General features: G+C 36.0%; 44 protein-coding genes and 9 pseudogenes (1 of these 53 only partly in view). 14 read left to right on the top strand and 39 right to left on the bottom strand.

All coding sequences use genetic code 11. From position 1 onward, the window contains the following. Positions 1 to 259, top strand: a 259-nt coding sequence (locus JCM21714_RS20850; RefSeq protein WP_235182590.1) for a hypothetical protein, incomplete at its 5' end; no start/stop codon positions are given. A gap of 1 nt (position 260) precedes the next feature. On the opposite strand, the pseudogene JCM21714_RS24650 reads toward JCM21714_RS20850, so the two are convergent. Then, a pseudogene (locus JCM21714_RS24650) lies at positions 261 to 1,995 on the bottom strand (methyl-accepting chemotaxis protein). 378 nt (positions 1,996 to 2,373) lie between these two features. Here JCM21714_RS24650 and pxpB point away from each other — a divergent pair. From pxpB to JCM21714_RS03890, 4 genes are read left to right on the top strand one after another with little or no spacing between them, the layout of a single operon-like run. Then, complete coding sequence (pxpB, locus tag JCM21714_RS03900) at positions 2,374 to 3,060, top strand: 5-oxoprolinase subunit PxpB (protein ID WP_052000374.1); 687 nt, start codon at positions 2,374 to 2,376, stop codon at positions 3,058 to 3,060. Next, a complete protein-coding gene (locus JCM21714_RS22725) occupies positions 3,057 to 3,596 on the top strand; it encodes a 5-oxoprolinase subunit C family protein (RefSeq protein ID WP_052000373.1) in 540 nt (179 codons plus the stop codon). Before pxpB ends, JCM21714_RS22725 begins: the two co-directional genes overlap by 4 nt. Continuing rightward, on the top strand, positions 3,596 to 4,018 hold the full coding sequence (locus JCM21714_RS22720; RefSeq protein ID WP_052000372.1) for a 5-oxoprolinase subunit C family protein: 423 nt from the start codon (positions 3,596 to 3,598) through the stop codon (positions 4,016 to 4,018). The genes JCM21714_RS22725 and JCM21714_RS22720 overlap by 1 nt, the downstream gene beginning before the upstream one ends. Continuing rightward, positions 4,015 to 4,752, top strand: a complete 738-nt coding sequence (locus tag JCM21714_RS03890; protein ID WP_035721976.1) for a 5-oxoprolinase subunit PxpA — start codon at positions 4,015 to 4,017, stop codon at positions 4,750 to 4,752. Before JCM21714_RS22720 ends, JCM21714_RS03890 begins: the two co-directional genes overlap by 4 nt. A 102-nt stretch (positions 4,753 to 4,854) precedes the next feature. Here the strand turns inward: JCM21714_RS03890 and yjfF are convergent, their stop codons facing one another. The 5 genes from yjfF to JCM21714_RS03870 form a co-directional block, all read right to left on the bottom strand. Continuing rightward, positions 4,855 to 5,841 (bottom strand): galactofuranose ABC transporter, permease protein YjfF, encoded by a 987-nt coding sequence (gene yjfF / locus JCM21714_RS03885; protein ID WP_235182589.1) that lies wholly within the window; start codon positions 5,839 to 5,841, stop codon positions 4,855 to 4,857. Beyond that, the gene (locus JCM21714_RS03880) at positions 5,838 to 6,620 is read right to left on the bottom strand and encodes an ABC transporter permease (protein ID WP_235182588.1); all 783 of its coding nucleotides are present in this window, start codon (positions 6,618 to 6,620) and stop codon (positions 5,838 to 5,840) included. Before JCM21714_RS03880 ends, yjfF begins: the two co-directional genes overlap by 4 nt. Beyond that, positions 6,601 to 6,885 (bottom strand): hypothetical protein, encoded by a 285-nt coding sequence (locus JCM21714_RS20845; protein WP_235182587.1) that lies wholly within the window; start codon positions 6,883 to 6,885, stop codon positions 6,601 to 6,603. Before JCM21714_RS20845 ends, JCM21714_RS03880 begins: the two co-directional genes overlap by 20 nt. 1 nt (position 6,886) lies before the next feature. Then, on the bottom strand, positions 6,887 to 8,407 hold the full coding sequence (locus JCM21714_RS03875; protein ID WP_369403442.1) for a sugar ABC transporter ATP-binding protein: 1,521 nt from the start codon (positions 8,405 to 8,407) through the stop codon (positions 6,887 to 6,889). An 82-nt stretch (positions 8,408 to 8,489) separates the two neighbouring features. Beyond that, positions 8,490 to 9,572, bottom strand: a complete 1,083-nt coding sequence (locus JCM21714_RS03870) for an ABC transporter substrate-binding protein (RefSeq protein ID WP_035721974.1) — start codon at positions 9,570 to 9,572, stop codon at positions 8,490 to 8,492. Between the two features lie 271 nt (positions 9,573 to 9,843). On the opposite strand from JCM21714_RS03870, the gene JCM21714_RS03865 reads away from it, so the two are divergent. The 5 genes from JCM21714_RS03865 to JCM21714_RS19045 are packed head-to-tail and all read left to right on the top strand — an operon-like array spanning position 9,844 to position 14,386. Beyond that, positions 9,844 to 11,088, top strand: coding sequence for a HAMP domain-containing protein (locus tag JCM21714_RS03865; RefSeq protein ID WP_035721972.1), 1,245 nt, complete (start codon positions 9,844 to 9,846; stop codon positions 11,086 to 11,088). Between the two features lie 30 nt (positions 11,089 to 11,118). Continuing rightward, entirely contained in the window at positions 11,119 to 11,475 is a 357-nt protein-coding gene (locus tag JCM21714_RS18025) for a hypothetical protein (RefSeq protein ID WP_052000371.1), read from the top strand. A 5-nt stretch (positions 11,476 to 11,480) separates the two neighbouring features. Continuing rightward, positions 11,481 to 12,245 carry a sensor histidine kinase gene (locus JCM21714_RS18020; protein WP_052000370.1) on the top strand — a complete coding sequence of 255 codons (765 nt, stop codon included), beginning with the start codon at positions 11,481 to 11,483 and terminating at the stop codon, positions 12,243 to 12,245. Continuing rightward, positions 12,217 to 14,247, top strand: a complete 2,031-nt coding sequence (locus JCM21714_RS18015) for a response regulator (RefSeq protein ID WP_052000369.1) — start codon at positions 12,217 to 12,219, stop codon at positions 14,245 to 14,247. The genes JCM21714_RS18020 and JCM21714_RS18015 overlap by 29 nt, the downstream gene beginning before the upstream one ends. Further along, positions 14,237 to 14,386 (top strand): helix-turn-helix domain-containing protein, encoded by a 150-nt coding sequence (locus tag JCM21714_RS19045; protein ID WP_235182592.1) that lies wholly within the window; start codon positions 14,237 to 14,239, stop codon positions 14,384 to 14,386. Before JCM21714_RS18015 ends, JCM21714_RS19045 begins: the two co-directional genes overlap by 11 nt. A gap of 722 nt (positions 14,387 to 15,108) precedes the next feature. Here JCM21714_RS19045 and JCM21714_RS03850 read toward each other — a convergent pair. From JCM21714_RS03850 to lacZ, 18 genes and pseudogenes are all read right to left on the bottom strand, one after another. Then, entirely contained in the window at positions 15,109 to 15,639 is a 531-nt protein-coding gene (locus JCM21714_RS03850; RefSeq protein WP_235182586.1) for a DUF624 domain-containing protein, read from the bottom strand. A gap of 203 nt (positions 15,640 to 15,842) precedes the next feature. Then, a pseudogene (locus tag JCM21714_RS03845) lies at positions 15,843 to 16,854 on the bottom strand (LacI family DNA-binding transcriptional regulator). Positions 16,855 to 16,959: 105 nt separating this feature from the next. Then, positions 16,960 to 17,852: pseudogene (locus tag JCM21714_RS03840) on the bottom strand (ABC transporter ATP-binding protein). Position 17,853: 1 nt separating this feature from the next. Continuing rightward, positions 17,854 to 19,569: an ABC transporter permease gene (locus JCM21714_RS03835; RefSeq protein WP_052000368.1), complete on the bottom strand. Its 1,716-nt coding sequence runs from the start codon at positions 19,567 to 19,569 to the stop codon at positions 17,854 to 17,856. Further along, positions 19,556 to 20,338, bottom strand: a complete 783-nt coding sequence (locus JCM21714_RS18010) for an FtsX-like permease family protein (RefSeq protein WP_052000367.1) — start codon at positions 20,336 to 20,338, stop codon at positions 19,556 to 19,558. Before JCM21714_RS18010 ends, JCM21714_RS03835 begins: the two co-directional genes overlap by 14 nt. A gap of 80 nt (positions 20,339 to 20,418) precedes the next feature. After that, the gene (locus JCM21714_RS03830) at positions 20,419 to 20,697 is read right to left on the bottom strand and encodes a hypothetical protein (RefSeq protein WP_035721966.1); all 279 of its coding nucleotides are present in this window, start codon (positions 20,695 to 20,697) and stop codon (positions 20,419 to 20,421) included. A gap of 14 nt (positions 20,698 to 20,711) precedes the next feature. Continuing rightward, positions 20,712 to 21,704, bottom strand: a complete 993-nt coding sequence (locus JCM21714_RS03825) for an efflux RND transporter periplasmic adaptor subunit (protein WP_235182585.1) — start codon at positions 21,702 to 21,704, stop codon at positions 20,712 to 20,714. Between the two features lie 30 nt (positions 21,705 to 21,734). Next, a complete protein-coding gene (locus JCM21714_RS03820; protein WP_035721962.1) occupies positions 21,735 to 22,415 on the bottom strand; it encodes an ABC transporter ATP-binding protein in 681 nt (226 codons plus the stop codon). A 46-nt stretch (positions 22,416 to 22,461) separates the two neighbouring features. Continuing rightward, positions 22,462 to 24,207, bottom strand: a complete 1,746-nt coding sequence (locus tag JCM21714_RS03815; RefSeq protein ID WP_052000366.1) for a methyl-accepting chemotaxis protein — start codon at positions 24,205 to 24,207, stop codon at positions 22,462 to 22,464. An 827-nt stretch (positions 24,208 to 25,034) separates the two neighbouring features. Continuing rightward, complete coding sequence (locus JCM21714_RS23645) at positions 25,035 to 25,280, bottom strand: DUF624 domain-containing protein (protein ID WP_084040568.1); 246 nt, start codon at positions 25,278 to 25,280, stop codon at positions 25,035 to 25,037. Positions 25,281 to 25,360: 80 nt separating this feature from the next. Further along, entirely contained in the window at positions 25,361 to 25,852 is a 492-nt protein-coding gene (locus JCM21714_RS23640) for a substrate-binding domain-containing protein (protein ID WP_369403441.1), read from the bottom strand. Then, entirely contained in the window at positions 25,843 to 26,292 is a 450-nt protein-coding gene (locus JCM21714_RS23635) for a LacI family DNA-binding transcriptional regulator (RefSeq protein WP_369403440.1), read from the bottom strand. Before JCM21714_RS23635 ends, JCM21714_RS23640 begins: the two co-directional genes overlap by 10 nt. Before the next feature lie 35 nt (positions 26,293 to 26,327). Beyond that, a complete protein-coding gene (locus tag JCM21714_RS03795) occupies positions 26,328 to 27,173 on the bottom strand; it encodes a carbohydrate ABC transporter permease (RefSeq protein ID WP_035721957.1) in 846 nt (281 codons plus the stop codon). Between the two features lie 13 nt (positions 27,174 to 27,186). After that, a pseudogene (locus tag JCM21714_RS03790) lies at positions 27,187 to 28,108 on the bottom strand (carbohydrate ABC transporter permease). 68 nt (positions 28,109 to 28,176) lie between these two features. Next, positions 28,177 to 29,028, bottom strand: a complete 852-nt coding sequence (locus tag JCM21714_RS23630) for an extracellular solute-binding protein (protein WP_369403439.1) — start codon at positions 29,026 to 29,028, stop codon at positions 28,177 to 28,179. Positions 29,029 to 29,048: 20 nt separating this feature from the next. Beyond that, positions 29,049 to 29,513 carry an extracellular solute-binding protein gene (locus JCM21714_RS23625; protein WP_369403438.1) on the bottom strand — a complete coding sequence of 155 codons (465 nt, stop codon included), beginning with the start codon at positions 29,511 to 29,513 and terminating at the stop codon, positions 29,049 to 29,051. A gap of 444 nt (positions 29,514 to 29,957) precedes the next feature. Further along, on the bottom strand, positions 29,958 to 30,143 hold the full coding sequence (locus tag JCM21714_RS03780) for a cold-shock protein (RefSeq protein ID WP_035721955.1): 186 nt from the start codon (positions 30,141 to 30,143) through the stop codon (positions 29,958 to 29,960). Between the two features lie 126 nt (positions 30,144 to 30,269). Continuing rightward, positions 30,270 to 33,381 (bottom strand): annotated as a pseudogene (gene lacZ / locus JCM21714_RS03775) (beta-galactosidase, LacZ type). A 136-nt stretch (positions 33,382 to 33,517) separates the two neighbouring features. Here lacZ and JCM21714_RS18005 point away from each other — a divergent pair. Beyond that, a complete protein-coding gene (locus tag JCM21714_RS18005; RefSeq protein ID WP_052000365.1) occupies positions 33,518 to 34,126 on the top strand; it encodes a LacI family DNA-binding transcriptional regulator in 609 nt (202 codons plus the stop codon). Continuing rightward, a complete protein-coding gene (locus tag JCM21714_RS18000) occupies positions 34,072 to 34,503 on the top strand; it encodes a substrate-binding domain-containing protein (RefSeq protein WP_084040567.1) in 432 nt (143 codons plus the stop codon). The genes JCM21714_RS18005 and JCM21714_RS18000 overlap by 55 nt, the downstream gene beginning before the upstream one ends. A gap of 10 nt (positions 34,504 to 34,513) precedes the next feature. Here JCM21714_RS18000 and JCM21714_RS03765 read toward each other — a convergent pair whose 3' ends face one another. The 4 genes from JCM21714_RS03765 to JCM21714_RS03750 form a co-directional block, all read right to left on the bottom strand. Continuing rightward, positions 34,514 to 35,284 carry a sugar phosphate isomerase/epimerase family protein gene (locus tag JCM21714_RS03765; protein ID WP_035721953.1) on the bottom strand — a complete coding sequence of 257 codons (771 nt, stop codon included), beginning with the start codon at positions 35,282 to 35,284 and terminating at the stop codon, positions 34,514 to 34,516. A gap of 186 nt (positions 35,285 to 35,470) precedes the next feature. After that, positions 35,471 to 36,088, bottom strand: coding sequence for a nucleotidyl transferase family protein (locus JCM21714_RS03760; protein WP_035721951.1), 618 nt, complete (start codon positions 36,086 to 36,088; stop codon positions 35,471 to 35,473). Between the two features lie 167 nt (positions 36,089 to 36,255). Further along, entirely contained in the window at positions 36,256 to 37,263 is a 1,008-nt protein-coding gene (locus tag JCM21714_RS03755; protein ID WP_035721949.1) for a dienelactone hydrolase family protein, read from the bottom strand. A gap of 326 nt (positions 37,264 to 37,589) precedes the next feature. After that, positions 37,590 to 38,486, bottom strand: a complete 897-nt coding sequence (locus JCM21714_RS03750) for an RluA family pseudouridine synthase (protein WP_035721947.1) — start codon at positions 38,484 to 38,486, stop codon at positions 37,590 to 37,592. Positions 38,487 to 38,653: 167 nt separating this feature from the next. Here JCM21714_RS03750 and JCM21714_RS03745 point away from each other — a divergent pair. Then, positions 38,654 to 40,053, top strand: a pseudogene (locus tag JCM21714_RS03745) (Na+/H+ antiporter NhaC family protein). A gap of 69 nt (positions 40,054 to 40,122) precedes the next feature. Next, positions 40,123 to 40,968: an alpha/beta hydrolase gene (locus JCM21714_RS17995; protein ID WP_052000363.1), complete on the top strand. Its 846-nt coding sequence runs from the start codon at positions 40,123 to 40,125 to the stop codon at positions 40,966 to 40,968. Positions 40,969 to 40,973: 5 nt separating this feature from the next. On the opposite strand, the pseudogene JCM21714_RS03735 reads toward JCM21714_RS17995, so the two are convergent. From JCM21714_RS03735 to JCM21714_RS19040, 11 genes and pseudogenes are all read right to left on the bottom strand, one after another. Beyond that, a pseudogene (locus JCM21714_RS03735) lies at positions 40,974 to 41,628 on the bottom strand (SGNH/GDSL hydrolase family protein). A gap of 364 nt (positions 41,629 to 41,992) precedes the next feature. Beyond that, positions 41,993 to 44,269 (bottom strand): annotated as a pseudogene (gene yicI, locus JCM21714_RS03730) (alpha-xylosidase). Beyond that, positions 44,266 to 44,598, bottom strand: a complete 333-nt coding sequence (locus tag JCM21714_RS23620; RefSeq protein WP_369403437.1) for a hypothetical protein — start codon at positions 44,596 to 44,598, stop codon at positions 44,266 to 44,268. Before JCM21714_RS23620 ends, yicI begins: the two are co-directional and overlap by 4 nt. Further along, positions 44,583 to 45,959 carry a glycoside hydrolase family 2 protein gene (locus tag JCM21714_RS03725; protein ID WP_369403436.1) on the bottom strand — a complete coding sequence of 459 codons (1,377 nt, stop codon included), beginning with the start codon at positions 45,957 to 45,959 and terminating at the stop codon, positions 44,583 to 44,585. Before JCM21714_RS03725 ends, JCM21714_RS23620 begins: the two co-directional genes overlap by 16 nt. Positions 45,960 to 45,993: 34 nt before the next feature. Further along, positions 45,994 to 48,024: pseudogene (locus JCM21714_RS03720) on the bottom strand (beta-galactosidase). Positions 48,025 to 48,192: 168 nt separating this feature from the next. Next, positions 48,193 to 49,887, bottom strand: coding sequence for a DUF4982 domain-containing protein (locus tag JCM21714_RS23615; RefSeq protein ID WP_369403445.1), 1,695 nt, complete (start codon positions 49,885 to 49,887; stop codon positions 48,193 to 48,195). Between the two features lie 19 nt (positions 49,888 to 49,906). Next, on the bottom strand, positions 49,907 to 50,116 hold the full coding sequence (locus JCM21714_RS23610; RefSeq protein ID WP_369403435.1) for a hypothetical protein: 210 nt from the start codon (positions 50,114 to 50,116) through the stop codon (positions 49,907 to 49,909). Then, positions 50,109 to 50,378 (bottom strand): hypothetical protein, encoded by a 270-nt coding sequence (locus JCM21714_RS23605; protein WP_369403434.1) that lies wholly within the window; start codon positions 50,376 to 50,378, stop codon positions 50,109 to 50,111. The genes JCM21714_RS23610 and JCM21714_RS23605 overlap by 8 nt, the downstream gene beginning before the upstream one ends. Beyond that, a complete protein-coding gene (locus tag JCM21714_RS23600) occupies positions 50,333 to 51,619 on the bottom strand; it encodes a glycoside hydrolase family 2 protein (protein ID WP_369403433.1) in 1,287 nt (428 codons plus the stop codon). The genes JCM21714_RS23605 and JCM21714_RS23600 overlap by 46 nt, the downstream gene beginning before the upstream one ends. 175 nt (positions 51,620 to 51,794) lie before the next feature. Continuing rightward, a complete protein-coding gene (locus JCM21714_RS03710; protein ID WP_035721945.1) occupies positions 51,795 to 52,346 on the bottom strand; it encodes a DUF624 domain-containing protein in 552 nt (183 codons plus the stop codon). Positions 52,347 to 52,426: 80 nt separating this feature from the next. Further along, positions 52,427 to 52,477: the end of a Nif3-like dinuclear metal center hexameric protein gene (locus tag JCM21714_RS19040; protein WP_052000362.1), read on the bottom strand. 408 nt of this gene lie beyond the right edge of the window; only the last 51 of its 459 coding nucleotides appear in the window; its start codon lies beyond the right edge, outside the window; its stop codon occupies positions 52,427 to 52,429.

Here is a 52,477-nt window from a genome sequence, read left to right as displayed (position 1 = left end):
GGTTGCACTTGTACCCTTGAGTGAAAGCGAAGTAATGGGCCGAAGCATTGGACATACTCATAAAAATATTTCAAAATGGCAACATAGAGTTTTTACAATTTATACTCCATTACATAACTGTATTACTTGGTATAAATACTGTAATAACAAGGATTTTATACTTTCTTATCTTATAAAAAATCCAAACGATATCAGAAATTTATCCAATAATCGTTTGGATTTCACTAATAACCCAACACCTCTGTTCTATTCTCTTTAAATTATAATTTAAATTTTCTTACTAAATCATTTAATTCCTCTGCTAGGTTTGCCAATTCTTCAGATTTAGTGGATACTTCTTCCATTGAACTGCTAGCTTGTTGTGCGGATGCGGATGTTTGTTCCACACCTGCTGCTGATTCTTCGGAAATAGAGGCTATTTCTTCGATAGATCCATTAATTTCTTCACTGCTTGTCGTCATTTCTGAAAGATGATTCGTTACGGTTTGAATACTCTCCACCATATCATTGACAGCATGATTAATTTGTTCAAAGGTTTCACCTGTTTTGCCAATTTGATTGGTTCCTTCTTCCACTTCCCCCCCATAGCCTTCCTCTAATGATTGGGAGACATATGATGATTCGGTCTGAATATTAGTTACGATTCTCGTAATATCTGTTACAGAATTTGCTACTTGTTCTGCTAGCTTACGAACTTCATCTGCAACGACTGCAAAACCTTTTCCATGCTCTCCAGCACGAGCAGATTCTATCGCGGCATTTAAAGCTAATAGATTCGTTTGTTCAGCAATATCTTTAATTACCGCTACTAATTTGGTAACTTCTTTTGTTTGCCCATCCAATCCACGAACTTTTTCTACTGCATCTTTTACGATTGCATTTACTTTCCCCCATTTGAGCAACAGATGTAGTCATCATTTCACGGCCGTTTTCTGTCATGCCTAACACGTTATGGGATGCTCCTTTGATCATTTCTCCATTTTCATTAGCTTCACGAACCTTTTGAGAGAAGTCACTCATTTTTGCTGCGACATCTCCTGCATGTGTTGCTTGAGTCTCGGTACCTGAAGCTAACTCTTCCATCGTCGAAGCAATTTGTTCTGTTCCAGTTTTCACTTCATTAGAAGATTGATTTAATTCTTCACTTTGAGCACTTACCGTATTTGATACGTTGATACCCGCTCAATAATTTGACGTAAGTTTGCTGCCATCGTATTCATTGCTTTTGCTAGTTGCCCTATTTCATCTTTACCTTGATAGTCAATCGTTTCCACTTGCAAATTACCATCCGCAATTTGATTACTAACGGCTACTACTTGTTTAAGATTTTTAGCAATTTTTTCGACTAACAATTATCATCAATATAATACTAATAATTACAGAAATTCCTACTGCAGTTAATAAAGAGATTAAAGCCACAGCTTGACTGTTTAAGGCTTTTTTAACTGCTAGTTTTCGATCATCTTCTACTAATATTTTAAGTTGTTCAAGATTCTCAATAGCTTCTAATTGAATTTGATCGGCTTCAGAAGCAGCCCTGACAGCAATTTCACTTTCACCTTGTCTCACATAACCAACTACTTCATTAAATTTACGATTTAACTGGTCATCTAATTCCACAAGCACTTCATATAACGCTATTTCCTCTTCCGTATTCATATTCGGTTCCAATTCTGTTTCTAACGTATCAATAAGTTGGGCCCTCGCCGTATATTCTTCTTCCACGTCACTGGTTTGTTGCTCCATATATTCGAAAACTCGAATGCTTTTCGCACTAATTAACGATCCCATTTCCGTAATATTAACAGCTCTTTCTGCTCTTCGTTCCATTGCTTCAATCTCTGACTTCACATTGTCCAACATGAATCCTACGATCACTGTACCTATAATAAATAAGACCAATACTAAAGATAAAATAATTCCAAACTTTGAACCTACTGTTACATTTCTAAAGCTTAAATTTCTACCTTTACTTTTTATAAAATTCCTTTTCATCAATATTCCCCCCCCTCGACTCACATCTGCTATAAAATAGTTAATAACGCTTTTGATAATGAACCAACAGTTACAATTTACAATACCTTACAAGTATTTCCGTTTAAATTTATCAAAAATCTTTTACTTTCATCCTCCAGTTCTCTATGTTGTTCAACTAATATTCGTTACTTTTGTGAATATATAGAACTATCTTAACATGACTATAAAACATTTTCCATGTTTTTTTAATCAGGACTTAAGTTTTATAACTATTTAATATTTTCTCTTCTCCATTTTCTCCGTTACAATTAAATTTGGCATACTTTATTGATGATTAGTGACGTGATAAAGTAAAATAAACTTGAATTAGAATGATTATCCATAGGAGGGTGGTTTATGCAGTATCAATCGATTGCAGAAAATGCAATTATACTTACTTTTCCAGACGACAGAGATCGGTCTTTAGAATTATTAGCGATACAACATCAGCTTACTAATCAGAAATTGCCAATTTCGGAAACCGTTTTGGGTTATTGTACATTAACGATATATTTTGATCCCTTTCGTATTAGTCATGATGAAATCAGTTCTATAGCTACAAAGATTGGACATTCTAAACAATATAGTGATAGAGAAAAAGGAACATTCCATAGAATTCCTGTTTGTTATGACCCAATTTTCGGATTAGATATTGACCATGTTGCGACAAGTCATCAACTTACCATTGAAGAGGTGATTCGTCTGCATACTTCGCCAACATATGATATTGCTTTCTTAGGTTTTTCTCCTGGCTTTCCTTTCTTAACTGGGATGGATAAGAAATTAGCTACAAATCGGAAAGAAACGCCACGACGCGAAGTAAGTAAAGGAGCGGTAGGTATCGCTGGGGGGGAACAAACTGGTGTTTATCCAAGTGCTTCACCTGGTGGCTGGAATATTATCGGCAGAACTCCGATTGAATTACTCCCGTTAAAAGAAGGTAAGCCTACGTTATTTTATCCAGGGGGGGATCAGTTATCATTTTATGCTATTTCTCCATCTGAATTTTATGAAATCTACGAGGAGGAGCAGAATAAAAAATGACACTAGAAATTATCGAAGAAGGACTGCATACAACTATTCAGGATAAAGGTCGTATTGGCTATCAATCATATGGTTTTTCTGTCAGCGGTGCCATGGATGAGTATGCAGCAACGATGGCTAACCTTGTAGTAGGCAATCATAAAGACGCAGCTGGAATTGAAATGAGTTTCATTGGTCCAACTGTTTCGTTTGATCAGGATACAATCATTGCGATAACTGGTGCTGATATGACTGCAAATATTAGTGAACAAGTGATTCCACTTGGAAAAGCGATCCAGATCAATAAAGGTGACATTCTACAATTTCGCACGGCAAAGAGTGGACTTTATGGTTATCTTGCTGTTAAAGGAGGTCTCGATTTACCTGAGATTCTCGGTAGCTCCAGTACTGTTGCCCGAGCAGGAATCAAAGGGATTCTAGGGAGAAAACTAACTATTGGAGATCAGCTTCCTATATGTCAAAGCCACTCTATAAAACAATCCATTAATTGGCGGTTGCTCCTGCACTTTTTGATTATATCAACCAAAACTCTGTAATGATAAGATATATCGAGGGACCGCAATACGATTGGTTTAATAAATCTACATTCGAGCAAACAGAATGGGAAATATCGACGCAATCAAATCGAATGGGATATCGACTAAATGGCAAGCAAGTAAAACGAAAGGAAGATAAGCAATTATTAACCGAAGCTACTACCTTTGGATCGATTCAAATACCTCCAAATGGGCTACCGATTATTCTTATGGCAGATGGTCAGCCAACTGGTGGCTATCCTAAAATCGGACAGGTTGCAAAGGTTGATCTCAGTAAATTAAGTCAAATCAGACCTGGAAGAGTATTCCGTTTTCAGAAAATTACCGTTGAGGAAGCGATACACCTTTTAGAAGAACGTATACACTTTTATCGCCAAATGAAGTATGTTATGAAAGAAAATTGGGAAGGTGTTACGTTATGAAAAAAATCTTTTTAAATTGTGATTTAGGGGGGGAAAACTTTGGTTTGTATCAGATCGGAAATGATGAGGCGATTGTTCCTCTCGCTGATGCAGTCAATATTGCTTGCGGTTTCCATGCTGGTGATCCCCCCCAATCCATGAACAAGACAGTGCAATTAGCAAAAAAGCATCATGTGAAAATTGGTGCACATCCTGGATTTCCAGATTTACAGGGATTTGGTCGCAGAAAAATCGATATGCTACCAGCAGATGTTTACGATGCGATTATTTATCAATTAGGTGCATTATCTGGATTTACTACTGCTCATAGCATCAAGCTTCATCATGTTAAACCACATGGTGCTCTTTACAACATGGCATGTAAGGATGAGAAACTTGCTGATGCGATCGCAAAGGCGGTTATAGACTTTGACAAAAATCTTATCTTAGTAGGACTGGCAAATAGTAAACTAGTTGAAGCTGGTAAGGCTTATGGATTAGCTGTAGCAAATGAGGTGTTTGCAGACCGTACTTATCAATCTGATGGATCATTAACACCACGCTCTCTCGATAATGCTGTCATCCATGACAAAGATCAGGTAATCAGACAGGTGGAGGAAATGATCAACCATCAACTTGTCACTACCGTTACAGGTGAAAAAATAGAAATCAAAGCAGATACCATTTGTGTCCATGGAGATACGGTAGAAGCCTTGGAACTAGTAAAAGCGATACGGAAACTAATTACGCATTGAGCTATATCAATATCAACAAGTATGTTGCCCTTACTTGGGTATTATTCAACCGTTAAAATCTCCTCTATCTTTTCGTTGATAGAGGAGTTCAATCATCTCACATTATTTTTTCCCTTGCCTTTTCTCGCTGCGTACCACAATTATTCGTTGCAAAGCGATAAATAAAAATAACAACACACCGATTGCAATCTTCGTCCACCATGAACTTAATGTTCCTTCAAAAACAATAATCGTTTGAATAATTCCAAGAATTAGTACACCAACTACGCTACCCGCAACATAACCGGCACCGCCTGTTAATAACGTACCACCAATAACAACCGCAGCAATTGTGTCTAATTCCATGCCATTTGCATGTAAGCCATAACCGGATAACATATAGAAGGTAAAAATTAAACCAGCTAATGATGCACAAAAACCACTTAGCGTATAGATAAGTATTTTGGTTCTTCCTACAGGCAGCCCCATAAGCATGGCGGATTGCTCACTACCACCAATTGCATATACCGTTCGACCAAACTTTGTAAAATGGCCCAGGAAGATCGCAGCAATTACGATAATCACCGCAATCACTACACTTATCGAAATAAAATTATCGCCAGGAATTGGAATCCTTGTACTTGCCATATAACTAAAAAAAGGATGATCAATCGAGATGGTTTCAACACTTATTACATAGCTCAGACCACGTGCTAAAAACATCCCTGCTAAGGTGACTATAAACGGCTGCAAATTATAAAAGTGAATCAGTGAACCCTGTAATATTCCTAATACAGTACCTACCAATAAACTAATTGGAACTACAATCATTGGAGATAATTGTGCTTCCATCGTCAAACTTGCTGCAACCATACTGGTTAATGCAATTACAGAACCGACTGATAAATCAATTCCTCCTGATAAAATAACGAACGTCATTCCGACCGCAACTACAATTAAAAAAGCATTATCAATAAATAAGTTAAGAAATACCTGGGTAGAGAAAAATCCTGTATACCGTAATGAACCAAAACTAAACATAAGAACAAATAAAGCAATGGTGGCAATGAGCGGGAGCTGTTTATAATCTAGTGATAATCGATTAATCATGATAATGAAACACCCTCGCTTTCTTTTTGTCCTGTCGATTTTTTCAACTTACCAGCACCAAACACTTTACGACGAAATTCTGGAGACTGTAATAAACATACAATCAATACTACTACCGCTTTAACTACAAGGTTTATTTCAGCCGGTACACCAATCGAATAAATCGTTGTCGTAAGACTTTGTATAATTAAAGCACCGATAATTGTTCCAAATAAATAAAAGCGTCCACCCATTAACGAGGTGCCTCCAATAACAACCGCTAAAATGGCATCTAATTCAAACCATAGACCAGCATTGTTCCCATCTGCACTCATTACATTGGATGATAAAATTAACCCACCAATGCCAGCACAAAAACCGGAGAACAAATAAACCATTAGCATAATATTTTTTGAATTAATTCCAGCAAGTCTGCTCGCATCCGGGTTTGAACCAACCGATTCAATAAATAACCCAAGCGCGGTTGTTCTTGTTAATAACACTGCTATCAATAACACAAATGCAACAATAAATATTGAAAATGGCAACGCTAAAAGATACCCACCACCAATAAAATTATACGGGTCATAATAGACAGTAGTGATTTGCCCTCCAGTAATTAATTGGGCAACCCCTCTTCCGGCAACCATCAATATTAAGGTAGCCACGATTGGTTGTACACCAAATCTTGAAACAAGCAGGCCATTCCATCCTCCAACTAGGGCTGAAACTACTAACGCCAGTGCTATCGCTTCAAACAATGGCCCTAATCCGCCTGTTTCAGCACTCGCAACTGTCATTGCCCCCTATTGCTCCTGACATCGCAATCACCGAACCTACACTTAAGTCAATACCTTTTGTCGCAATAACCAACGTCATTCCAATTGAAATTAACATTAAAGGGGGGGCTCCACGATTTAAAATATCAATGATACTTCCGGTTAACCGACCATTGCGTACTTCAATCGATAAAAAACTACTATCAAAAAATAAATTAAATAATAAAATTAGCACTAACACCAATATTGGCCATAATAGTCTTGATTTCATTAAGGATTTCCCCATGCTACATTCCCCCCCCGGCCATTTCTTTCATTAGTTCTTGCTGAGTTAAGTTCTCATGATTTTCTAACTCTGTTACTTTTTTTCGATCTCTTAAAACAGCAACGCGATGACAAGTTCGTAAGATCTCTTCAATCTCTGAAGAAATAAATAGAATTGATTTATTCTTTTTGCTTAATTCTGTCATTAATTTCATAATCTCTGCCTTTGCACCAATATCTATTCCTCGCGTTGGTTCGTCTAAGATAAGAAGCTGAGGATCTGTCACAAGCCATCTCGCTAACATAACCTTCTGTTGATTTCCACCACTTAAATTTTTAATTAGTTGTTCTGGATTAGCTGGGTTAATATTTAATAGTTTCATATATTCATCAGCTATTTTAGCCTGTTTCGTTTTTGATAAATATCGAAACAAGCCGTTTACACTTTGAATAGCTAGAATAATATTTTCTCTGACTGTTAACTCTGGAATAATACCTTCCGTTTTCCGATTTTCAGAACAAAAACCAATATCATGTAAAATTGCTTGTCTGGGAGTAGAAAAATTCACTTTTTTTCCATTAACCTTCAGCATACCCTGATCAGCTTTATCAGCCCCCCCAAATAACAATCTAGCTATCTCTGTTCGGCCTGAACCTAATAGGCCTGCCAGTCCAACAATCTCACCTTTATTTAATTCAAATTGAAACGGCTCAATTACTCCTGTTAAACCAACCTGCTCTGCTGATAAAAAGGTTTCCTTTTCTTCCGATTGGTTCGTTGTATCTTTTGAAACCGATTTAAATTCTTGTAAGTCCTTACCTATCATTTTCGAAACTAAATCCATTCGATCCATTTCTTCCGTCATATATTCACCGATCCATTCACCGTTTCGTAATACAGTAAGTCGATCGGTAATTTCATAGATTTGGTCTAAAAAATGACTTACAAACACAATCGCTAAACCTTCTTCCTTTAACTTTCTTATCACAGAAAAAAGTTTATTTACTTCGTCACGGTCAAGACTGGAAGTAGGCTCATCTAAAATTAAAATTTTGGCGGATACATTTAATGCGCGAGCAATGGCTACCATTTGTTGAATCGCTACCGAATAAGAAGATAATAACTTGTTAACATCAATATTTAATTGTAACTTCTCTAGCAACACTTTCGCGCGCTTATGCATTTCCTTCCATGCTAAGCGACCGTTCTTCTTAATTTCCCTTCCGATAAAAATGTTTTCTGTCACGGAAAGATTAGGACATAAATTCACTTCCTGATATACTGTACTAATCCCATGTGCCTGTGCTTCTTGTGGACTTTTAATATGAACAGATTTTCCTTCCATCATGACGGTACCCTGATCGATGGAATAAACACCCGTTAACACTTTGATTAAGGTGGATTTACCTGCTCCATTCTCCCCCCCCATCAAGGCATGAACTTCACCTGGATAGAGTGATAAATGAACATCTGATAATGCCTTCACACCCGGAAATTCTTTCACAATATTCTTCATGACCAATCGTGGCTGTTTTACAGGCAATTCATTTCTCTCCTTTATGCATGTAATTTAGTAAGCCTAAAGCATATTGCTTTAGGCTTACTCCATGCTTTATCTCTTTAAATTAGTATTCACGAGTTGGTAATAGTTCTGCTGCTTGATCCATTGTATACATGCTTTCTTCTACTGCAATTCGTTTTTCTAACTCTACACCGGCAAAATGTTGTTCGATTAAGTCAACTAACTGTGGACCGAATAACGGATTACATTCTATTGTTACGTTCATTTTTCCATCTGCCATTGCTTCAAATGCACCTTTAACCGCATCTACACCAATAATCGTAATATCCTCAGCAGGCTTTAAGCCGTATTCTTCGATTGCCTGAATCGCACCGATTGCCATATCATCATTGTGTGCATATAAAACATCAATGTTTTCCCCCCCATCTGATTTCAAAAATGCTTCCATTACTTCTTTCCCTTTAGCTCTTGTGAAATCTCCTGTTTGTGATTTAATGATCTCGAATTTATCATCTGATCCGATGATTTCTTCAAAACCTTCTTTACGGTCAATAGCTGGTGCTGAGCCTACAGTACCTTGTAATTCCACAATATTGATAGGTCCTTCTTGGTCTGCCATTTCATCTATCAGCCATTGACCTGCTTTACGGCCTTCTTCGACAAAGTCAGAACCAAGGAATGTAACCCATAACGAATCATCCTCCGCATCTACCGCTCTATCTGCTAAGAAAATCGGTATACCAGCATCTTTCGCTTCCTGCATTACTGTTTCAAAACCAGTTTCGACCACTGGTGAGAAGACAATCGCATCTACTTTTTGTGTAATAAAAGAACGTATAGCTTTAATTTGATTTTCTTGTTTTTGTTGGCCATCAGAGAATTTTAATTCATGTCCAGCTTCTTTAATCGCATCTTGAATGGATTTTGTGTTAGCTGTACGCCACTCACTTTCTGCTCCTACTTGTGAAAAGCCAATTACTAATTTATCACCAGCTTCACCACTGCCTTCTTCTTCTGTTTCGCCTTCAGTTATTGCTTCTTCATTTCCCTCATCTGTTTGTTCCGTGTTATCCTCAGCTGCTGGCTCTTCCTTCGTAGTTTCTTCTGTTGAACCACATGCAGCTAAAAATAAAATGAAAGATAGTAATAGCACCAATATTCCCTTCCTTGTTAGAAATTTCTTCATATTACCCTAACCTCCCCTTTTTTTACCAATATAATTTTGGTATGCCTTTATTTTAAAACGCTTTCACTAATGTTAAAATAGATTATTTTTAGAAAAAATTAAATTATTTATCTAAAATCAGTAAAAAGGTATAATTTTTTAAGCAAAAATTGTAATATTTTTTAAAATATTTAAAATATACTATAGAAAGTTATCCTAATAAGTTAAAATAAAAGATGCAACGTGAGCGTATCTATGTAACTTATTTCGCGTAGTGAGGGGGCAATCCATAATGAATGCGTTTGCAAAATTTCGAAAATTACCGATTCGCTCAAAATTCCTTTTTGTTTTTATCTTGCTTTTTATCTGGTTTGGTCTTATTCAATCCGTTCAATTATTTTTCTTTATTAGTTACATTCAACAATATAATGAGATGACAGAAACCATCCATTTAACGAACTCCATTCATGGTGAGCTTAGGGATCAGTTAGAAGAAGAAATACGTGATATTGTTTATGGAAAAGTATATTTCGGCGATGGTGATCAATATCAAATTCTTTCGCAAATGGAAGAAAACTTAAACACCGTGGCAACAAAAGAAATGGCTCAACCATTTTCTAAAGAAATAACAGAAGTCAGAACAATTATTGAAACGACAACAGAGTATATCGATCGCTTAGGTAAACAGATTAAAACCAATGCATCTGCAGAAGAGAAATATATTACACAAGAGTATATCGGAATTGCTTCAGGTTTAATTAATGAGCATGTACAATTACTTTTACAAGAAACACTACAGGAAAGCGAAAAACAAAAAGAAGCGATTAAAGATAAAATCAGCCGTGATATACGTATAAGTATAATCGTATATTTAGTATTAGTAATACTTAACTTTATGCTAATATGGATCGCATCCAAGTACTTATTAAAACCAATTTATCTATTACAAGGACACGCAAGAGAGATAGCGAAAGGTAATTTATCAGAACCAATCCAGCCTATAAAAGCAATGAATGAAATTGATGATCTTTATAATGCTTTCCACGTGATGACAACCTATTTAAAACATATTATCAGTCAGGTGCACCATACAAGTAATGAAATCATCCGGACCTCACAGCATATCCACCAAAGTACGGAAGAAAATTTAGCTGCTGGTGAACAAATGACATCAACCAGTCAATCCATCATCCAAGACCTGCAACAACAAAATCTCCAAATAGAATGGTTACAACAGCAAAGCAATCAATTATTAACAGAGCAATTAGCTTTTCAGCAGCAATTAATAAAGGCAGAAGCAGGTTTAAACGCAGCTACATTAGAGTATATAACGACTTCGATTTCTGGAATGAAACAATTACAAAAAAACATCGACGATTGCAATGAACAAATCAAAAAATGCTTCAAAAGCATGGAGATTATTGGGAGTTTAGGTGAAGAACAATTGACTACAATAGAAGAAATTGCTGAAACATCTGATAAACAACTCGCATATGTAGATCAGTTACGAAAGCAACTAAAGCAATTCCAAATCTAATAGCTCCTCTTAAGAAGGATGGTCAACAACATGAAATGGAACTGGTTCAAGTGTCTAGATAAAAGTTTACGTACAAAAATGCTGGTTATGTTCGTTCTTCTAACTGTTTTCCCTTTAGTATTTATAGGTTTTATTTCTTACAGTAAATCATCAAACATCGTGGCTGAACGAGCTTATAGTTTAGCCCAAATTAAAACAAGTCAAATAACCCGGGAAATTGATGTTCTATTTCAAGATATTTATCGTTTTAATGAGATTGGCAAACAGCAAAGTACGGTCCAATTTCTTTTGCGTGAAGAGGTAACCAATGAGGATGCAAGGGAAATTTTAAGTCTTTTCGATTTTTATAAAAAAGTTACCTCTCAGGTGAGCACATATTTGATATAGAAATTATGGATCCTGATGGAAAGTCCATTAGTAACAAACGTGGCGTTTACCAGCGACAACTATCTATGAATGATAAGAAAACTTACCAAAGTTTTGCAAAGAATCCAAATGATTCGCAAATGAACATAACGTATCAAAATGGTTTTCCAACATTAGAAATAACTAATGCCATCGTTCGGGATATCACGGAAGCTGTAATAGGTACGTTAAAAATTACAATTGATGCTTCCTCGATTATTTCGATTTTAGATGACACAGCGCTAACCGATTCCGATAATGGTTCCTTTTACATTGTATCACCAACTCATAACCTATCTTTCCAACAGGAAGATCGTCTGTTAGTTGAATCAGCCTATCTCGATATCAAAAAAATAAGTAACAAAGAACAGGGCTACTTTATAAATAATGAGATATTTTATGTTTATGGAACTTCTAAAATGACAAATTGGAAAGTAATTGGTCAGGCGCCTATAAGGGAGATCATCAAAGACAGTAATGAAATTCGCACGTTAATTGTTTTAACAGTGTTCTGTAGTATTATTTTTATCATCGGTTTGTATATATTTATATCGAATCGATTAATACATCCCATTCGGCTTCTAAAAGATAAAATGAAACAAGCCGCACAAGGTAATTTAGAAGCAAAAGTCGATCCTGTCGGTGAAGACGAAATCGCTACACTCGGAGATAGTTTTAATCAGATGATTGTTAAAATTAAATCTCTATTAGATCTTAGTATTGATGAAGAAAAAAAAGTTAAAAGCAGCTGAATTTCGCACAATGCAAGCCCAGATTAATCCCCCCCATTTTTTATATAACACGTTAGACACGATAATATGGCTTGCAGAAGCGAAGGAACATCAATCTGTTATTGAACTGACCAAAGCATTATCTCAATATAGCAGAATTTCACTTAATAAAGGAAAAGACTGGATTACCATTGCGGATGAAATAGCTCATATTGATAGTTATTTATATATTCAAAAAACAAGATATGAAGATGTTTTAGATGTATCTGTTCAAGTTGACTCCAATATTTTTAACTACCACATTTTAAAATTATTATTACAGCCCATCGTTGAAAACGCGATCTATCACGGTATTAAAAACAAACGTGGCAAAGGTTTTTTGCGGATTAATGGCACAATTGAAGGGCAAGACAGGATTCGCTTTGAAGTAGTCGATAATGGCATTGGCATGGATGAAATACGATTAGAAAAATTAAGAAGCCATCTGATCAACGGCGAGGTCATACCTGAAACAAAAAATGGGTTTGGCCTTATTAATGTCCAGCAACGCATACAATTATATTATGGAAAAGAATATGGTCTGAAGATTAACAGCTGGAAGGGATCCGGTACCAGAGTCACGATTACGATTCCAAAATTAGGGGGGGAAACAGAGAAAATGAAAAAAATATTTCTGGTCGATGATGAAGCGGTCATAAGAAGAGGGATATCCCAAAAAATAGAATGGGAAAAAGAAGGATTTATATACTGCGGTGATGCTTCTGATGGCGAAATGGCATTACCACTTATCGAAAAACACCAACCAGACATTGTAATTACAGATATTAAAATGCCATTTATGGATGGTTTAACCTTGTCCAAAAACATTAAGGAAAAAATGCCAGCTACTAAAATTATTATTCTAAGTGGTCATGATGAATTTGAGTATGCACAACAGGCTATCAGACTCCAGGTAGAGGAATATTGTTTGAAACCTGTTAGTAGTGAAGATTTACTAATGATTTTACGCAAGGTCAAAATAGAAATGGATAGCAAACCTGTTTTTTTTACCCCCCCATTGGAGACAAAAGAAGATTTTTATGAACTTTTATGCAAAGGCTCTTTATCGACAGAAGAAATCTTATATCAGGTAAAATCGCTACAGGTCGATCTAATGGCTAGCTATTATGTAGTGTTTGTCATTGAAAATAACAATAAAACAATGGAATTATTACACTTATTTGAGCAATACCAACCATTATATTTTATTAAGAATACAAAATGGGTGATAATTTTAAAACATGATGCTGAGCATATGTTAATCGAGCAAATTACCAAAATTCGCGAGCAACTCTCCCCTATTTTGTTTGGTATTGGCTCCATTGAAACCCGCACAGAGCATATAACACTGTCTTATGAAAATGCCATTGAGGCATACAGTTACAGCAGAGCAATCCAAGCCTATACCTCTTCTGTTTTTCTTCAAAAAAATGATGTCATTCATCAGGATTTAATGAAAGCAGCTGATCGCAGAAAGTTAATCCAATTTTTAAAGTTTGGTCATAGAGAGCAAATTAGTCGATTTATTCCACAATACGCGGAGGTTATATTGAACAAAAAAAAATTATCCAATATTTTCATCTATTATTTTTTGCTGGATTTCACGATTACGATTCGACATCATATGGAAGAAACCGAGCAATATAATGTGGATATTGTCCAAACAGTCCATCATGCAGAAACAGATATTCATCAAGTAAAAACAAAAGATCAAATGATTGACTATATGAATAAAATGTTACAGCCTCTTTTTTTAGATAAAGATACCAGCAAATACGGGAAAGTGATTCATCAGGTAAAACAAGTAATTTCAGAAAGTTATCAGGACTCAAGTTTATCGCTTCAGCAGATAGCTTCAGAAGTAAATATAAGCGCTGCCTATCTCAGCAGTATTTTCAGTAAAGAAATGAAGCAAACCATTACAGAATTTTTTAACAAAAAAAAGAATTGCAAAGGCGAAGGAATTGTTAGAAGTGACAAATGATAAAACCTATGAAATTGCATATCAAGTTGGTTACAATGATTCCCACTACTTTTGTCATATATTTAAAAAAATAACAGGGATGACGACAAAGGAATATAAAAATCAGCTAAGCAATCAATACTCTGGTAGTACAACATAAAGTGGTTATGATTATTAATGATAAAACAATGATTAATCCGCTGCACATAAGGAAGATAATGCGTAGTAACTTCTGTGGTTATTTTAAATGGTATTAACTGCTAAACAGCCGCTACGGCTGCCCACTTCCCTTTCCGTGGGGTTTTCCCTTCAGCTAACTTTTCCAAGCAAAGAACGCTTGAAAAAGTGGATCTTCAGAGAAAACGTTCCCACAGGAGTGAAAGCGGGCACCTTCGCTAATTATAGTCCTACAAAAATGCATGAGCTAACATTTTGGAATGTTTAGGCCAAGACATGAAACATTGCCGGTCCTTTCTATATTAACATTCTATGGTAAGAGAGACTGATGCCCTCGCTATTGATTTGCTCTACAACGGTTTTAACCATTATCTTTTTATACGTTTTTAAAAGATGATAACTAAAAATAGAGATATAGAAGTCGAAATTCTACTACTTACGTCAATTGTAGCAAGTTAATTAGCGCAGGCGTCCGCTTTCACTCCTACGGGAAGTTTTTATCCGAAGATCCACTTTGGCTTGCCAAAGTTAGCTGAGGAGAAACCCGTGGAAAGGGAAGCGGACAAGCCGGAGCGGCTTGTTAAACAGTAAAATCAAGTCATAATTACCTCAAAAGTTAATGCACATAATCTTCCTTTTATTCATTGAAAGGGATTTTTGCTTGCAATGTTATAAGCACCTTCTTAAGATCTTAAGGAAGATTTATTATCGATAACGATATTTTAATAAGCATTGATCCAAGAAATCTTGTGGTAATTTTTTAACTGCTCTTTTCCAAATATTAATATGGATAAATGCAAATAATCCTGTAACTGCCACAATAGCCATAGGTAAATAAAGGGATATAATAACAAAGCACAGACCAATAATTCCAACAAGCAATACTTCTGGTAAAACGGTAATCGAAGCAATCCAAGCATTTCTCCATAATTTTAAGCCCTTTAAATGTGAAGTTACGATTAAAGGTAAAATCGAAATCAATACTAACAGAAAAACACTTGCCGCAAATAACCATATCACTTGCATATAAAAGTTCATAGAAGCAGTTATAGACGGGATAATATTCGCATTCAAAGCAAGTATTATCAGTATAATAGCTATATTTGCGCCTAAAAACATCGTCTTTCTAAAATATTGTTTGAAAGAGTGGAAGAAATTTTTCCAAATGCCTATGTCAATTCCGTTTTTTGACCATTCAACCATTACGGCATACATGGCAAGTGTTGCAGGAATCACAGTTATAATCCCCATAGAGAAAAAAAACCACAGTAACTGCAGAGTTAAAAAAGAAGCAAAAACATGCAAAATCCGGAACAGTATTGATTCATAGTGATTCATATCTTCACCTGCTTCACATTTCATATTTTAGAATAATTTGTTAACATTATTGCCGGTTTCTAAAATATTAAACGTTCTTTTTCAACAATAGGAAGCAGGTTTTAAATTTTACCCGAGTCTCTGATAATTAATTCAGGATCTACTAAAACTGACTTTTGCACTTTTCTTTCATTAATTAAATCATGTAACATATTTGCTGCCAATCTGCCAATCTTGACCTGATCTTGCTTAACAGTTGCCAGGCTTGGTTCACTGTAGCGACATGCTTCAATATCATCACAACCAACAACTTTGATGTCACTTGGCACAGATAAACCTGCTTCTTTAATGGCCCTCAATGCCCCTAATGCCATCATGTCTGATACCGCGTATACAGCATCCGGTTTTACATCTTCTTTTAATATTTCTGTCATTTTTTCATAACCACTTTCTTCAAAGTAGTTCCCATACTTTATCCATTCATAACGCAAGTCCATTCCGAAATCTTTCATCGATTGAATAAATGAATCCTTACGCACATTAGAAATGACCGAATTTTCCTGGCCGCCAATAAACGCCAATTTGCGAATTCCGTTCAAATAGAAATATTCTACTACTTGACGTGAGATCTTTTGGTTATCTGTCATTACATAACTCGATCGTTCACCGGATAATTCTAAATCGACGGCAACCGTTGGAATATCACTTTGATCTAGTTGGTTAATCGCTTCTTCAATATTTTCCCCCCGCGATAATTAAGCAGCCATCTAATTGATAATGTTTTGCTCGGGCAACATAATCTTCTTTACCAATATTAAAAGCTTGATTAGAAAAAACCAGAATATCATAACCTAACTGGCCTATCGTATTTTTAAACACATTGATAACTTGGTTAAAGAACGGATGGTTGAATTCTACATATACTTCCCCTGCATAAATTAGACCAATCATATTCGATTTCTTAGTTGCCAATGCTTTAGCCGAAAAACTAGGTTGATAACCTGTATCTTCAATTACTTTTTTTACTTTTTGAATCGTATCGGAACCAATACTTCCTTTCTGATTAATTACCTTTGAAACTGTGCCAGGTGAGACCCCAGCCATTTTTGCAATCTCTCGTATAGTCAATTTCATATTATTATCCCTCTATTTTTTTGATGAATATAAACTTTTTTCTAGTCTATTTTTATCGTTCGATGTTCCCTTTTGTCAAATGATAATACTTAATACTATAAATACTTAAACATGTTTATCCTTAGGGTTTAAAATGACAATCTTCCCGTCTTCAAACATCACTTCTAGTTTATTAGAATCTGATGTTAGTCCAATCGAATCTAAATATTCTCTTGGGAGTTGAATACGTCCAATTTTATCTACCACTGCTAACTCAACATGTGTATCCTCTTTTGATTCCATCATATCAAAATCAACTACCCGACTAAAAGAATGAAAGGAACGCCTTAAAAATTCACTTGATGTCTGCCCATCTCGAATCGAAACCACTCTATCCATTTTTTTATAAGCTGAGTATCATGTGTCACAATAACGATCGTAATATTTAGTTCACGATTAAGCTTTCGAAAAAGGTCTAAGATAATATTCGCTGTTTTTGTATCGACGCTTCCTGTCGGTTCATCCGCTAATAGCAGCCTAGGATTATTTGCTAATGATATTGCAATCGCTACCCGCTGCTGCTCGCCACCGGATAATTTATCAAGCTTACTATTCATTTGCTGGTTTAATCCGACCATTTCTAATAATTTCTTTGCCCGTTCTCGCTTATGGCGTCCTTTTAAAAGCATTGGAAGTTCGACATTCTCAACAGCGCTTAAATAAGGGATTAGATTTCTAGCATTATTTTGCCAAATAAACCCGACAGTCTCAAGCTTATATTTAACAAGATCTTTTTCAGAAAGACGAAGCAAGTCCTTACCATCAACGGTTAATTTTCCAGCAGTAGGCCGATCCAATCCACCAAGCATATTTAATAATGTGGATTTCCCACTACCACTATTCCCGATAATTCCCATTATCTCTCCTTTTTCCACTTCTAAATCAAGCCCTTGTAACGCCATCACTTCCATTTCATCATCAATTTTATAGATTTTCATTAAATTTTCACATGTTATCATATTAATCCTCACCTAACTTTATAGCTTGATGTATTTTAATTTTTCGCAATAACACAACTAATATTGATAAACCGACAATTAACATGAATCCAACAAATAAATAAATTCTCCACATGTCATCTGGATCAACCATCACTTGAAATGGTGGAACAATCGTTTGTGAATCAAATGACAATTGAAAAAAAGGCACGAACAGTCTACTTGTTATTCCACCAATAACTACTCCTAATAAACAAGCAATACCCGATGTCAGTATCTGCTCCCAAACAAGCATCACAACTAATTTTCGAATCGAAATGCCCATAGCACGGTAAATTCCATATTGTAGTGTACGCGATTGAATCGTTAAAATCCAATATAATAAAAAGCCGATAAATGTAATGATTAGCGAAATGAGGAACCCTAGAGTCAATGTTCCATTTAATCCTAATAAAAAGGCACTGTTTTTTAATTCAATTAATTTCGGTTGAACATCCTCTATACTTTTTACAGGAAGTTCAGCTTGTTTCATCGTTTCATATAACTTATTTCTTGTTTTTCCCGGATCTGTTTTCAGCCAGACTTGATAAGGTTCTAAGCCCATTGCATTTTGAACAAAAGGTAAATTAGCAACAATTAACGTTGGATTGTTATCCTCCTCTGTTTTCGCTATCGGATTAAAAGTAGGCCAATATTCGATAATACCGTAGACGACAAATTCTGCCGTGTCTGAGCCATCCCATCCAATTGTTAGATAGTCACCTGTTTTTACTCCTAAAGAAGAAGAAACAGATTTTGAAATCAATACTGAACTAGGTTCTTTGGCAAGTAAATTTAAATAATGATACCAATGATGTGGCAGTAGCGAAGATTTGAACCATGCCGTTTGACCGAAATTCTTTGGTTCGATGCCTATAAGTTCTGTCGAAAATAAACTGTTTCCCTGAGCTTCTACTTTTACTGGTTGCTTCTTAAATACCTTCGTTGCTTGCTCTACACCTTCTACTTGCGCAAACGGTTCAAATGGTGGTTCCGTATAAATCGTTTCTTTAAAGTCTTCCGTCTCTGCTGTTTCCTCAGCTTCTTGCATGGACTCGTTTACCATCGCTTGAGATCCTGACATGATTTGATTGCTCTTCCATCTAACATCGAGTGTTATGTCAGCACCATTTTGATAAAGAATCTGTTCTTCCAAATTATGATTGATTGTTCGTGCAGCACTGGTACTGTACATCCCAATTCCTATTGTCATGATTAAAAACAGCATTAAAAATTGATACTGCTTTGCAGATCGGCTTACTTGCAGAAATGAGGAATATAGTGAGATCGACCAAAACTTCTCTCCTAAACGATAAATTACTTTTAAAACAAAAGGGTATATTCTCAAAATAAATAGACCAAGACCGATAATAAATAAAGCAGGAAGAAAAAATAGAATCGGATCAATATTGACATCTTTACCTTGTGTTAGAGTAGCTAATGCTTCCTGACGCTTTTGAAATGAAAATAAGCCATATATTGCAACACCAACTAATAATAAGTCAAAGAGTAGTGTATACCATTTAAAGCTACTGACCATATTCTCATTATTTTGTTTATGATGAACAATACTCTGATTGGATGCGATGTAAACTGGGATCATCACCATCAAGATTGCTGCAAACACAGCCAGTAATCCATACAAATAGGACTCAGGCAAGATTTTAATAGGAAGTGCCGTTCGATCAACAAACTCCAAAAATCCATTCGTTGCCCCCTAATAATTTAGTGAATTGCAATCCAATATATGGACCTATAACAAATGCAAGTAGTCCTAAAATAGCTATTTCAATAAAATAAATAAATAAAATTTGGGTTCTTTTTGCGCCACGGCTTGCTAATACTGCCATTTCATTTAACTGTCTGCGAACAATTAAACGAGAAACCATATATATATAGATGGCAAGCATAACTAAAATCGGTACATTTAAGGACCATAACATCGTTTTCAACTGAGCGCCTTTTTGTTGATACGATGACAAAATATCTTGTGCTTTTAAATCAACAAGAATAATGGTTTCCATCATTTCACTTATTTCGACATTCACTCGTCGCTCAAGATTTAATAATTTTGGTATGTCTGTACTTTTAAAGGCTCTGTAATCAAAAGCTGTCATAAATTTTCCAGTTTTTAATAACGCTTCGTTACTCTCTAATAAATCGTTTTTAAATAGTGCTTCGGCAATGATAAAATCTTCACTATAGGAGTTCGGTGCTAACGTCCAATATGGGTCATTTGTATCTTTGACAATAAATGTCCCAACTGGTTTTACTTGAAACTGAGATTCACCTTCTCCTATTGTTAGTGTTTTTCCTATTACCATATCTCTGTCTAACAAAGATTTTTCTGGTATTAACGCTTCATAGACATCTTCTACTTTACTTTCACTTGGCAGTTCACCATCCGTAATCGTAATATGCTCTTCTATATTTGATAACGAAAGGATACGAGCGCTTTTTTCCTGCAACTCGCCTTGAAGTCGAACTCGTTGTGGTGAGGTGCTTAAAATTGTTACATTGGTTACTTTTGGTAGCTCTGTATCGTCGATTAAATCTCGGTTAAACCTTCGATGGTTTCCAAGGTGGTTAAGCGATCGATAGCATCATCTTTCGAAAAATTCACTGAATAAGTAAATTCGCCTGGATACGCTTGCTGTTCCACTTGGTAATCTTCCAATTCTCCAACTAGTAATTTTTGTAGTACGCTTGAAGTATAGGTCGGAATACTAGAAACGAGTGATACAGTAATAAGCAAACCGAGGAATAAGCTAATAGTGAGCCAGCGGTTATTCAGCATTTTTCTTAAAATTATTTTTATGATGGCCATTGCTTAACCCCCCCCTACTTCAAAATAACTTTGTCTCCTTCATCTAATCCTTTTAATACTTCTACCTGTGTTGTCGAGATAATTCCTGTTTCTATATCTACCTCTCTTTTGGTATTATCAACTAAGATTTGTACATAATTTCTTGCACCAGATGTTCTTAAACCGTTCTTGGGTATCAATAGTGTATCTTCCTTTTTAGCGATCACTACTTCGATTTCTGCATTTTGCCCTACCTCGATTTCTGTTGATTCCAAGTCTACACGGATTAAAATCGAGCTGTCATATAAGTCTGAATCTGTTGCAGCCACATCTTCCGGAATATCCTCCGGTGTCTGTACCACTTCCCCCCCTTGCATTTGCTTTCCTTCCATGGAAACGTTAACAGTCATTCCCACCACTATCTCATCTAACACACCTGTATTAATCGCTGAATAAAGAAGTTGTAATTTCGTTGTATCAGCCACTCGAACGATTGATTCGAATGCTTCCACTGTTTCACCAATTTTCCTGTCTGTTACAAATGTCACGATCCCGTCCATTGGAGCAACAATTTTAGATGCGGCTAACTGTTCTCTTAATTGTGACAGACGTAATCCTAATCCTTGCTTATCCAATTTTGCTATTTCAATCGAATACTTATCAGACTTTTGCTCGACTAATTGTTGCACACGTAAGTCTGCTTTCTGAAAATCAATTTCCAATTGTTGAATATCGTCTTTAATGTTACCACTATCGATTTCAATCAAGGTATCCCCTTTTTTTACTGAATCCGATTCGCTAACATGAATCATATCAAGACGACCACCTGATTGTTGGTAAAATAAATTTTCACTACTTACAGGTATAAAATTCGCTGTGCCTGTTAATCTTTTTATAATGGCTCCACTTTGTACTTCTGCTACATCATATTCGACTGTAGCTGGCTCAACTAAGGGAGGGGCAAGAACTTGTTCTTCCTTCGGCAAAAGAGAACAAGCGGTTAAAGATAATAAAAAGGTCACTACCACAAATGAATAAATCAATCTACCTATGTTTTTTTAATAATCGTCTGCAAGTTTCCCAGCCTCCAATGCATAAACATCGTCTAACATTTCTAAGATTCCTGGGTCATGTGTTGTCATAAGAATCGTTATTTTATCATTTTGGGTGAGTTCCTGAAAGACTTGTATCATACGAAATGCCATATAAGAATCTAGTTCTGCTGTTGGCTCATCTGCCAATATCAAAGACGGCTTCGGCGCAATAGCTCTCGCAATCGCTACACGTTGTTGTTCGCCACCTGATAGTTCATAGGGCCGATGTTTCACTCTTTTAGTAAGTCCTACCAGATCGATAGATTCCTCGATTCGCTTTTTCCATTCTTTTCTCGGCACATCTGTAATTCTAAGGCCAAATTCAATATTTTCCGCTACCGTCAGCAAAGGGATTAAACCATACGATTGAAAGATAATGCCGAAATTTAACCTTCTTAACTCTGAAGATTGTTTTTCACTATATTGACTTATCTCGTTATCCTGAAAATAGATTTTTCCTTCAGATGGCTTATCTAACGTCCCAATTAAATTTAATAATGTTGTTTTTCCTGAACCAGACCTACCTTTTAAAGCCGTTAAACTGGATTCGTTAATAGCCAGATTAACATTTTGCAAAACTTGAATTTCCTTATTTCCCTTACCAAATGATTTCGCTACATGCTGTACCTTAAGTATTGGCTTCATACCATCTGCCACCACTTTCTATCCAACTATGGTTTCTTTTGAAAAATTAATGCTTAAACTGACGAACTAATGCGTTTAATTCTGTGGCAATTTTGGAAAGCTCTGCAGCATTATTCGCCACCTCTTCCATTGAACTGTTAGTCTGTTGAGATGATGCCGATGACTGTTCAATGCCAGCAGCAGCTTCTTCTGAAACAGCGGCAATTTCTTCAACTGCTACATTCATATCTTGACTATTCGCTAACATCATCGATAAATTTTCTGTTACAACTTTAATATTCGTAACCATTTGCTTCATCGACTGATTAATTTTTGAAAATGCTTCACCGGTTGACTTCATTTGCTCTGTTCCTTTTTCTACTTCTTTATAACCACCTTGTAATGATTGAGTGACCAGAGCAGACTCTGCTTGTATACTTCCAACAATTTTAGTAATATCTGTTACAGAGGTCGATACTTGTTCTGCTAGCTTTCTTACCTCATCGGCAACAACAGCAAATCCGCGTCCATGTTCTCCTGCTCGAGCAGCTTCTATCGAGGCATTTAATGCTAATAAATTGGTTTGCTCTGCGATATTTTTTATAACGGAAATTAACTTCGATATCTCTTGAGATTGGATATCTAACCCTTGAACTTTTTTAACTGATTCCTCGAAAATTTGATCAATTAGGTTCATTTGCAGTGCCGATTCTTCCATAAGTTGTCCGCCTTTTTCTGTTATAGTAAGTACGTCGTTAGAAGAAGTATTCATCTGTTCCCCACTTGTACTTACTTTCTGTAGGTTCATCATAAATGATTCCATAGAAGAAGAAAGATCACTCGTAGTATTAGCTTGCGTTTCAGCACCTGACGACAATTCCTGCATCGTTACAGAAACTTGTTCTGAACCTGTTTTTACTTCAAAGGAAGATTGCGTTAATGCTTTACTTTTACTACTCACAATTTCAGAAATTTTAGAAATTTGATAAATGATTTTTCTCAAATTATTGCTCATCGTATTTATAGCAACAGCTAGTCGACCAATTTCATCTGTTCCCTCATAATTAATTGCTCCAACTTCAAGATTTCCTTCTGCTATTCTATTACTTACGTCTACTAACTGATTAAGACTTCGAGAAATTACCCGACTAATAAAGAAAACTAAGAGTCCACCGATAATAACGGAAATTACCATAGAGATAAGTAAAACAACACGTGTTAATTGTTGATTTTCCTTTGTTTGCGAAACAGACGCAGCACGCTCCTCATTCAACGTTTTTCGAATCTCTTCTAATAAAAAAAGAGATTCCAGTCGTATATTTCTAACTTGTGTAGCAAGACTTTCAGCATTTGTCTGATTACCTGCAGACTTTTCTTGTAGGATACTATTTAAAAATATATCGTTTATTTCTTGATCATTTGCAATAACCTGTTCCAATAACTGATTTTGTTTTGACATCTCTATTTGATCATCAAGTTTTGCCACTATCAGGTCAAACTCCTCTTGCTGTGTTTGATACTCATCTATATATTGTTGAAGGCCATCTTGAACATAACTAACGACACGTATTCCTTTTGATCGGATCAAGGATCCCAATTCGGTTATTTCAATTGCGTTATTTCCTCTATTTTCTAAATTAGCAATATCTTGTTCCGTTTTATTCATTAATAACATCACAACGGCGGTTGAAAGACCAAATAAAATAAATACCAAACCTAATGTAAGTCCATATTTCTTAGCTATACTCAAATTTCGAAAAATGAAATTTTTTATATTAATTTTTTTGAAAACTGAATTAAATTTTCTATTCATATTTCTGCCTCTTTTCTCCCATGAAATAACATACATTTCACCTGCTGAATTGATCAAAAGTCCTATAAGAAAACCAGGAAAGCCCGCCTGGTCCTTTTAGTAGTAATTTTGAAATGGATAATAGATATAACACCCGCTACGGCTTGCCCACTTCGCTTTTACCCAAAAGGCATAAGTCAACATCTGCTCAAGCAAGCTTTCGCAGTGTATCCTATACTAGAGGGCGTGTCACACGATTACTCTCATAATAAATAATATAACCAGTCAACTACCTCTGCATTAATTTCACATTTCAAGCGGGAATCGGATATCAAAATGCTGTAATAACAACGGTTATATGCTTTCCTAGCTTATAAGATAGGCTGTCAAGAAAATAACCTGACAGCCTATCCAACTTTATACTTTATATGTATTTTTCAATATTTATGATGGTACATTCCATTTTGATTCTTTCGGATTTCGCTTGGTAATTTAAGAAAAATAAAATACATAATAAACGCTAATAAACTTCCAATTATTATTAGAAAAAATGGAGCAAAAAAGATTAAAATTATTGCTCCACTTATCAAAGTCAAAAATGCAAGTGTATGGAAAAAGTAACCGATAGATAAAAACAGAGAATTCTTAAGTGTTTGTAAAATCGAGAGCTCATACTGTACCAAAACAAAGAACACATAAATGGTCATAAACAGATAAAGAATGCTAGTAAATATCAATAAAATAAAAACAAGCATTTTTCCATTAAAGTCAGCATTCAAAAGAATGGTTCCATCAATATATAAAATGAAACCCGAAACCAACCATAGTATCTCAATGAGGAAGCTTTTTTAAAAATTTTCTCTAAACAGTGAAAAAAACAGTCGTATACAACCGACATCATGACCATCTGTATGCCATTTGCGAACAACTCCAAACAAAGCCGTTGTAGAAGGGAAAATAGTTACAATAGGGACACAGCAAATAATCCATAGAGCATTAAGCAATACGAAGTGGGCGAAAATATCAAGTATTCGAAAGAAAATGTTTTCAGAATTATTCAATGTATCATCCTCCTGTTGACACAGATATATCATTGGTAATGTAACAGGAATCTCTAATTACTAATTTTGGATCTACTAGAATAAAACACGGTTCGGCATTTTTATTGATTAAATCATGCAACAAATAAGCGGCTAATTTCCCCCATTTTTTCTTTATCCTGTTTTACAGTAGCCAAAGGAGGATCGCTATACCGACATGCTTCAATATCATCACATCCGACTAACATGATATCTTCCGGTACCTGCATTTTTCTTTCCTTTAATGCTTTTAATGCACCTAATGCCATCATGTCAGACGCAGCATAAACAACTTTCGGATAATGGCTGCAATCTAATATGCGATTCATTGCCTGATAGCCACTATCTTCAAAGTAATTCCCATATTGGATCCACTCTTCTTTCATTAACATCCCAAACTGATTCATATAGTGGGTAAAAGCCTGTTTACGAATATTAGAAATAATAGAGTCTTGAGGCCCGCCAATAAACGCCACTTCTTTAATAGAGTTCAAATAAAGATATTCCACTACCTGAGCAGAAACCTTATCATTATCTGTAGAAACATAGCTGGATCTTGGTCCACTTAGTTTTATATCTACTCCCACGCAGGAATATTGCTATTATCTAATTCAGCAACCGCTTCTTCCAAGTGTTCTCCTGCTACAATAACACATCCTTCTAATTGAAAATGTTTACATCTAGCTATATAATCTTCTTTATCTTTACTAAACTTATTATTTGAAAATACTAAAATATCATATCCTAGTTTTCCAATTGCGTTCTTAAATGCATTGACTACCTCATTAAAAAAAGGATGACTAAATTCGACATGTACTTCTCCAGCGTAGATTAAGCCAATAAGATTGGACTTTTTGGTTGCCAATGCTTTTGCGGAAAAACTAGGCTGATATCCCGTTTGCTCCACTACATCCATGACCTTTTTGATTGTTTTCGGGCTAATACTACCGGTTTTATTGATTACTTTTGAAACGGTTCCAGGTGATACACCTGCCATTTTTGCTACATCCCTGATGGTCAACTTCATGTTAATCCCTCTATTTAAAAATAATTAAAGTAATTTTAACTTTTTACTGCACCCTCTGTTAAACTTTGGATAAATAATCGATTTAACAATAGAAAAATAACAATCAATGGTACGGTAGCCCAAAATGTTCCAGATAAAATCATTCCATTATCACGGACATAATTATCAATCAAACCACGTAACGCCACCTGAATCGTAAAAGATGACTCTTCGCGTAAGACAACAAGCGGCCAAAGAAAATCATTCCAAACGTACATAAACTTAATAATGGCTAATGTTGCAAAAGCCGGTATAATAACGGGAACTGCAATATTCCAATATACTCTAAAGTTTGTACATCCATCGATTTTGGCTGCTTCAACAAGTTCATTCGGAATATTACTGCTTATATATTGTCTCATCCAAAATATTCCAAATGCATCAATTAGACCTGGTACAATAATTGCCTTAAAATCATTCAGCCAATCTAACTTAGTTATGATGAAATATTGCGGAATTAACCCGAGTTGTGGAGGTATCATCATCGTAACAAGGATAGCCACGAACAAGAAATTTTTCCCTTTAAAATCAAACTTAGCGAAAGCAAATCCTGCTAAAGAACATAAAAATAACACACCGATTGTTACAACAATTGATACAATTAATGAATTCAAAATTGCACCCATAAAATCAATTGTATTTATCACATTTGTAAAGTTTGTCACCAGTTCCGACCCAGGAATAAACGCAGGTGGAACACTATTAATCACACTGTTATGGTTTGTAGCCATCACAAACATCCAATACAATGGAAAGATGGATAGAAAGGAAGCAACAACAAGCAGTACATAAACAAAAAACTTTGAAATGGAAACCTTATTGGATTTTATTTTTTCACTCATTTGCTAACCCTCCTTATCGCCCAATCCGATTTGCAAAGAATACGTTAATTGACGATATTATAATAATGATAATGAACAAGACAATCGCAGCTGCTGAAGCAGGACCAAATGACAAGTTCGTAAATGCTTCGCGATATAGGTATAAAACAACTGTAATTCCTTCTTCTCTATACGATCTTCCAATAAAAATTAAAGGCTCAGTAAATAACTGCAATGCTCCAATTGTTGACGTGAATACAGTTAATATAATAATTGGGCGTAACATCGGTATTGTAATATACTGTATCTTTTGGCGTACTGTAGCCCCATCAATCTGTGCTGCTTCATATAATTCATTTGGTATCGCCTGAAGACCAGCAAGATATATAATCGTGTTGTAGCCAACCCAGCGCCAAAAAACCATAGTAGAAATAGCAATTTTCACACCCCCCACCACGAGGTTCCCCAGCTAATTGTATCGATTCCAAACCATCCCAGAATAACATTAAACAGACCAAAATCCTGATTGTTAAACATGATTCCGAATACAATCGCAACCGCAACAGTGGATGTAACATAAGGCATAAATATCGATACTCTGAAAAGACTTTTCATCTTAATCAATGCGGAGTTTAACGCATATGCCAAAATGATACCGATTATTAATTGCGGCAGGGTGCCTAATACCCACATAATTAATGTATTAGTTAATGATGTCCAGAATATTCCATCGGTTAATACCCACTTAAAATTTGTAGACCTACAAATTCCATTTCTCCAAGACCATTCCACTTTTGAAAGCCAAGATAAAAACTAAATAAAATTGGAAATAGTCCAAAAATAGCAAATAAGATAAAGAAGGGTGAAATATATAAATATGCAGAAAGAGCTTCTTTCCGTTTCTCGCTTAAGGATGATTTTTTAGTGGTCTTTAGTGCTGTATCTGTTTGAGCCATGGTAATCTCTCCTTTCATTGGTTTCAAACGTTTATGAATAGAATCCATAAACCGTTTGAGTATCATCCTTATTGTCTTTCTAACTGTGAGTTAATACGCTCTATTGCTGCATCCCATTCACCTTGTGGATCAGCTCCATCCACCGCGACGTTTGTAAGTGCTGTTTCAAGCTCCGTATCTACAATGGCATAATTTGAACCCATGTATACTTCTTTAACAGCTTGTGCAGCTTCTGCAAATATTTTTGCAGTAGGAGCGCCGTTAAAGTACTCATCCGTAGTCGCCAGAAATTCCTCATTTTCATATACATCTGGTGTAGATGGGAACAATCCTGCAATTTCAAATGATTTCAATTGTTGTTCAGGTGCTGTTAACCATGAAATAAATTTATATGCTTCTTCTGGATGTTCAGATTCTGCTGGAATAGTTAAGAAAGAACCTCCCCCCCAGTTACCCGCACCTTCAGGTATAGATGAAATGTCCCATAAGCCTGATGCATCTGGTGCATTTCCTTTTACATTAGCAACCATCCATCCTGGTGCACCTGGCAATGTTGCATAGCTGCCTTCTGCCATTGCAGTTCCCCATTCAGGTGTCCAAAGTGCGTTTTGACCAATTAACTTTTCCTCAATCATTTTAGTTGTATAGTCATACGCTTCTTTTACTGTATCTTCCATAATTAATTCATTGTCTTCATTAAAATATTGTAGTTCTTGCTGGTCTCTTAATGCATTAAATACAAGCTTTGGTGTATCTGCAATCGGTTTACCTGTTTCAGCTTTAATTGTTTTAGCTGCTTCATAATAAGCATCCCATGTGTTAATTTCAGCTGCAACTTCTTCACGATCAGTTGGAAGTCCTGCTTCCTCCATAACATCAATACGATAGAACATGGTAGTTGGGCCAATATCAGTTGGCAAACCTATTTGAAAGGATCCATCTACATTTTGAGCCTGTGCCCATTTCCAATCAAGAAATTTCCTGAAACATCATTTGCACCATAGTCATTCAAATTATAAAATTGATCTTGAGCTCCTAAGAATTTTTCAATTTGACTCACTTCTATTTGCGCAATATCAGGTGCGCCACTTCCAGCTGAAATGGAAGTAAACAAGTTGTTATGCATGTCATTCATTTCACCTTCATTAATGGTGATTTCAACATTAGGATTTTCTTCCATATATTTATCCACTAATTCACCATAGCCTGTGCTCCCGAAAATCCAGAAATCCAAGGCAACCTTTTCGCCACTGTCACTGCTAGTGTCTTCTCCATTATCACTAGTTGTATTTTCACTATCGTCTCCCCCCCCATTATCGCTACCTGTACTTTCACTATCATCACTGCAGGCAACTAAAGAAACGACCACTAAAGAAAAAATAATTAACATTAACCACTTTTTCATCACTACTAACCCCCCATATTTTTAAAAAATTTTAAAACTCTTACTAAACCAGTCATTGACATTAACAGCTCCAATGAAGCTCTTTCAAAATTGCGTTCTATCATTCTAACAAAATCAAAAATAAGAAATCGGTTTCCTTCTTGCTAAAAAAAAGATACAAATATTAATGCTGCAGCATTGTGTATCCGTTTTCTTATTACAGTATATTACTATAAGATTACAAAATCAAGTGTTTTTTTAGAAAAAAATAACCTTTAATTAAAGAATAAAGGAAAACGGTTTCTGAAGTTATTATAATCTATATTAAGATTGCTTGAATTTACTATGACAGAAAAATAATGCCATCAACTTCGCTTGCCCTTACGCTTTATCATTCATGCGAACGATAATAATAAAAACTGCATTTCTCCTGATCAGGGGGGGAATGCAGTTTTTATTTTACTTCTATTTCATCTCTGGAATTACTCGAACTTCTTTTTTCATTTCGGAATGACAAATGGGGGGGCAAGTAGGTTCTTTTTCAAAAGAATAATTTTCTCTCATCCATCCTTGACAATCATCATTCACACAAGACCAGACATTTGTTTCTACATTCTCTACAGGTTCCTTTTGATTATTAAAATAAGCCATTCGGCACTCCCTTTCATGGGTTATACTACTATTATACGCCTTATTGTAATTAATTTCAAAGTTATAACAATGGAGCAGCGTTAGCACCCATGAGGTTTTTCATCTCCAATGATCTTAATCAAAAAATCATTTGGTAGTTAGACCTTCCAGCGTAAATCGATAACTATAATTCTGATTTGCAAACATGCGGAACTCTGGATGTGTCGGTTGTCCCCAGCTATCATCTCCACCTACACCCATTTGCCACCCGTTAATTCTAACAGAGACTTTATCAGATTTCGGTAATTTATAGTGATGACTCGCTTCTTCTAATTCAAATGGGGTGAATGGCAGTGCATTTACTTCAACTGTAGGATCACCGGATATTTTGATACCATTTCCTTGTTTATCTGTGATCTCCATCCAACGCACCCCCCCACATTTATTTCCGCTTTCTTGTGGCCTTAAATATGGCTGCAATTGATCTGCTACCTTTCCTTCATGTATAGCAACTTTCCCACTTTTTTGACGATCCCAATAAGTTTCATGAGGTCCTTTCCCAAACCATGTTAACAGGTCAAATGATTGGTCCAATTCAAACCTCATACCAATTTCTGGTATATCTGATAGTCCGTTGCCTGGCTGCAACAAATGCTCCACTTCGATTTGATGGGAAGCATGAACTTTATAGCGAATAGCTGCTGTCGATACAGATGATGTGAATAACTGATAATAAACGTCCACAAGTGCATAACTTCCATGATCTTTTACATCAAGATTGATTAATGAGCGGTCAAGACTAGCTTTTCGCCATTCCTGACTCTTTTCATTGACATGTGATCCCCCGATCATTGTCCGTCATCGCTCTCCAATAGTTTGGCACCAGTGGACTCTTCATTAATTCCGTTTCGTTAATAAGATAAGACGTCAGATCTCCCGTATGTTTACTAAACGAAACACTAAAATCATTACCTTTTATAACATACGCATTATTCTGTTCTTCTACTTGTAATTTACCATCTGTGACTTTTTTTGCAGAAACAGCAGGAAGGAAAAATTGTTCAAATGAGACTTCATGATCTGGCTTAGCCAGAATGGCTGCTTCTTATAGACAACTTGCAGTGTAATTACTTGTTCCTTCGCTGAGTTAAATTTATCCTTTTGATAATCTAATGTTACCAATTGTTCTGTTTGAGCCGCTGCCTCTAACAGTTGTACACCTGATTCCAATATATCTCCGTCTTCTTCTACCGTCCATACTAATTTGTATTGATGTAAAGATTGGAAAAGATGCTTATTGATTATTTTAAATTCACCTTTACTTAAATCTAATTCCTTAATATCAATATTACGGTAGCATGCTTTTACTTCCATTAGTTTCGGTGATACGGTTCCATCTGCAAAAATTAGACCATCACCAGCAAAGTTTCCATCATGCGGTGATTCCCCCAAAATCTCCACCATATGCTAAAAATTCTGTTCCTTCTTCTGTATGATGACGCAATGCTTGATCTTTCCAATCCCAGATAAACCCACCTTGTAATGTTGGATAGCGATCAAAAAGCTCCGTATATTTGTGAAGATTCCCCGTTGAATTACCCATAGAATGAGAATACTCACATAATATATATGGCTTCTTCTCCCCTGGTTGATTCGCATAAAATTCTAATTCCTGTGGACTGCGATACATGGTCGATTCCATATCTGAAGCACGATCAGACGGACGGTAATGGAAAATACCCTCATAATGAACAAGTCGAGTCGGATCTTCACTCCTGTAGAAATCATGCATTTTCAAGAAATTATCTCCACCAAATGATTCATTGCCTAGTGACCAAATGACAATGGATGGATGATTTTTGTCTCGTTCATACATCGATTTACAGCGATCAAGGACGTTTTCTGTCCACTCCGGTTTACTACCTGGTAAGGAATTCTCCAATGTTTGTTGACCATAACGCCATGTTCCGTGTGTTTCCAAGTTCGTTTCATCAATGACATATAATCCGTATTGATCACATAGGTCATACCATTTTGGATGGTTCGGATAGTGTGAGGTACGAACGGCATTGATATTATATTTTTTCATTAGTACAATATCGTCAATCATATCTTGTTCCGTAACGGCACGACCATGATCTGCGCTAAATTCATGACGATTAGTCCCTTTAAAAATAATTCGTTTGCCATTAATATGCATAATATTATCAATCATTTCGAATTGACGGAAACCAATTTTTGTTGCGAAGACTTCGACGATTTGATCGTCTTCTCCCTTCAATGTGAAAACCACCGTATACAAGTATGGATCCTCTGCACTCCATTGACGTGGTTCAGATATATTTGTAGTAATTGTAACCGTAGCAGATTCTTTTTGATATAAATCTAATTCAATCGTTTGTTTCGTCACCGATTGGTTCTCAGCCGAAACCAATTCTATCTCTAATTTACTTGTTTGAAAGGATTGTTTAAAATAGTTAAGTACATAAGCCTGAACCTCTAGTGTTGCATTCTGATAGCTTTCATCAAGAGAAGTACGAATTCGATGATCATACAAGTGAAGCTCAGGGATAGCATATAAATATACATCACGAAAAATCCCACTCATTCTCCAAAAATCCTGATCTTCCAGCCAGCTGGCGTCAGCCCAACGATATACTTCAACCGCTAATTTGTTCTTTCCATCCTGCAAATATGGTGTTAGATTGAATTCAGCTGGCGTAAAGGTATCTTCACTATACCCCCCCACTAATTCTCCATTCAGCCATACATAAAAAGCAGCTTCCACTCCTGCAAAATGTAAAATAACAGGTTTTTCCTTCCAAGTATCCTCTAGTTCAAAGGATGTCACATATTGCCCAACAGGATTATAATTCGTTGGTGCGAATGGTGCTTGTATGTCTTCATGTTCAATCCACGGGTATCTTGTGTTAACATATTGCGGATAATCATATCCCTCTAATTGCCAATGTGCAGGAACCTTAATATTATCCCATTTAGAAACATCATAATCATGCTGGTAAAAATCCTTTATTCGCTGATCCGGATTTTCAGAAAAATAGAATTTCCATTTCCCGTTTAAATCTTTATAAAATGGTGACTTCTCATTGTGGTAGTTCAAGGCTTGGTCGTGATCCTGGAACGGAATCGCTAAGGCATGTTGTGGCATACGGTTCAATTGAAATATCTCAGGATTATTATTCCACTCTGGGTAGCCATTTTCTGGTGGTGTGTAAGTCAGTTTTGTTTTATTAAACATCAATATGATACCTCCTATTATATATTCAAAAATAGTACCTTTTTCGTATTATTGCCACTTATGTAGTATAATAATTTAAATAGTAAAAATAATCAAGTTAAATTTTACTTATTTTACTTACAGGATGGTGAAATAAATGGCAACAATCAAAGATATTGCACAGAAAGCTGGTGTCTCAATCGCCACTGTTTCGCGCGTATTAAACTATGATTCGACCCTTTCTGTTGGAGAAACAACAAAGAAAAGAATTTTTGAAATAGCGGAATCTATGTCCTATCAAAAAAAGAGTACACGCAAAAAATTAACTCGCAGAATCGCATTTGTACACTGGGTAACAGAGTCTGAGGAATTAACAGACCTATATTATATGGGAATTCGTCATGGGATTGAGGATGAGGCGAAAGAAGTTCATTTACAATTATTAAAATATACGGTAAACGATCTCAAAGAAATTCCCAGCAGCATCGATGGGATTATCGCAGTAGGTCGTTTTAGTAAAACACAAGTAAAACAATTTAAGGCTATTAGCGATCATATTGTCTTAGTAGATTCTGATTTTGAGCATCAGGGTTGTGATGCGGTTTTGACTGATTTTCAACAGGTACTTGTTGATGCAATTGATCATTTAACAGAGAAAAATATAACAAAAATTGGTTTTATTGGGGGGGCAAAGAAACACTCCAGGGATCCATTCCGCCAACAGAGGATATCCGGGAATATTATTTTCGACAGTATGCCAAAGTAAAAAAGGTATTAAATGAAGATCTTATTTTACTAGATCATTTTAATGTAGATAGCGGCTATCAATTAATGAAAAAGTTGTTGTCAAGAGAATCTCCAGATAATATTGGTTTTATCGCTGCCAATGATCCTTTAGCTATTGGTGCTTTAAAAGCTTTAAATGAAGCGAAGATAGCAGTACCTGAACAGGTGAGCTTAATAGGTATAAACGATATTAGCATTTCCAAATATGTTTATCCTTCGTTAACAAGCATTCGTATTGAAAAGGAATTAATGGGTAAAACAGCAGTCAATTTAATGATGGAACGTTTACGTGATGATCGTCAAATATGCAAAAAAGTATTTCTCGAAACTTCTATAGTAAAAAGAGAAACAACCTAATCGAACGGGATCAGGTTGTTTCTACGATTGCTTTTAATTCATGTAGTGTTCTTGCATCCTTTAAAAATTGCCGTTCATCATCATTCTTAACAAATTCCATTAGAACATATCTTTCCTGTCCATCTTCTTCAATTGTTTCCAGGTATTGCTGCCACTCTTTCGCACCAGTTGCTAACTCCATACGATTATCAAATGAATGCCAGTGAAAGATATGGGTATTAGAAATCCACGGTTTTAATGCTTTAATACTGGCAATTCTTTCTTTGACAGAAATATGATTAGGCGGTTGCCAATAGATGTAAACATTTTTATGTGCTATCTCTTCGAGTAACTTCCGAGCGCTTTCTTTCGTATCCGTTAGTGTGTGATCATGATATTCAAGATGTACACTGATTCCTTCTTCTTCAGCTAAATCAGCGATCCTTTTTGCATCCTCTATTAACTTAATACGCTCATTTTTATTTACTACCTTGCTTCCTTTGCTGCCAGCCCATACGCGGATAGCAGGTGCTCCTAGTTTCTTAGCAGTATCCAGGATGGTGGTAAAGTCGTACTCATTACCTTCATGATCTGCTAATCTGTAATAAGAACCATATGAACTGACTTCAAGTCCACGAGATCTTGTTAAATCAGCTACTTCCTCTGCCAGTTGGGCCTCTCCTGGTGGCACATGAATATCTCCTCCCCACTCAATCCCGTCCAATTCTGCCTCCAGAACCAAATCGATTATTTGCTGAGGATTTTTGTCACGAAACGTTACAGAACAAATACCTAACTTCATCTATATTCTCCTTCCCAAATTACTTAAATGATAAGGATTGCTTGATGTAATCAAAACTAAAATTAGTATAATTAATTCCTCTAGTTCATCGCTGGTAAACGTTCACTATTCTTGTTAGAATATTGTTTCTTTTTAAATTTACAAGAAATCGACAAGCAGTCGAAACATCTACTTGTCGATTCTTTGTTAGGATTCTAATAATGCTTCTAGAAATATCGTTGTTTTATCTAAGTTTTTGGAACTGGCAGGAATGATCAATATACGATCCTGAAAAGCCTCGTTATCATTAAAAACATCTAATTGATTTGTGCTAATTCCATATACATTTTCCGATCCAAATTGATATAATTCTACTCCATGTTCTTCCAATAAAGACACATCAATAACTTTGTTAAATTCTAATAAACCCTCTTGTTCCATCAATTCCTGAGCAAATACTTTGTCCGTCACCATGGCATCTATCATTCCGGTAGCAATTCTAGCAACCAACTTCTGAACCTGCTCATACGATTGTTCAGATAAGGTACCACCATTCGAAATAATGTTATCGGTCGCAACGCGAAAGTCTGAAAAATATTGCTCGTTTAGTTGATTTGAAAACTCTTCTGTTACATCATAAGGAATCTCCGTAACCACCATTAATTCATACAGTTCTTCTTTTTCACTAAAAGCAGTCGTTAATATCGATACCAGAAAAGCTACACCAAGAATAGTCCCAATAATATGCAATTTATAATATTCCCAAATATAATCGGCTGCTTCTTTAAAAGACATCGTTTTCAATGTTGCCCATAATTGTTTCATCGTGACATACTCCCCCCCTGATCGAATTATCTCTAGTAAAAAGTATATCACAATTAATGAAAACCGGAATTGCAAACACTACTTTTATACAAATTTTTCATTACTTCGAATCTGAAGATCCCATAATGTCATCACATGGGACAGCAAGATAAAGTCGAATTTTCCTTTTATGAAATTTGATTTACTAGCCAGTCATATGCTTTTCTACCATTTATCTCGTGTGCACCTGGAAAAATATCATAGCTGAATTTCTCTGGTCGATTATCATAATATTCCGCAATTTCAGCAATTGCTTTTTTTACATATGAATTAGGGAATATTAGATCTTTTTCACCAGACTCAATAAAAAGACTTCTAGGTGAAATAAGTGAAATCCACTCTGGTAATTCTGCAAAGTTTAAAATTCCTGGAATATAATTATCAATACAATGATGCCTAGCCATTATACTTCCTTTAAATGTGTTGGTAAACCCAGTTAGAACGGTTGCTTTTACTCGCAAATCAAGAGCCGCGGTATAAGCGGTGACTAAAGCTCCTCCCGAAAAACCCATCATCGCAATTTTTTGATCATCAGTTTCTGAACTTTGTTCGATAAAGTCTAATACTCTGCGTGCTTCCCAAATTCGTAAACCTGCTAGTGTTTTTCCTTCCATTAAAAGGTTTGTTGCCATTGCTTCACAGGAATTGATATTATCTTGTTCGATATCCCTAGTTAAACGGCGATCACCAAATCCGATAACTTCCGGTGCAAAAACCTTTAAGCCTTTTTTCACTAAATGTACCGCGAATTGATTATGAATACCTGCAACTTGCGCTTGTTCTCCAGTTTCTGTTAATCCGACTGCTTCTTTCACACCAAAACCGTGACCATGAAGGGCTAAGACAGAAGGAAATATTTTTTTGTTTGTTTTTGGTGTTAACACATACATCTTTATCTCAATAAGTTTTGTTAAAGATAGACTAAATAACTCTCGTTTATAATCTGGAAATTCTTTTGTTTCAATAAGATTAATTTGAAATGGAACTCGCGTTTCATCCAAGTATGTAAAATCACCTAATAATTCAAGCAGACCGCTCTTAAGCGTTAACTTTCTTTCAATAGGTCCCACTGCTTTAACGGTTTCTTCCAATGCATTATCATAAAATTGTTCAAATAATTGATCAAGCTTATTCATATACGCAACTCCTTCTAAAAATTTAACCATAAAAATGAAAACGTTTTAATCTTATCTTTCATTATAGCTTATTTTACACAGATAGAAAATATTTACGTTTTAATTCTTTTAGAAAATTACGTAACTTATCAATTGAAAAAATAAAGTTAGTGCACAAAAGGAAGATTATACGCACTAACTGATGAGGTAATTATGACTTGACTGTACGCTGCTACGGCTTGTCCGCTTCCCTTTCCACGGGTTTTTCTCATAGCAAAACACCTTGATAGTCCTTTATTATATATCATAAAAAATCGACATCGCTTTTGAATGTCGATTTTTAGCAGTTAAAATTGTCTTTTTTTCAAAAACTCTGTTGGTATATTCGACTTAAACCGAAGCAGTTCGCCTGTCACAGGATGGTTAATCGCTAATACGATAGCATGCAGACCAAAACGTCCAATCGCATTTCCCTTCGCGCCATATTTTTTATCCCCCCCAACTACGGGATGACCAATATCAGACATATGAACACGAATTTGATTTTTTCTCCCTGTTTCTAGATATACCGACAATAGTGATAGATTATTACTTGCTTTAATCACCTTATAATGTGTAACCGCCTTTTTTCCATCATCCTGTTTTTGACTGGAATACACTTTAAACGTCTTTGTTTCCTTCAACCACGAAGTAATGGTATCCTCATGTTTCGTAACAATTCCTTCTACCAACGCCACATATGATCTTTCTTTAACCATCTCTTTCCATCCTGTTTGTAACGTATGTTTTATTTCTTCACTTTTTGCAAATAACATCACTCCAGAAGTCTCCCGATCTAAACGATGCACAACGAAAATTCTGTTTTTAGGATTAATTTTCTGAACATAATCCATTAATTGCTTATAAGCAGTAAGCGATTTTTCTTGTTCTGTCGCCACTGTTAGAAGACCAGAGTCTTTTTCAATGACAATAATGGCATCATCTTCATATAAAATCTTCATTTTTTCAAAATTGGCTGCTTTTGCGGCTTTATTCTTCTGAATAGTAACCGTATAACCTGGTTCCAATTTGTAATTGTGCTGCGTTACTTCTTGATTATTAACGTACACTTGTCCACGAGTTAAAATTGATTTGACAGCATTTCTGCTACGATCAGAGAAAGTTTCTAGTAAGAAAGGAAGCAGTTCTGCCTGTTCTTTCACCTTGTACTCTTCCATGTTTGCATTTTGTCGATTTTTATTCATTTGGAGCCTCCATTCTATATTCATTATACTATATTTTAATGCAAATTGTTAGATTCGAGAATATTTTCCTGTCTTTCAACCATGCTATGAAAGGATACCTTCTATTTGTGAAGGTTCAGTGAAAGAACTTAAAGCTGCTTAATGTTACAAATGGAAGAAGGTTCAATATGGAAGGTACTTGGATTGCATTAGTCCCATTTTTAGTTGTAATAATTATAGCAATGTGGACGAAGCAGGTTTTCCCCGGATTGATACTTGGTTTAATTATTGGTGCCTATATTATGAAACCGACGATATTAGGCGGAATGGAATTATCCATCCAGTATATAGTCGATAGTTTAACCGATATTAACAATTTAAAAATTATCATTTTCTTATATATGTTTTCCGGATTAGTCGGAATTATGAAAGCTTCTGGTGGAATTAAGGGTTTTGTGGAGCTTACCTCTGAAAAAGTAAACAGTAAAAAAGAGGCAATTATTCTTACATGGTTATCAACTTTAGGTACTTTTAGTGCACCGAGCTTTCGGATTGTTACCATTGCCCCCCAATTATGAAGGCATTATTAACAAAAATAAACATGACACGAAAAGAATTAGCCTTTATGATTGAAACAAGTACGCAACCTGTGATCGTGCTCATCCCCATTGCTACAGCATCCGTAGGTTACATGGTTTCTATTATTGAAATGGGTATACAAAATCACGGATTGAATGAGGATCCTTATTCTATTTTTATCAGAAGTATTCCTTTTAACTTTTTTGCTATTACCATGATCATCGTTGGTACATTGTTTGTATTTTTTCGTCACAACAAAGCGGATATTCATGAAGATGAACGGGATCCTGATAAGATAACCATTACAAAAGATGATCAGAGTCAAGAGCTTCCCGCAAATCCATGGAATTTAATCATCCCTGTATTCTTAGTTATTTCATTAACATTATTTCTCACTTGGTTTGATGGATTCAGACAAGGTTATTCTTTTCCAGCAGCTTTTATTGAAGCAGATGTCTTACAAGCAATGGTGGTTGCATTATTTATTACTGTACTCGTTTCTTTTCTCATGCAAATCATTCAAAGGCACTCCTTGAAGAATATGATTCATGAGTTTATTGAAGCTGGCAATAATTTAATGTCCGTTATTCTATTACTGGCTATCGTTTGGGCTTTATCCTCTGTCACAGATCAATTAGGATTCTCCACCTTTGTTACAAATAATGTCGACTGGATACCACATTCGCTTATTCCACCTGTGATGTTTTTAATTGGTGCATTTGTTTCTTATTTTATCGGGTCTTCATGGGGGGGCACATGGGGGGGAATTTTAATGCCTCTTGGTTTTTCATTAGCACAGGCAACAGATGCATCACTTCCTCTTGTGATTGGCGCTGTTTTTGCCAGTGGCTCGTTTGGATCGTTTGCTTCACCACTAAGTGACAATACCAATACGATCGCTAATATTCTCGGGTTAGATGTAATTACATATGCAAAATATAAGTTAGGACCTGCATTAATTGCTGTATTAATATCGGTGATACTATATGGTGTCATGACATTATTTTAATCATGCTGAACTCTTTGATAATTTATCTTTTTTCAGCGAATAGGGTTTCAAAAACTTTTGGAGGTTATCATGGATACAACTAATTATTATATTGCAATTGACAAAGTAAAACTTTTTTATCGAAGCTGGATCCCTGAGCGTCCAAAAGCAATTATTATCTTAATCCATGGAGCTGGTGAACACTCTGGCAGATACACACACATCAGTAACTATTGTATGAGTCAACAAATGATTGTGATTTCACCAGATCTAAGAGGGTTTGGAAATTCTGGTGGTTCCAGAGGGCATGTTCATACATTTAATGAATACCTAGACGATCTTCATTTACTTATCCAGCAAGTGTGTTCTATATATCCTGATGTTCCGATATTTTTGTTTGGTCACAGCTTAGGAGGTTTAATTGTTATTCGTTATGTGCAAGAATATGCGCTTCAGACGAATGGAATTATTGTTTCATCGCCAGCCTTTAAACTTCGTGTGCAATTACCGTTTATGGTGAAACAAATACTATCTGCCGTTTCACGCTTTTCTCCTGGTTTATCGGTTCAACCGACTAAATGGAAACGACTGGCAGATAAGTTTCAAATTCTAGAACCTTATTTACCAAAAGAACGGGCATTACAAAAAGACCCGCTAATCACCGCTCAATATACTGCTCGTTGGTTAACAGAGTTAATGAGAAACGGAATACAAGCACTAAGTGAAGCATACCGGTTCAGTTTCCCACTATTTTGCGTATATGATCACAAAGATCCAATCGTACATCCTCCATCCATTCAATTATTTTTAGATAGCATTGCCATAGATGATAAAAACTTATTATCTTTTAATGATGGCTTTCATCATCCGTGGCATGCGCACTATAGAGATAAAGCGATTGATCATTTAATGGTTTGGCTTCATCAACGTATATAATCCAATTATTTCTCCCAATCAAATTCGATTTTATTTAAAAATGCTTTTGCCAGCACGATATGTCCTGTTGCATTGGGGGTGGACTCGATCCCAAGCGATGGTAGCTGGATAAAGATTTTCCAATATTTTGTTGAAGGCTTGTTGCGTATCGATAAACATCGTTTCATGCTTCTTCGCTACTTGACTGACAACTTGTCCATACGCATCCATTTTTGCTCGCATGGCGTCTTCCGAATTAGGTTCAATAAAATATGGTGTCATTAAGACAATATTTCCTACTATTTCTTTTGTCTGTGTCACTAATTCATCTAGCGTTTTTTGATATTCCTCGATATAAACGTGATGATCAGATATAAAAGGTGAATCAAATTGACGCCACACATCATTAATACCGATCATAATCACTAGCCATTCAGGTTTTTGTTCCATCACATCTTCTTGCCATCTTGCTTTTAAATCCCTTACAGTATCACCTGATATTCCTTTATTGACAACCCGTATTCCAAGCGCAGGGTATGAAGATTGTAAAAAAGCATCCACGAATGATACGTATCCATTTCCTAAGGCCTGAAACAATCCTTCTCCATCTGGTTTTAAGCGCTCACAATCTGTTACAGAATCTCCAATAAATAATAATTTTTGTTCTTTTTTTAATTTCATCTTTTTCCACCCTCCCTATTTACTATAGTAGCGGAATTCTACGAAAAATTCTATATGGATTTAGTTTACTAGTTTTATTTCTTTTATGATTTTCATCCTTTGCAGACTATTAAGCAGTTTCTTTTCATATCTACTACTTCTTGCTGAACTTATGCAGACTAAGCTTCCCTTTCTATGCATTTCTACTGCTTTTTGCTGAACTTATGCAAACTATCTACCTCTTTCTATGCACTCAACCCTTTTTTCAATGCAATTTTGCAGACTAAAAAACTATCTAGCTAATGATAAGAACAAGCGATCAAACACGTTAGTTCCTATTAATTATTGAAAAAGGTGACCAGGCTCTTACTTGGTCACCATTGTTTTACAAATTGATTAACAGTGTTTCCTCACCAGCTTTTGCTGAAACTTTTTTATGTCCCACTACTTCTACATGATAAGGTTTATCTAATCCTGATGTCGTAACATTTATCGTTTGCCCTTGGCGAATCGCCATTACAGCGCCGATTGCCTCACCTTTAGCATTAACAATGCTTTTTGTTACCTTTTGATTATTATCAAGACTATAAATTTTAAAGATTACCCATCCGCATAATCATATACTGGATTATCCTCTCTCGTACCCATCGGCAGAATAGTATTAGAACGAACAAAAAGTGGCAGACTGAAATAATCATATTTCTCTTTGATCCATTTACCACCTTCTACAACCTCACCTGTTAGAAGATGTGTCCATCTACCCTGTGGCAGATAGAAAGATCCTAAACTTTCCTCATTAAAAATGGGTGCTACTAAAATGGAATCCCCCCCTAACATATACTGACGATCTAATGTTTCACACAAGGAATCCTCTGGAAATTCTAATAACATGGCACGCATAACAGGTACACCTGATTGATTATTTTCGACTGCTTGGCCGTATAGATATGGCATCAAGCTATTCTTAAGCTTTGTAAAGTGCTTGGCCACTTCGACTGCTTCCTCATCAAAATTCCATGGCACGCGATAAGAGGAACTGCCATGAAAACGACTATGACTGGAAAGTAAACCAAATGCTGTCCAACGCTTGAACACATCTGGTGTTGCCGTGTTTTCAAAACCACCAATATCATGACTCCAATAACCAAAGCCTGAAGTTGTTAATGATAATCCTCCACGCAGGCTCTCCGCCATCGCTTCATACGTCGAGTCACAATCACCACCCCCCCAGTGGACTGGGAATTTCTGACCGCCTGTTGTCGCAGAACGAGCAAACACAATTGCTTCGTTTTCACCTTGTTCTTCTTTTAATAAATCAAACACCACTTCATTATATTTATATGCATAATAATTATGCATTTTATCCGGGTTCGATCCATCAAAGTAAACAACATCTGTTGGAATACGTTCACCAAAGTCTGTCTTAAACGCATCCACACCCATATCGAGTAAAACTTTTAATTTGGCTTGGAACCATTTGCATGCGTCTGGATTGGTAAAATCAACAATGCCCATTCCAGCTTGCCAACGATCCCATTGCCATACATCTCCATTAGACTTTTTAATCAAGTAGCCTTTTTCCATTCCTTCATCAAATAATGGAGACTTTTGAGCTATATACGGGTTAATCCAAACACATATTTTTAAACCTTTATTCTTTAAGCGTTTTAACATTGCCTCTGGATCAGGAAAGTTACGACGATCCCAAATAAAATTACTCCATTCAAATTCCTTCATCCAGAAACAATCAAAATGGAAAACACTTAATGGAATGCCCCCCCTTTCAGCCATGCCATCAACAAAATGGGTTACTGTTTCTTCATTATATTTTGTTGTAAAAGAAGTCGATAACCATAAGCCAAAGGACCATGCTGGTGGTAATGCCGGCTTACCTGTTAGTTCGGTATAGCGACTAACAACCTTCTTCGGTGTTGGACCATTAATAAAATAATAATCTAAATATTCCCCTTCGACACTAAATTGAGACCGTGATACGGTTTCAGATCCTAATTCAAAGCTTACTTCTTCAGGATGATTCACAAAGATTCCATAACCTTTACTACTTAAATAAAAGGGAATATTTTTGTACGATTGTTCTGAGCTGGTTCCACCGTCTCTATTCCAAATATCGACGGATTGACCATTTTTCACAAATGGAGTGAAACGTTCTCCAAGTCCATATAGGTGCTCCCCAACTCCTAAGCGAAGCTGCCCACGCATATATGTTTTATCTTCTGGCCCCTCAATCCATGCCATTCCTTTACCATCTGCCTTCGTTAACAGTCCAGCAGCATTTTCAAATGATAAAGAAAAATCACTTTTAGAAATTGTAAGCTGCAGTTCCCCCCCAGTCGCAAAGCTTATGCTATCATTTGACTCTTCCAAATGAATAGACTTTGATTCATCAAGCACTTCAAAGTTTGGATATTTTTCTTTTCCCCCCTTTAAAATGCCATGTTTGTATCCGTAACACATCATCGATCGGTGTCGATATTTTAATAGTTAGCAATGGACCGTCCAGTGTATCACCCCGATGATTCAAATATTTACAAGGTGCATAAAGGGTAACAGCACCATCTATTTCTACTACTTCATGAATTATTTTTGGAAAATGTATTACATATCCTTCTCTTACAAGCCAATTTCCATCTGTAAATTTCATTCGTTCTCGCTCCTCTTCCATCTCTTTTTCACTACGTTATATGCCAATTTTGGACGGCGGTACATATCGACAATTCCTTTATTATTTAGCGTTCCGGAACGTGTTTTAAACCATTTTTCTTCTGTAACACGGCAGTCTGAAAATTGCCAAATAAACATGCCTGATAAATATTCCTTGCTCTCATATGCTTTTAAATTCTCTTCGATTATCTCAGCTTGTCTTTCTTCCGTACCTTTTACCTGATTGGGAGATCTGTAGCCATATAAGCCGTCCGCCCCAAACTCACTCATTATCATTGGTTTCCCTTTGCCACCTAGCTGATCTGCCATCTTCTTGCTTGATCTGCCAATTCACTTGGATTCTCGTCGGTATACCATCCGGGATACAAATTAAATGAAACAATATCTACTAAGTCAAAACATAATTCTTTATCACGTTGATGACTGGCAAATGTTAAAGGACGGCTCTGATCCATCGCTCGGATTTGCTCTAATTGTTCTTTATACATTTCTCTACCCTCTTCGGTATTACTTGCACACTCATTCAATATTCCCCACATAATAATACTTGGGTGATTGATATGGTTTTCCACCATTTCTTTATTAACCTGTTCACACTGTTCACGAAATAAAGGATGCTGCATACGCTCTAAACTTAAACCACGTGCATGATTCTCTTCCCATACAAGAAATCCCATTTCATCACACAAATCAAGAAATAACTCATCATTAGGATAATGGCTGGTACGGATAGCATTGCCACCCATATCCCTTATTAATTCTAAATCCTTCACTATTAATGAAAAGGGTATCGACGCTCCAACTGTCGGGTGATCTTCATGTCGATTAAATCCTTTAATAAGGACTTTCTCCCCCCCATTAAGTTGAATGGCTTCATTTTCTGTTGTGATTGTACGAAAACCAACTCGTTCCACTTGATCATCGATCATATCATCATTATCTGCTTCAACTAATTGTATTGTCACATGATAGAGTGTTGGCTGACTGGGAGTCCATTCCACTACATTTTCAATAAAAATTCTGCTTTTCAATATAACTTCGCGAGTTGGATCCACTTGCACAGAATCCATGTCAAAGGTTCGACTAGCTACTGAGCCTTTTACTAGCACTTTCCTTTGATAGGCAGAAATATTTTGAATCCAAACGCTCACATCTAAGAACCATTGATCCTGTTCTTTAATTGGAATACATTCGATTCGATTAATAAAAACCTCTGACACTTCTTCAAGTACAACAGGTCGAATAATGCCACCATATGTGTAATAATCATTAGGAATATGCAAGGATGAGTTTTCTATGAAACGATTATCCACTACTACAACAACCTCATGTTCTCCTTTACTAACATTAGGAATCACTACTTTAAATGGAGTATATGCATTATAATGTGTCGTTTTTTCTACTCCATCAAAGTACACGATAGCGGTATGACTGACACCTTTGAATTCCAACTGAATCGTACCTGCTTGGTCGATATTTACTTTTTTTCGAAAGGCAGCTAATCCTCTGTATGTCAAAAAGTCTGGATGCATCTCCCAACAACTGGGTACGGGTAGTTGATAGTTATATTCTTCAGGTAATGGCTGTACTTTTTTGATCGGCTGGAATTCCCATAAACCAGATAATTCCTTTATTTGGCGAATCGTATGCTGATCAAACGTTCGTATCATGTGTAAACTCCTCTCCGCAAAGAAAAACCTTTTATTATTTTAGTATCAATACACCTCTCGCTTGTATTACAACCGAACCATTATATGTTTCACCTGTCAATTGATCTTCCAGCGTCAAATCTCCAGTATCAAAGGTTGCTGTTTCTGCATTATGATTCATAACAAAAAGTATTTTTTCTCCGTGTTTTTCTCTAGCAATAACTTCCACGCCTTTAGCGGATGTTAATTCCCCATGAAGATTTTTTATTTCACTAATGGTATCTACAAAATCCTGCACAAAGGCCTGATCTGGACTTGAAGCAACATAATAAGCTTCCCCCCTTCCCCCCCATACTTATTTCTAGTCAGTACAGGCATACCCTGATAGAAGTCAGCTCCATATGTGGCAAGTACTTCTGCCGTTTCGGCATGAATTAAATCAAAAAGAATATTACATTTATAGGTGTCGCTTAATTTACCGAATGATCGTTCGAAAACAATTTCATTGTAATGTGACGGCTCTAATGCATCAATTTCTTCTGCCCATATACCTACTAAGTCTCGTAATTCGCCTGGATATCCACCCAACGTTACCAGATCATTTTCATTGACAATTCCGCTAAAGAAAGTGGTGACAAAAGTACCGCCATTTTTCACAAATTGTTTTAAGCGATCTGCATGTCCTTCTTTCACCATATACAAAACAGGTGCAATTACGATGTCATATTGACCGAGATCTTCTTCGACACTGATCATGTCTACCGCAATATTGTTTTGATAAAAGGCATCATAATACTTATGCACTTCTTTCACATAATCTAACGCAACAGATGGTCCACTTGATAGCTGTATGGCCCAACGATTCTCCCAATCAAAAACGATGGCTACTTTTGCCTGGACACGACTATCAATAAGTTTATCTTCTAGTTTGATTAGCTCCTGGCCTAATTCAGCTGATTCTTTAAATACTCGCGTATGTTCATGGCCAACGTGTTCGATCACCGCACCATGGTATTTCTCTGTTGCGCCTCTTGAGCGTCTTAGTTGGAAAAACATGACTGTGTCAGCTCCATGTGCCACGGCTTGATAACTCCATAATTTCATTACACCAGGGCGTTTTAATGCATTATATGGCTGCCAATTTTGCTGGGAAGGGGTTTGTTCCATCAACATAAATGGCTGACCACTTCGTAAACCACGCATCAAGTCATGTGTCATTGCCGTCATACTAACTGGAGTATCAATGGAAGGATAGTTATCCCATGAAACAACATCCATCTCTTTCCCCCCATTTAAAGTAATCAAGCTCAGGATAGAGACCCATTAAATTGGTTGTAACCGGAATGTTAGGTGTATGCTTCTTCAGTACATCTCGTTCTAATTTAAAGACATCTAATAAACTATCAGACTGAAAACGGCGATAATCTAATGATATTCCTTGAAAATTTGTGTTGCGTCCACCTTGCCATTCTTCACTTAAACCATTGGGAGCAACTATTTCATCCCACTCATAAAAAGTATGTCCCCAAAAACGAGTATTCCAAGCTTCATTCACCGCTTCCAGTGTTCCATATCTGTCTTTTAGCCAAACACGAAAAGACTTTTGACAATTGTCACAATAACAATAACCACCATACTCATTTGATACATGCCATATCAATACTGCTGGATGATCCTTATAACGTTCTGCCAGTTTCTCAGCTATTCTCTCCGCATACTTACGATAGGTTGGACTATTGGGACAGGAGTTATGACGTCCACCAAACTGTCTTTTCTTTCCTTCAAAATCCACTCTGCGTACATCAGGATATTTCTTTGCCATCCATGCTGGGTGTGCTGCTGTACTTGTCGCTAAACAAATATAAACACCATTTTTATATAATCGCTCGATTGTTTCATCTAACCAGGTAAAATCGTAGGTGTTTTCATCCGTTTGATTCAACGCCCATGAGAACACATTAACGGTGGCCACATCTATTCCAGCCAATTTAAACATACGCAAATCCTCTGATACTGTTTCGTGATCCCATTGCTCTGGATTATAGTCTCCGCCATACCAAATCTTCGGTAAATTTTCATTAATCATGTTGCTTCCTCCTCTACCTTTTGAATAATTATTTTAAACGAATTGTTTTTTCGTTGTCTTTTACGTTAGTTTAGCAAAAATGGTATCGTTTTCAATTATAACAAATATAATTTATCTCTTGAATTACTTTCATTGTTACTAAATACAAATAAACAAAAAAATTACCTTTCACTCTTTAAATTGAAACCAGCTTAAATTAAAATTCGATCCAGGCAAGAAAATGATCGAAATATTTTGGATGCCTGTCACTTTAGTTATCGGAAAGATTTTTTTCTGATATTGCTCTGTGTGATTGAATTCTAGAATATTCGCTGTTTCTTCTTCCCCATCAAAACAGCGAATATGGATGGAATTTTTATCGATTGGTGAATGTCCATAGAGCACGATTTGTGTGGCTCCTTTTTCACCAAAATCTAAACCTTCAAAATCAAAGGAAACATTATTACCAATTTGCTCGACACGGTCTGCTAATTTGGTAAAATGATCACCATATATTTTGTCTGCATCCACCGCGTAGTTTTGCTCAAAAGCTCTATTTTGCTTTTCGAAACAAAATCCTTTGATATGCATCTTCTTATTAGTTACAAATGATAACGAGGTAACACCTTTTAATTTCTTCGATAAGCTAAATATTTCTTCCTGATAGACATTCCATTTTGATTCCTTCTGATAAATGGCATCTGCTAACAAGGTACTAGATGATTCCCCCCCCGGCATACCTTCCCAGATTTGAAGCTCGTATGGTTCACTTGATAAAGCAAAAATTGAGATCGTGACTTTATCAGATCCTTCTTTACCAAAATCAATATCTCGAAAGCCTACTTGTGATTCACCATCTCTACTTGTAGCGACACCTCGTTCGTTACCATTTGTTAATTCGCCTTCATGTTCATCGTACAAACCTGCAGAGATAAAGGAATAGGGATCTTTATAAGCAGTTCCCAATCCTTTTGCTTTAAATTCCAGTTCAGAGATTAAATTAATAGTATTTTTACCATTTCTACTTGTACACCTGACACGGAAATCCCCCCCGTCACCAAATGCTGTAACCATTGCTTGCTGTCCGTTTGGTTGGATCGAAGCTATATTGGAATCAATTCCTACATCATTTACAACACTCCACTCTACCTCCTGGTAATCTGTGTTCGTAGGAGAAAGGGTGGCAATGACATTAGCTGTAGGCTGTTTGTCATTTAGAAATTGGCCATTATCTGAGCTTATTTCTATTTTACGAACAGGAATTTCGTTTTGCTGACCGGTTAATATAGCTGATGGCTGATTAGAAGTAATTGGGTTTTTATTTGGCAGCTTCTCCTCAGGACTGCAAGCTGTTAACTCTAGAGATGCTTCTGGTAATGTTGGCGAAGTCACCTTAACGTGAATAAGACCTGCTTCAAAAGTGGTTGCAACGATCGCCATTAATTTACCATTAAATAATCGTCTACTTATTCCTTTGTACTGATCATAATCGGTTTGATCCCCCCCATTATCTAATCCAATCAAACGTCCTGCGCCATCAACTTTGACGGTCACACGGTTATTTGCGTTTTCGACAGGATTACCTTTTTGATTAATCATACCTATTTCAATAAAAGCAAGATCTACTCCGTCTGCTTGTAGTGTTGTATTAGAAGTTGTAAGTATGATTTCTGATGGATCACCAAAAGATCGTTTTTGATCTTGAGCGATAACGTTTCCTTCTTCATCATAAGCATAGGCTTCCAGGATTCCTTTCTGATAGGGAACTTTCCACCAACCAGAGATTTTATCACCATGTGTATGGTTAATTTCCTGAATGCCTAAAGATTGACCATTAAGTAATAACTCGACTCTAGGTGCATTTGTAGCTACCCTTACATCAATTATTTGCCCTTCATTAAAATCAATATGGGAAAATATGAATCATTGGCGCTTTCTTGTAATCCGTCCATGCAGATTGATATAAGAAATAGGAGTCTTTCTTAAAGGTCGCTGTGTCAATAGAACCAAAATAAGCGTTTTTTGTATGATAGGGTGTAGGTTCTCCTATATAATCAAATCCACTCCAGATAAATTGGCCTAAAGAAAAGATAGTATTTCTTTCTTTAATCAAAGCTGCTTCGATTGATTTTGCACCCCCAGCTTGTCGCACTATTTCCTAATGAGGAACAATGCTGATCATCATCTGCTAAAATCGGTTTATCATAGGGGGGGAAATGGTAAACACCACGGCTTTGAACAACCGCTACGGTTTCACTACCATAAATCACCCAATCTGGATGTTCTTTGTGATGCTCTTCATAATACTTCTCACCATAATTATATCCAGCTAACTTGATAATATCAGCACATTCCTGAGCATTTTTCCAAGGCATATAATTGGATCCAATCGTAACAACCGCATTTTTCTTGGGTCGAATTGATAAACTGCATCCATTAGTAACTGTGTTAATTGCTGTCCTCTTTCATCTGCATGTGTATCATAGATCTCATTACCAATACTCCACATAATAAGACTTACATGATTGCGATCACGTTTCACCCATGATGCTATATCTTTTTTGTGCCATTCTTTAAAGAAACGCGCATAATCATAGCGAGTTTTGGATCTTTCCCACATATCAAATGCTTCTGTTACAATTAGAAAGCCCATTTCGTCAGCAAGCATCATCATTTCTTTAGCTGGCATATTATGAGCGGTACGGATAGCATTTACACCCATTTCCTTTAATATTTGCATCCTACGTCTTAAGGCATGGATATTTATTGCTGCTCCTAATGCACCCAAATCATGATGTTCATTGACTCCATATATTTTCATATGTTGCCCATTTAAAAAGAAACCTCTATCAGTATCAAATACTACGTGTTTAAAACCTATATTTTGGGTTTGAGACTCTATTATTTGGCTATTTGATTTTGTTTCTAAAGTTGTAGTTAGTTCATATAAATTTGGTTTATTAATATCCCATAGTTCAGGATAATCAATCGCCAAAACTGCTTGGTCGATCATCTGTTTCGCTTTCAAATCACTCACCGTCTGGGTAACAACTATTCCATCTTTTCGCAGAGTATGTCTTAACATTAAAGACTCAGCAACAGATAAACTTGTATCTATCTCTACTCTCCACTTTTCATTTTCTTTAAACGTAGAAACATATATTCCATCTGTCTCAATATAATTTTCGCTTCTTTCTTTCAACCATACATCTCGATAAATTCCTGCACCTGTATACCATCTGCTGTTTGGACTTTGATATGTAACTTTCATTAAAAGTTGATTTGTTCCTTTAATAAGAAAATCGGTAATATTATACTCGAATTTCGAATACCCATATTTCCATTCGCCGACCTTTTGATCATTTACATATAAAACAGAATCCATGTAAACCCCTTCAAAAGTTAGTAGTATATCCTTTTCTAATGATGGATTATATTCATATACTTTTTTATACCATCCGATACTGTCTTCACGTAAATTATTCGTATCATATATTAACCAGTCATGGGGGGGAATTTCTACTGGAGAGAATTTCAGACTGCTGCTTGTTGATTCATTTAAGTCACTTTTAGCGAATAACCAGCTATTGTTAAAAAGTGTTGTTTGATTTAGCATTCTTTCACCATCACTTTCTCTTCAAATTATTCTTTTACAGTTTCTGTAGTATGATTTTCTTCCGTTTTTACAAATTTTATTTTTACGTCCTGTATGATTGGTTTGGTATTAAGCATTAAAAACCATGCTACTAGGCTACTAACAAAGATAATAATAAAATCAGACGTAAAAAACATCAAACTACCGTTAAAAAGAGAATTGCTATATTGCCAGTTGTTCTTTTAATCCATGTTAACAAGTAAAAACCGGACAGACGATAAATATCTCGCAATCTGAATTTATAATGTGTTGTGATTACTAAGGCATATATAGAAAATATCACAAGCATAAATATTGCCACTAGGAATATCCCGTTTAATATTTGATTTAATAATGTTGGTGACTGATTAAAATATTGTATATCTACAAGCAAAATGAAAAACACCGTAATAATTGGAAGCCAGACTTTTAAAACATCCTTATAGTTTTCCTTATATGCCCCCCAAAATACTTGCACCGGAGATAAATCTTTTTCTTTAGCTAGTCTTAAACTATGAAATAATGCAGCAAGTGCGGGGCCTGTTGGTATAAATGCTATATAATATAGAATCGCATTAGAGATAGTAGGTATAAGTGTAATCAACGCTGCAAATAATATACTGTTGGCAACAACAAATAAAATATTTAAAATAATCAACCAATAAACATAATTAGAAAAACGAAAAAATCCCATCTGATTATCGTTCATTTAAAAAACCCCCCCTTCTTCTATTATATATGTTCATTTTACTATGATTTTTGTCATGATTGCTATGCTTTTCTTATAAACTAAAGGGTTTTTATACAATTTTCAGTAGGTAGAAATTCGACAGGTAAACA

It is taken from the genome of Gracilibacillus boraciitolerans JCM 21714 (assembly GCF_000521485.1).
Classification (GTDB): domain Bacteria; phylum Bacillota; class Bacilli; order Bacillales; family Amphibacillaceae; genus Gracilibacillus; species Gracilibacillus boraciitolerans.
This window is presented reverse-complemented; position numbering and strand designations above follow the sequence as displayed.

Coding starts and splice junctions, on each gene's coding strand:
- JCM21714_RS03815 (WP_052000366.1), bottom strand. CDS start 24,207: ATGAATAGAAAATTTAATTCAGTTTTCAAAAAAATTAATATAAAAAAT.
- JCM21714_RS03750 (WP_035721947.1), bottom strand. CDS start 38,486: ATGAATAAAAATCGACAAAATGCAAACATGGAAGAGTACAAGGTGAAA.
- JCM21714_RS23625 (WP_369403438.1), bottom strand. CDS start 29,513: ATGAAAAAGTGGTTAATGTTAATTATTTTTTCTTTAGTGGTCGTTTCT.
- JCM21714_RS03710 (WP_035721945.1), bottom strand. CDS start 52,346: ATGAACGATAATCAGATGGGATTTTTTCGTTTTTCTAATTATGTTTAT.
- JCM21714_RS18015 (WP_052000369.1), top strand. CDS start 12,217: ATGAAGAAAAAAAAGTTAAAAGCAGCTGAATTTCGCACAATGCAAGCC.
- JCM21714_RS17995 (WP_052000363.1), top strand. CDS start 40,123: ATGGATACAACTAATTATTATATTGCAATTGACAAAGTAAAACTTTTT.
- JCM21714_RS23605 (WP_369403434.1), bottom strand. CDS start 50,378: ATGCCTTGGAAAAATGCTCAGGAATGTGCTGATATTATCAAGTTAGCT.
- pxpB (WP_052000374.1), top strand. CDS start 2,374: ATGCAGTATCAATCGATTGCAGAAAATGCAATTATACTTACTTTTCCA.
- JCM21714_RS23600 (WP_369403433.1), bottom strand. CDS start 51,619: ATGCTAAATCAAACAACACTTTTTAACAATAGCTGGTTATTCGCTAAA.
- JCM21714_RS03765 (WP_035721953.1), bottom strand. CDS start 35,284: ATGAAGTTAGGTATTTGTTCTGTAACGTTTCGTGACAAAAATCCTCAG.
- JCM21714_RS22720 (WP_052000372.1), top strand. CDS start 3,596: ATGATAAGATATATCGAGGGACCGCAATACGATTGGTTTAATAAATCT.
- JCM21714_RS03760 (WP_035721951.1), bottom strand. CDS start 36,088: ATGAAACAATTATGGGCAACATTGAAAACGATGTCTTTTAAAGAAGCA.
- JCM21714_RS03755 (WP_035721949.1), bottom strand. CDS start 37,263: ATGAATAAGCTTGATCAATTATTTGAACAATTTTATGATAATGCATTG.
- JCM21714_RS23645 (WP_084040568.1), bottom strand. CDS start 25,280: ATGATATATCTGTGTCAACAGGAGGATGATACATTGAATAATTCTGAA.
- JCM21714_RS03820 (WP_035721962.1), bottom strand. CDS start 22,415: ATGAAGCCAATACTTAAGGTACAGCATGTAGCGAAATCATTTGGTAAG.
- JCM21714_RS22725 (WP_052000373.1), top strand. CDS start 3,057: ATGACACTAGAAATTATCGAAGAAGGACTGCATACAACTATTCAGGAT.
- JCM21714_RS03880 (WP_235182588.1), bottom strand. CDS start 6,620: ATGACAGTTGCGAGTGCTGAAACAGGCGGATTAGGGCCATTGTTTGAA.
- JCM21714_RS03865 (WP_035721972.1), top strand. CDS start 9,844: ATGAATGCGTTTGCAAAATTTCGAAAATTACCGATTCGCTCAAAATTC.
- JCM21714_RS18025 (WP_052000371.1), top strand. CDS start 11,119: ATGAAATGGAACTGGTTCAAGTGTCTAGATAAAAGTTTACGTACAAAA.
- JCM21714_RS03870 (WP_035721974.1), bottom strand. CDS start 9,572: ATGAAGAAATTTCTAACAAGGAAGGGAATATTGGTGCTATTACTATCT.
- JCM21714_RS23620 (WP_369403437.1), bottom strand. CDS start 44,598: ATGGCAGATCAGCTAGGTGGCAAAGGGAAACCAATGATAATGAGTGAG.
- JCM21714_RS03725 (WP_369403436.1), bottom strand. CDS start 45,959: ATGATACGAACGTTTGATCAGCATACGATTCGCCAAATAAAGGAATTA.
- JCM21714_RS20845 (WP_235182587.1), bottom strand. CDS start 6,885: ATGGGGAAATCCTTAATGAAATCAAGACTATTATGGCCAATATTGGTG.
- JCM21714_RS03830 (WP_035721966.1), bottom strand. CDS start 20,697: ATGGCCATCATAAAAATAATTTTAAGAAAAATGCTGAATAACCGCTGG.
- JCM21714_RS18005 (WP_052000365.1), top strand. CDS start 33,518: ATGGCAACAATCAAAGATATTGCACAGAAAGCTGGTGTCTCAATCGCC.
- JCM21714_RS03780 (WP_035721955.1), bottom strand. CDS start 30,143: ATGGCTTATTTTAATAATCAAAAGGAACCTGTAGAGAATGTAGAAACA.
- yjfF (WP_235182589.1), bottom strand. CDS start 5,841: ATGATTAATCGATTATCACTAGATTATAAACAGCTCCCGCTCATTGCC.
- JCM21714_RS23635 (WP_369403440.1), bottom strand. CDS start 26,292: ATGAAGTTGACCATCAGGGATGTAGCAAAAATGGCAGGTGTATCACCT.
- JCM21714_RS18020 (WP_052000370.1), top strand. CDS start 11,481: ATGGATCCTGATGGAAAGTCCATTAGTAACAAACGTGGCGTTTACCAG.
- JCM21714_RS03890 (WP_035721976.1), top strand. CDS start 4,015: ATGAAAAAAATCTTTTTAAATTGTGATTTAGGGGGGGAAAACTTTGGT.
- JCM21714_RS03795 (WP_035721957.1), bottom strand. CDS start 27,173: ATGAGTGAAAAAATAAAATCCAATAAGGTTTCCATTTCAAAGTTTTTT.